Raw genomic sequence first — 57671 nt, forward strand, 5'->3', positions numbered from 1 at the left:
TGTTATCACGGGGCTTCGAGGTTTTCTTCGAGCCGGTTTATCGTGACAACGGATGCGCATTATAGGGAGTCGCAGAAATCCCGCAAGTGTTTTTTGAAAAATAATTTCTAAGTGTTGATTTATCACTCAAAATGGTTATTTTCTGATATTTTTTAGCGCGTTTGGCAGCTCAGCAAGACTATTAATCACAATATCAGCACTTGTAATAGCTTCATCAGTCACGGTCTCACCACTTTTCACTAGCACATTTATACCAACATGAGCCGCTTTACCCGCTTGCATATCGGCAAGTTTATCGCCAACCATAATAGAAGAAGCCATATCGATGTTTAAAAATTGCTGAGCATCTAATAGCATTCCCGGTTTTGGTTTGCGGCAATTACACTCTTGCTTATATTCTTCTACTGTTGCATCTGGATGATGTGGGCAGAAATAGATACCATCTAAATCAACACCGCGGTCAGCTAAAGACCAATCCATCCATTCAGTGAGGTTCATAAACTGGTCTTCTGTATAGATACCGCGCCCAATACCAGATTGGTTAGTCACGACAACTAATGCATATCCCATTTTCTTGAGTTCAACCATAGCTTCAATAGAGCCTTCGATAAATTCAAAATCATCGATTTGATGTACATAACCATGATCGATATTAATTGTGCCATCTCTATCTAGAAAGACTGCTGGAATACCTTTGCTCACTGCTTTACTCCTCAAACTGAAATGGTTTTTAGTATCTCACGAAAAGAAATGAAATGAGAATAGAATAAATCCATCAAACTTTATTGACTTAGACGTCTAGACGCCTTAACATCCAATGCATGTTAGATACAGTATCTAAAATATAATTCGTCAGAGAATAGAAGATAGAATGATAAAGCTCTCAAATATTAATAAAGTGTTCCAGCAAGGAAACCGCAATATACAGGCACTGACTGATATCAGCCTGCATGTTCCTGCTGGTCAAATATATGGTGTTATTGGTGCATCCGGCGCAGGTAAAAGTACCTTAATTCGTTGTGTGAATATGCTGGAACGTCCAACATCAGGGCAAGTCATTGTTGATGGGCAAGATTTAACCTCTCTGCCAGAAAAAGCGCTAACGAAAGCACGCCGTGGTATTGGCATGATTTTTCAGCACTTTAACCTATTATCTTCACGCACTGTGTTTGATAACGTGGCATTGCCATTAGAGTTAGACAATACACCGAAAGAAACGATTAAACAGCGTGTTAATGAATTACTGGAGTTGGTCGGTTTATCTGAGAAAAAAGATGCTTATCCAGCCAACCTGTCTGGTGGTCAAAAGCAACGTGTTGCTATCGCGCGCGCTTTAGCTAATTCACCAAAAGTTTTATTATGTGATGAAGCAACAAGCGCATTAGACCCAGCGACCACTCGTTCTATTTTAGAATTACTGAAAGATATAAACCGCCGCTTAGGGTTAACGATTTTATTAATCACCCACGAAATGGATGTGGTAAAACGAATTTGCGACCAAGTTGCCGTGATCAGCGGTGGTCAGCTCATCGAGCAAGATAAAGTCAGTGAAGTTTTCTCTCACCCGAAAACACCTGTCGCTCAAGCATTTATTAAATCAACACTCGTTATTGATATTCCGGATGACTATAAAGAGCGCCTACAAAGTGAACCTGGTAAAGATTTATCTCCATTGCTGAAGCTGGAATTTACAGGGCAATCCGTAGATGCTCCATTAATTTCTATGGCTGTTCGTAAATTTGATATCGATATTAATATTTTAAGCTCTCAGATTGATTATGCCGGTGGCGTTAAATTTGGCGTGATGTTGGCTGAATTACACGGTTTACATGATAGCGTGGAATCCACAATTACATTTTTGAAAGAGCACCATGTGAAAGTTGAGGTTTTAGGTTATGTCTGAGGGAATGATTTCACTGCTTATTTCAGGAACGATTGATACCATTATCATGACTTTCGTTTCTGCAATTTTAGGTTTTATTTTAGGTATCCCGACAGGCGTCCTGCTGTATGTCACTCGTCGTGGTCAAGTCATGGAAAATAAAGTTTTATACAGTGTTATTTCCGCTGTAGTAAACATTTTCCGTTCTATCCCGTTTATTATTTTATTAGTGTGGATCAGCCCATTTACCAAATTTATCGTCGGTTCTGCAATCGGTATTGAGGGGGCAATAGTTCCTCTAACTGTTGGTGCAATTCCTTTTATTGCTCGTATGGTTGAAAACGCATTGTTAGAAGTACCAAATGGTTTAATTGAAGCATCTCGCGCTATGGGCGCAACTCCGTTACAGATTATTCGCAAAGTATTACTGCCAGAATCTTTAGCTGGATTAATTAACGCAGCAACCATTACGTTAATCATGTTAGTCGGTTATTCAGCAATGGGCGGTGCCGTCGGTTCTGGTGGATTAGGACAAATTGCAATGCAATATGGGTACTATACTTATAATCCATTAGTTATGAATACCGTACTTGTTCTATTAATTGTCTTAGTATTCATCATTCAGTTCACCGGTGAATATCTAATGAAAAAAGTGTCACATAAATAGTCCGTCATATAGATAGTCAGAAACAATAGCAGCGCCAAAAAACGCTACACAGTAGTTAAGGTGCTATAAATAGTGTCTAAAGGGGTAAGTTATGTCTATTAAGTTAAAATCAATTGCAGTAGTTGGCGCGCTGTTAGGAACATTAGCTCTCGCTGGCTGTGGTGAAAAACAAAAAGATCCAAATAGCATCAAAGTCGGTGTGATCATGGGCAAAGAATTTGAAGTTGCTGAAGTTGCACAAAAAGTTGCTAAAGAAAAATATGGTCTGAATGTTGAGCTCGTCTCTTTCAATGACTTCGTATTACCAAATGAAGCATTAAGCAAAGGTGATATTGATGCTAATGCATTCCAACATAAGCCTTATTTGGATCAACAAATTAAAGATCGCAATTACAAATTAGTGCCTGTTGGAAATACTTTTATTTATCCAATCGCAGGATACTCTAAACAAATTAAATCTATTGATGAACTAGCAGATGGTTCGCAGGTTGCTCTGCCGAATGACCCGACAAACTTAGGTCGCTCATTACTGTTACTGCAAAAACAAGGTTTAATTAAGTTAAAAGATGGCACAGGTTTAATGCCAACAGTATTGGATGTTGTTGAAAATCCAAAAGGCTTAAAATTTGTTGAATTAGAAGCACCTCAGTTACCGCGTGCTCTGGATGACCAAAAAATTGCATTGGCTATCATCAATACAACGTGGGCAAGCAGCGCAACACCAAAACTGACTCCAGCAAAAGATGGTCTGTTTGTTGAAGATAAAGATTCACCATACGTGAACATTATTGTGACCCGTGAAGATAATAAAGATAGCGAGAATGTGAAGAAGTTTATTCAAGCATATCAATCTAATGAAGTCGCAGAAAAAGCTAATGAAGTATTCGATGGTGGTGCAGTTAAAGGCTGGTAAGCTTTTCTCTTAAATAGAATGTGTATAAAATGCTAGGTGACGTTATGTCACCTAGCATTTTTTATTAAACCGATTACATAATTAATGCGTTCGCGCAGATAATAAAAAGGTAATATTTATGAGATTGTTTTTGCTCGCCCTCGCTACATTTGCTTTAGCTGGGTGCGGAATTAATCAATACACCAGTCCAAGCATGAATAAAGGGTTTTCGAGTATGAAACTGTCGAAACCTTTACCTGTAGAAACTGAAGAAGATGTCAGTGCAGAAAACATTAAGTTAATGAACAGCCCTGAAGAATTATTAGGAATGCCATTTCGTGATTTAGGTATTGTTTCTGGAGAGTCATGCAGAAAAAATGCAAAGAGTCCTCCTATTAATCTAGACTCTGCAAAAAACAGCATGTTGACGCAAGCCGCTTATATCGCTGCGGATGCCGTGTTATTACATCAGTGCCAAACCAAATCAGCGCCGGGTTGTTACCAAGCAACGGTATGTGAAGGTAGTGCACTTAAAATTGTTGAATAATTAACTTATGCAATCTTTTCAATTTAATGTTATTGGGCATATCGAATCTCCTTATAAAGAAAAGTTTGCCATTCCTCGCCAGCCTGGGCTGGTCCAAAACGGCTTTGGGCGCTTACATCTACACTCGCCTTACAATGACCCAAATGCCGTTAGAGGATTAACTCAATTTAGTCATATTTGGGTTTTATTTGTTTTTCACCAAACAATGGATGGGGGTTGGAAACCTTTAGTGCGCCCTCCTCGCTTAGGTGGTAACGATAAGATGGGTGTATTTGCAACACGCTCTACATTTCGACCTAACCCAATTGGGATGTCATTAGTTGAATTAAAAGATGTGACTATCGATAACCACCAAGTCATCCTTGAACTTGGTAGCCTTGATTTAGTTGATGGAACCCCCGTGGTGGATATCAAACCTTACCTTCCTTTTGCTGAAGCAGTCACAACAGCGAAAGCCGGTTATGCTCAAGAAGCTCCATCAGAAGATATGCAAGTTATATTTAGCCCTCTCGTTCAACTTGAGTTAGCTAAATATCAATCACGTTATCCTGGGTTAGCGGCTTTTATTGAGCAAGTATTAAAGCAAGACCCTCGTCCTGCCTATAAAAAACAGTCCAATGAAGCTCGTGATTACGCGGTTCATTTATTAGATTTCAATGTACGCTGGCGAGTGATTGACAATATCACTGACGTGTTTGCCATCGAACATAACGAAAAATCGCGTTAACCTCTTTTGACAAAGCATCGTCACTGGTAGACTAGCTCTTTATTCCGCTGCTTAGCAGCTTTAAATTATTGGGTAGGCTCAACGCCTACCATAATTTGTTGTTCTAATGGAACCTATACAATGCGTACTAGCAAATATCTGCTCTCAACTCTAAAAGAGACCCCTGCGGATGCAGAAGTTATCAGCCATAAACTGATGCTGCGTGCAGGGATGATCCGTAAACTTGCTTCTGGTCTGTATGACTGGTTACCCACTGGCGTGCGTGTTCTGCGTAAAGTTGAAAACATCGTTCGTGAGGAAATGGAAAATGCAGGCGCAATCGAGGTATCTTTACCCGTCGTTCAACCTGCTGACTTATGGCAAGAAAGTGGACGTTGGGAACAATATGGTCCTGAGTTACTGCGCTTTGTCGATCGCGGAGAGCGTCCGTTTGTTTTAGGTCCAACTCACGAAGAAGTTATCACGGATTTAGTGCGTAACGAAATCACTTCATACAAGCAATTGCCATTGAATTTATTCCAAATTCAAACCAAGTTCCGTGATGAAGTTCGTCCTCGTTTCGGTGTTATGCGTTCTCGTGAATTTATCATGAAAGATGCATACTCATTCCACACGAGCCAAGAATCATTGCAAGAAACTTACGATGCAATGTATGAAGCTTATAGCAAGATTTTCACCCGAATTGGCTTTGATTTCCGTGCAGTACACGCAGACACGGGTTCTATCGGTGGTAATGCTTCTCACGAATTCCAAGTCTTGGCACAAAGCGGTGAAGACGACGTAGTGTTCTCCACCGAATCTGATTTTGCGGCGAACATCGAATTCGCTGAAGCTGTTGCACCAAATGTGCAGCGTGCAGCACCTAGCCAAGAAATGCATTTAGTCGATACCCCAAATGCAAAAACGATCGCTGAATTAGTTGAACAGTTTAATCTGCCAATCGAAAAAACAGTTAAGACTCTGATTGTTCATGCAGAAAAAGATTCTGGTCATACTTTAGTTGCCCTATTAATTCGTGGTGACCATGAACTGAATGAAATAAAAGCAGAGAAACACCCGTTAGTGGCAAGCCCATTGCAATTTGCGTCTGAAGAAGAAATCCGTAAAGCCGTAAATGCAGGTCCAGGCTCTTTAGGCCCTGTCAATATGCCAATGCCAATCGTCATTGATCGCAGTGTTGCGGTGATGAGTGATTTTGGTGCGGGTGCAAATATTGATGGCAAACATTATTTTGGCATCAACTGGGAACGTGACCTGAAATTACCTGAAGTTTATGACTTACGTAATGTGGTTGAGGGTGATCCAAGCCCAGATGGTAAAGGTACCCTGCTGATTAAACGCGGGATTGAAGTTGGTCATATCTTCCAGTTAGGCACCAAATATTCTGAAGCGATGAAAGCATCAGTGCAAAACGAAGAAGGTCATAATCAAATAGTAACAATGGGTTGCTATGGTATTGGTGTAACGCGTATCGTCGCAGCTGCGATTGAGCAGAGTCACGATGACCGTGGGATTATTTGGCCTGATGCTATTGCACCATTCCATGTCGCCATTTTACCCATGAACATGCATAAGTCATATCGCGTAAAAGAAGTTGCAGAAAAACTGTATGCAGACCTGAAAGCACAAGGCATCGATGTCATTTTCGATGACCGTAAAGAGCGTCCTGGCGTCATGTTTGCAGATATGGAACTGATTGGTGTTCCATACACTATCGTTATTGGTGACCGCAACTTAGACACTAACCAAGTTGAATATAAATCACGCCGTAGTGATGATAAACAACTGGTTGGCTTAGATAACGTGGTTAGCTTCCTGAAAGAAAAATTAGCTAAATAATCGTTAATTGAGCCTTAAATAATAAAAGCTCAGAGTTCAGTTCACTGTCTCTGAGCTTTTTTATGATGAGATCAGAATAAATTCAGATTATTTGCAAGATTTCGTTTTATCAAACTGAATATTCCCTGTAGGAATAAATGCAGAATCAAATTGACCATCTTCCATTGATGGGCGAACAGAATAATAGCCATCCGCCTCTAAATAAACTGGCGTACCGCCATCCACATCAGTATCACTATATGCTTTTTCTAGCTCAATACCTGATGTCGCATATTTACGTCCAGATTCACATTCAGTAAATACCGCAGCATCCGCCATATAACGATATTCACCGCGTTTTTTACTCGGCGTAACTTGTTTCAATGTATGGTTCATTGAGCTTTCAATCGCCTTTCCTTCTATATCTAACAGGGTGATCGATTGATTATCTGGAGATTGAGCAAAGTAGGTACGCTCTGCTTTTGAGTTAGTCAGCGTTAATACATTGTCAGCACTGGACCAATTTCCAGTTTCATGGAACATTTGGTTGCCTTCACGCGTCTCTAAATAGAGTAATTGCTCAACATAGCTGCCATCTGGATTAACCAATAATGTCGCTTCAATACCAGAACAATCCGCACAAGGAAGCACACCACTATAAACATGGTCTACAGGTGCAAAATTCGCTTCATTCACGCTACTTTGACAACCGGATAGTGCCACGGCGCCCGCCGAAATAAGAGCCAATAAAAGTGCTTTCTTCATTATAATTCCCTTCAGATCATTCAATTATCACAGTTTCGCTTATTAAGACATCATAGCATCTCAAAGAATAAAAAAATAAGGTATGCAAAAATTTACAATAGGATAAATAACCAGCTAAAGACATCAGTTTAATGAATAAGAATTTTCCTTTTCCCACGTCACTGATTATAGTTATTAAATTACTATGCTATTATCGAATGAAGCACATCTGACTTAGTTCTTTTTGATGAGTCGATAAACGCTTAGTGTTTTTAGATAAGACAAACATGTTCAAGGCGGCAATAACCGCCACTAACACAGTGGTGAGGGAATATGTCTACAGATAATGAATATCAACCAATCAATTGTGATGATTACGAATATCTAGAAATCGCATGCCAGCGTCAATTAAAGCTGCAAATTAAGCTTAATGACGGCGAGAATATTGAAGGGCAAGCCAGTGATTTGCTCCTACGAAAAAAAATTGAGTACCTCGTCCTAATTACGCAGGAAGGTACCAAGGAGCTACGACTGGATATTATCTCATCCTTCAGTCATCCTGAAATCGGCACTATCGTTGTCGACCACTCTCACTAATCCTCGTTTTCTGAGTTTCTTCTATACCCCTTATGATAATCACAGTCATAAGGGGTTTCTAATTTTAGAACCGCTACTGAAATAACTCACTTGAAAACTCACCGTTATTTATCCAGTGCTCAGAATTTTGCCAATCAATAGCAATACCCACATTGTTCTCACCCACAAATCCATCAGGTGTAATAAAACACCCCACCGCGCAAATTAACGTATCGTTATAGTAAATAAGTGGCGTTCGTTCTCGCATCCATGGTGCAACACCAAGTTCTTGCCAAATCTTTTTACTGCTACGTGAATGATTTCGACCGACAATACTTAGTGAACCTTGTAAACCAAAACGGATAGTGACAACTTCGTTTTCTTGTGGGGGACGGATCTGCCCTTCTCCCTCCATCACAACCAGCATCCCCAGTGATTCAGGTAATAAATAATCCTCAGGATAATTCCACTGATATTGTTTCCCCATCAGGCTATTAATGCGCTTAACCACCCACAGAGCCCCTTGATAACGGCGAATTTCCACGTTACCCAAACGACAGATAGGTTCTGCATCCTGCCGAGCAAGTGCCACTTCCTGCCATATACGTTCCAATTGATTAAAGGGTGGCATGGCTAGCTGATGAAGACCAATCCACCTGCGGATTAAGGCGTTACGCTTGGCAACTGAACAGTGAACAAGCCCGTCAATATATAACCCGCCACGATAATCGATAATCTCATCAAGTGAATCTTGCAGTAATTCATCCAATAGCGCTTCTTGTTCTGCACACAATGAGGCACTGCGAGAAACTGCATTGGCAAAATGTGGCCAGCGTTCCGATAACCTTGGCATGATATGTAAACGGAGAAAGTTACGATCATAACGGTCATCCTGGTTACTATCATCTTCAACCCAAGGCAATTGCTGCTCAGCACGGTAATGTTCCAACGCATGACGAGAAATCGTGAGTAGAGGGCGTAGCAGGACCGTATTTCCACATTTAGCTTGAAAAGCAAGTGATTCCGGCATGGCAGAAAGCCCTGTAGGACCACTTCCTCGTTTAAGCGCCAACATAACTGTTTCAGCTTGGTCATCAAGATGCTGAGCCGTCACGATAATCTCATCTTCGAGTAGCTCTTCGCGATAAGCTTGATAACGTTCGGCTCTAGCAGCTGCTTCAATCCCTTTATTGCTTCCCTCCACCGTCACATGCCGACAAATAAATGGAATATCCCATTTCTGACACAATGAAGCGCAGTGAGCTTCCCACTTATCCGCTTGTATATTTAAACCATGATGAACATGAATGGCGCGGATTTCTAATGACGGTAATTCACTGATTTTTATCTGATAAAGAGCATGAAGCAATACCGTGGAGTCGATACCACCACTGAATCCAACCAGAATTTTTCGGTAGCTTCCGATTTTTTCTCGAACTGTTGCGAGAATATGCTGTGAGGATTTCGCCATTATCTTCCCTTTATTCCACTCACTTCTTAATTCAATTTTATATTAAAGATAATAAAAAACGGGAGCTGGCTAAACCGACTCCCGTTTCAAAATAGAATGGATTGCACTTAATAGGTTAGCTAATTAGCAGTAACCATATCCCATCAGACGTTGATAACGACGATTTTTCAGTGCTTCTACATCCAACGTATCTAACTCGTTTAGATCTTGAGTGAGTTGTGCTTTCAGAGATTCAGCAATTTCATCGTAGTTACGATGAGCACCACCCAGAGGTTCTGGGATCACACTGTCGATTAACTTCAGTTCTTTTAAACGAGGCGCTGTAATTCCCATCGCATCAGCTGCTAATGGTGCTTTATCTGCACTTTTCCACAAAATAGATGCACAGCCTTCTGGTGAGATAACAGAATAAGTACTGTATTGCAGCATATTCACTTTATCACCAACACCAATCGCTAATGCCCCACCAGAGCCACCTTCGCCAATTACAGTACAGATCACAGGAACGGATAAGCGAGACATCTCACGTAAGTTACGTGCAATTGCTTCTGATTGACCACGTTCTTCAGCACCAACGCCTGGGTATGCACCTGGGGTATCGATGAAGGTAATAATTGGCAGATTAAAACGCTCAGCCATTTCCATTAAACGCAGTGCTTTACGATAACCTTCTGGCGCTGGCATACCAAAGTTACGACGAATTTTCTCTTTGGTTTCACGACCTTTTTGATGACCAATAACCATCACAGGGCGCCCATCTAAACGAGCCAGACCACCAATAATCGCTTTATCATCGGCATAAGCACGATCACCCGCTAATTCTTGGTAGTCCGTAAAAATACGGGAAATATAATCCAAAGAATAGGGACGACGTGGGTGACGAGCGAGTTTAGCAATTTGCCAAGCTCCCAGATCAGAGAAAATCTTACGTGTCAGTTCAACACTTTTTTCACGTAAGCGGGCAACCTCTTCATCAAGGTTGACTTCTAAATTGTTATCTTGACGGCTAACTGCGGTTAGGGAATCGATTTTCGCCTCTAATTCAGCAATTGGCTGTTCAAAATCAAGAAAGTCCAGACTCATAATATTCCTATTTTAGTCAAATTCTAATTCTACCTGCTCACTACCCAGCAGAGTTCGAAGGTCGTTCAGAAGGGGATCCACGGGTGTCACACGCCAAACAACGCCAAACTTGAGCTTAGCTCTGGCATCATCCTTCTGATAATACAAATGAACCGGTATCGTGCCTGAGCGGTGAGGTTCAAGAGCATTGCGAAGCCGATTCAGTAATTGATCGTTAATTTGTTTATCGGACAACGATATTGCAAGGCCGCGCGCATATTTCTCCCTTGCTTCTCCGATATCCATCAATTCGCGCACTGTCATTTTATTACCACCATTGAAATCATCAAAGCTGACCTGACCGGTGGCAATCAAAATATTGTCTTTTTCCAACATATGTTGGTATTTATCCAGCGCATCTGAAAATAGCATAATATCCAGACGACCGGAACGATCATCAAGCGTACAAATCCCAATTCTGTTCCCACGCTTCGTGGTGATCACTTTTGCAGAGAGCACTAAACCTACCACAGTTGTCACTTGACCACGAGGGGTTGGGTTCACATCTTTTAATCTCAAACCATTCGTATAACGCTCTATCTCACTTAAGTATCGCGTTATTGGGTGACCTGTCAAATACAGCCCCAATGTTTCACGCTCACCATCAAGCACGACTTGTTCAGGCCATTTCGGTACACTTGCGTAAGAGCTTTCAACTTGTTCAGGGGCTTCAGCAAGAACACCAAACATATCGCCTTGCCCGATAGCTTCAGCTTTTGCATGCTGATCCGCAGCTTTTAATGCATCCTCAAGGGAAGACATTAATGCAGCACGATGAGGACCTAAATGATCGAAAGCCCCTGCCATGATCAGTTTTTCCATCACACGGCGGTTGATCTTTTTAATATCCACTCGGGCACAAAGATCAAAAATTTCTTTGAAGATCCCGCCTTGTTGGCGAGCCTCAATGATCGCCTCAATTGGACCTTCTCCGACGCCTTTAATCGCACCAATTCCGTAAACTATCTCACCTTCATCATTCACATGGAAGTGATATAGCCCGCTATTGATATCTGGCGGCAATACTTTTAAGCCCATACGCCAGCATTCGTCAACCAGTCCCACCACTTTTTCGGTATTATCCATATCCGCAGTCATTACTGCTGCCATAAATTCAGCCGGATAATGGGCTTTTAACCATAAGGTTTGGTATGAAACGAGAGCATAAGCAGCCGAGTGCGATTTGTTAAATCCATAACCGGCGAATTTCTCCACCAAGTCAAAGATTTTCATCGACAATTCGCCATCTACCCCATTTTTGATAGAACCTTCCTCAAAAACGGAGCGCTGTTTTGCCATCTCTTCAGGTTTCTTTTTACCCATCGCACGACGCAGCATATCTGCGCCACCAAGGGTGTAACCCGCTAATACCTGAGCAATCTGCATAACCTGTTCTTGGTATAGGATAATACCATAAGTTGGCTCTAGAACAGGTTTTAATGATTCGTGCTGCCAATTCACATCAGGGTATGATATCTCTTCACGTCCATGTTTACGGTCGATAAAGTTATCTACCATTCCTGATTGCAATGGTCCTGGGCGGAATAACGCCACCAATGCGATCATATCTTCAAAGCAGTCCGGTTGCAGGCGCTTAATCAGATCCTTCATTCCGCGGGATTCCAACTGGAATACCGCCGTAGTTTCTGAGCGCTGTAGCATATCGAAGCTTTTTTTGTCATCCAATGGAATTGCAGCGATATCAATTGGATCTAAGTTTTTCTTCGCTCGACGGGCATTGATCATTTCCAATGCCCAGTTAATGATGGTCAGCGTTCGGAGACCTAAGAAGTCAAACTTCACCAGCCCTGCATATTCAACATCGTTCTTGTCAAATTGCGTAACTGGGTTATTTCCTTCTGCATCACAATAGAGTGGTGCAAAATCAGTAATCTTAGTTGGGGCAATCACCACCCCACCCGCATGTTTACCGGCGTTTCGAGTTACCCCTTCAAGCTTACGCGCCATATCAATCAGCGCTTTGACCTCTTCATCTGCCTCATAAATCTCTGGCAGTTGCGGCTCAACTTCAAACGCTTTCTCGAGAGTCATTCCTGGGTCAGGAGGAACTAATTTAGAAATTCGATCCACGAAACCATATGGATGACCAAGCACACGCCCTACGTCACGAATAACGGCTTTTGCTGCCATCGTACCGAAGGTAATAATCTGAGATACGGCATCTCGTCCATACATTTGTGCTACGTGATCAATAACTTGATCCCGTTTTTCCATGCAGAAGTCAACGTCGAAGTCAGGCATAGAAACCCGCTCAGGGTTTAGGAAACGCTCAAACAGTAAATCTAGCTCAAGAGGATCTAAGTCTGTAATTTTTAAGGCATAAGCGACTAAAGAACCAGCACCTGAACCTCGGCCTGGTCCAACAGGAACACCATTATCTTTCGACCATTGGATAAACTCCATCACGATCAAGAAATAACCAGGGAATCCCATCTGGTTGATAACATTAAGCTCTATTTCTAAACGCTCATCGTATTCAGGACGCTTTTCAGCCCGCACTTTTTCGTCTGGGAATAAAAATTTGAGTCGCTCTTCTAAGCCTTCTTTCGCACGCATAACCAAAAAGTCTTCTGTTTCCATATCCCCAGTCGGGAATTTAGGCAGGAAATATTCACCAAGACGAATGGTTACGTTACAGCGCTTAGCAATCTCTACACTGTTTTCTAATGCTTCAGGGATGTCGGAAAACAGCTCACACATCTCTTCTTCAGTACGTAAGTATTGCTGAGGACTATAATTTTTAGGGCGTTTCGGATCTGCTAATGTATAACCATCATGGATAGCGACACGAATTTCATGGGCATCAAAATCACTGCTTTCAATAAAACAGACATCGTTAGTCGCAACAACAGGCAGGCCGCGCTGGGTTGCCAGCTCAACCGCCGCATGAAGGTAGCTTTCTTCATCAGGTCGACCTGTACGTATAAGCTCCAGATAATAAGCATCAGGGAAATGTGTTTGATAAAATTCAAGGCTTTCATCCACTAACGCTTGGTTACCGCGCAGTAAAAATTGCCCCACATCCCCTTTTCGCCCGCCTGATAATAGGATTAAACCTTCTTTATGTTTGACAAGCCAATCGCGATGAATCGTTGGGCCAATGGCGCCATAGCCTTTTTGGTATGCTTCGGAGATGAGTAAAGTGAGGTTTTGATAGCCTTCGTTATTGCGAGCCAGAACGGTTAAGTGAGCAACCTCATCACCCAGTTGCTCACTTTCCATATAAAAATCAGCCCCAATGATTGGCTTGATACCCGCACCATGAGCCGCACCATAAAACTTCACTAACCCACAAAGGTTAGTAAAATCCGTGATGGCAAATGCAGGCATGCCCATGGCGGCAACTTTTTTGACTAATGGACCGGTTTTTGCCAGCCCATCAATCATGGAATAGTCACTATGAACACGTAGATGAATAAAACGAGGAGAAGCCATTAACCTTATACCTATTTTTCTATGCCGACTATTTAATGTCTAACGCACGTCTTACAGGCGCGAAGCTTTTACGATGAAACTCGGTAGCGCCAAACTCAGCTAATTTTTCTAAATGATACGCTGTAGGATAGCCTTTATGTTTCGCAAAACCATACTCAGGAAAAGCTTTATCGAGCTCAACCATTTCTCTATCTCTGACGACTTTCGCAAGAATAGATGCCGCGCTTATCTCTTGGACTAAGCTATCGCCTTTGACTACTGCCTGTGATGGTATATCTAGCTTAGGGCAGCGATTACCATCCACCAAAACAAATTCCGGTTTAATCGATAATCCTTCCACGGCTCTTTGCATCGCCAACATAGTGGCATGCAATATATTCAACTGATCGATTTCTTCTGGTTCAGCACGTCCAATGCACCAGCACAGCGCTTTTTCTTTGATTTCATCGAACAGTTTTTCTCGTTTCTTTTCACTGAGCTTTTTTGAATCAGCCAGTCCTTCTATAGGATTATTGGGATCTAAAATCACTGCTGCTGTCACTACAGCGCCCACCAAAGGTCCACGACCGACTTCATCAACACCAGCAATTAAGTTGGCTTTCGGGTATATAAATTCCATTATTTTCTAACCAAATCCAGTACAGCCTCTGCGGCTTGTTGGTCCGCATCACAACGAATGAGTTGATGCAATTGTAAGAAAGTTTGCTTCAGCGCTTCCACTTTTTCACCACCTTCCAATAATGGCAGTAATTGCGCAGCAAGCTGCTGTGGCTGACACTCTTCTTGGAGTAATTCTTTGACAATTTCTTTACCTGCCAATAAGTTTGGCAAAGAAACATAAGGGGTTTTAACTAAGCGCTTTGCAAGCCAGAATGTGAAGGGTTTCATTCGATACCCCACAACCATTGGACATTTTGTTAGCATACATTCCAACGCTGCCGTGCCTGATGCTAAAAGTGTCGCATCAGCCGCAGTCATCGCATCGCGAGCTTGTCCATCAAGAATATGGACATTCAATTCAGGAGCAACCTGCTGCTTTATTTCATCAAATTGCTGACGTCTCTTCTGATTTACCAAAGGCACTACAATATGTAAATCATCGAAATGACTATTTAATAGTGTAGCGGTTTTTAAAAAATCAGCACTGAGCATCTCCACTTCAGAATGTCGACTACCCGGTAATAAGGCTAAGCATTTTGCAGTTGCTGGGATATTTAAACGCTCGCGTGCCGCGTATTTATCTGGGTTGAGGGGAATCGAATCCGCCATTGTGTGCCCAATAAAACGGCAAGGAACATCAAAGCGGTCATAAAATGCCTTCTCAAATGGGAGAAATGCTAAGACTAAATTTGTTGAGCGACCAATTTTGAATACACGCTTTTGACGCCAAGCCCAAACAGAGGGACTAACATAATGGATAGTTTTAATGCCTTTTGATTTTAAACGACCTTCAAGAGTGATATTAAAATCAGGTGCATCAATACCAACAAACACATCAGGCTGTAACTCAGTAAAACGCTGAGTTAAATCTTTGCGTATAGATAATAAGCGAGGTAATCGACCAAGGACTTCAACAATTCCCATGACGGCAAGCTCTTCCATTTCATACCATGCTTCACAACCTTCAGCTTGCATGAGTGGTCCAGCGACACCGACAAAACGGGCATTGGGAACGTGTTGTTTTAAGGCGCGGATGAGTCCTGCGCCTAAGATATCGCCAGATGTCTCTCCGGCAACAAGGCCAATAGTAAGTGGGCGGTTGCTATTTACCAAAATTCGCTCCTTATTAAAGGCCTTTTCGTATCTTCATCTACAACAGCAAAAAATTAACGAATAATTCCACGCTTAGATTGTGCTGAGTCTTCTAAAAAGTCACTAAACACTTTAACGTGTTCATCCGTTTTAGCCATTTCAGCAATTTCTTCGCGCGCTTCTTCTAAAGATTTTCCTGAGCGATATAACGTTTTATACGCGTTACGGATCGCATGTAGAGACTCTTTTTCAAAGCCACGACGTTTCAAACCTTCAAGATTTAAACCGAATGGAGTTGCATGGTTACCTTGTGCAATGACGTACGGAGGCACATCTTGTGCAACACCAGAGCACCCACCCACCATAACGTGGGCACCAATTTGGCAAAATTGATGCACCGCAGTCATGCCACCAATAATGGCGAAATCACCTAAAGTGACGTGACCACCTAACGTTCCGTTATTCGCAATAATACAGCGGTTACCAATGATGCAGTCATGTGCAATATGGACGTTAACCATCAGTAAATTATCATTACCAATTCTAGTTAAGTCACCGCCTTGTGTGGTTCCACGATGGATTGTCACACTCTCACGGATGCGGTTACGATCGCCAATCTCAACACGAGTCGGTTCACCTTGGTATTTCAGGTCTTGGTTAATTTCACCAATTGAAGCAAATTGAAAAATAACGTTGTCACGACCGATTTTTGTGTGTCCGTTCACAACAATGTGAGATTTCAGTTCAGTACCTTCACCAATTTCAACATCAGCGCCAATATAGCAAAAAGGTCCAATGCGTACATTGGCACCAATAACAGCTCCATCTTCTACAATAGATGAGGGATGAACATAGGCAGTTTTGTCAATCATATCAGACCTCACGACGACGGGCGCACATCATTTCTGCTTCGCAGGCCACTTCTCCATCAACTTTTGCAACACCTTTAAAACGAGCAACACCGCGACGTTCTTTGATAAATTCGACTTCCAGGATCATTTGGTCTCCTGGCAGAACGGGACGTTTAAAGCGCGCGTTATCTATAGCTGCAAAATAATATAATTCGCCGGGCTCAAGTTTACCTACGCTTTTAAACGCAAGAATGCCTGTAGCCTGAGCCATCGCTTCTAAGATTAAAACACCCGGAAAAATTGGTTTGCTAGGGAAATGTCCCTGAAAGAATGGCTCGTTAAAAGAGACGTTCTTTACCGCGCGCAAAGATTTACCTTCTTCAAAATCCAATACACGGTCAACCAAAAGGAATGGGTAACGGTGCGGAAGTAGTTCTAAGATTTCTTCTATATTCAGAGTATGATTATCACTCATCGAAATACTCTTCCTGTCAATTAATACTATTTAATTAATGAATCGGCCCGCTTTAACTCAATGGTGAGTTAACAGGCAGGCCGGAAAAACGTAACTCAAGAAACTATTTTAGCTTGAATTACCAAATAATTACTGATTTTTTTGATTTTGGCTATCTAATTCACGTTCAATTGTTTTTAGACGCTTATTCATCTCATTGATGTTTAAGACTAAAGCCGCAGTTTTACGCCATGTTTTATTCGGCTGTAAAGGGATACCAGAAGAGTAAACTCCAGGCTCAGTAATTGGTCGCATGACCATTCCCATACCTGTTACGGTAACCTTATCACAGATTTCCATGTGCCCATTGATAACACTGGCTCCGCCAATCATACAATAACGACCGATTTTTAAACTACCGGCCATGATGACACCCCCCGCAACTGCGGTATTATCACCTATTGTTACATTGTGCGCAATTTGGCATTGGTTATCGATAATAACGCCATTGCCAATGACTGTGTTATCTAATGCGCCACGGTCAATTGTTGTACACGCGCCGATCTCAACACGAGACCCGATGATCACGGTACCCAACTGAGGGATCTTGATCCAATTACCACGATCATTGGCATAACCAAAGCCATCCGAGCCGATCACTGTGCCAGATTGGATTAAACAGCTTTCACCAATTTCAACATGATGATACACACTGACGTTCGCCCATAAACGGGTACCTGCGCCAATACGGGTGTTTTTACCAATAAAGCAACCAGCGCCGATCACAACGTTATCACCTAGCACTACGCCACTTTCGATAACAGCATTCGCGCCAATAGCGACATTTTGACCAAGCTGAGCATCATCAGCAATAACGGCTGAAACATGGATATCCTCCGCAGGAGCTGGAGTGGTATCCATAATTTGTGCCATATACGCATAAGCAAGGTAAGGATTATCTACAACCAGTGCAGCAACCTTACAAGCACTCAGATCTTTTTCCGTTAAAACCACAGCAGCAGCTTGGCAGTCTGCCAATTTGTCGCTGTAACGGCTATCAGATAAAAAAGTAATCTGTTGATTGTTCGCTGAATACATCGGTGCGATACCGGTGATGACGATATCGCCATCACCGTGTAACTGTGCATTCAACTGCTGAGCGAGGTCAGCTAATCGAATTGAAGACATCTATTATTTAACCTGTTTTTGAACCTGGCTGGTGATATTGATACCATCTTTTGCATACGCAACTGCGTTTGCATCGATAACAACATCATAGCCTTCTTTCGCTGCAACAGCTTTAATAGAATCTTGGATACGGCTCAGAATTTTATTACGCTCTTCAGATTGACGACGACGATTGTCTTCCTCAAATTTTTGAGCTTTTTCTGCAAACTGGTCACGTTTAGTGATTAATTCTTTTTCCTGCTTTTCACGATCACTAGTGCTCATAGTCGCACCGTCACGACGCAGTTTTTCTACGCGTGATTGCAGATCTTTTTCCAGATTTTGCAATTCAGTAGCACGGCTTTTGAATTCACTTTCAAGCTGCTTAGCAACGGCTTCACGAGCAGGCATGTTTTGGAAAACTTCGCCAACATTCACGATAGCGATTTTTTCAGCATACGCACCCGCAGACATTGCTAAAGCAATACTCACACCCGCTGCACACAACAATTTTTTCACACTAAACTCCTTAACCCATTCTTATGGCTGGAAATTTTGGTAGCCCTCATTCTCTTATGAGGGCTGATTTCGATAGAGACTGGGCTATTACCAAGTTCTACCAATATTAAATTGGAACTGTTCTGACTTGTCGCCTTCGTAATCCTTGATAGGTTGCGCATAGGAGAAGACCAGAGGTCCAAGCGGCGAAATCCACTGTAAAGCAATACCCGTAGAAACACGGACATTGGTTGCTGTACCGTAGTCAGGCATACCTGCACGCCACGCTGGGTTAATACTATTCCAATTGGTATCCCATACTGTACCCGCATCCACAAATAGGGATGTACGGATTGTATTCGCATATTTTTCGTCGACAAATGGCGTTGGGGTGATCAACTCAAATGAACCTGCATACATCGCGTTACCACCAACTGCATCGCTGGATGGGCTACCTGGCTCAGGACCATCTTTGCCATCAATATTCTTCAGATAAACCGCTTTCGGACCGATGTTATTCGAACGGAAACCACGGATGGTGCTAGAGCCCCCTGCATAGAAGTTCTCATAGAATGGCATTTGTTTGCTACCAATACCATCACCATAACCTGCCTGTGCACGACCTAACACAACCCATGTTTCATCATCATTCAGTGGGAGGTATTGGGCAGTATCAAAACGCAGTTTGTAGTATTCGTTATCAGAACCAGGGATTGTCACTTTACCTGAAACGCTGGTTTTGTTACCCGATGTTGGGAAGAAACCACGGTTTAAGGAGTTATACGTCCAACCTAAGTTCAGCGTAAAGTCATCCGCTCTGAAGCTTTCTTTGTTACGACCATCTTTAGTCACCGGTGGGTTTTCACCCATAGATTGCAGATAATCCCACATAGCTGCTTGCGCACGCATGTCAGACAGGTCGTTATGAACATAACCCGCACCAATACGGAAGGAGTTATTTTCATTGAATGGGAAGCTTAATGTGCTATCTAAGCCATACGTTTTGTTGTTATAGCCAGATAAGTCCGCATCTTTCGCACTAAAGTCGTTATAGAAAATACGTCCACCCAGACTCACACCGTTAACAGTGAAGTAAGGGTCTGTCATTGAAAACTCGACGTTGGTTGAGTAGTCATTTCGGCTGGCATTAATACCTACCGCATTACCAGTCCCCAACCAGTTATCCTGAGTCACGCCAACTTGGAAGCTCACGCCACTTTCAGTACCAAAACCAACACCAAAGTTCATTGAACCGGTATTACGCTCTTTAACTTTATAGATGACATCAACTTGGTCTGGGCTACCTGGAATACGCTGGGTTTCAACATCAACTGTTTCGAAGAAGCCTGTACGATTCAGACGTTCTTTACCCAATTCAACTAAATCGTTACCTAACCACGCCCCTTCCATTTGACGCATTTCACGGCGTAAAACAGAATCTTTACTGGTGTCGTTACCTTGGAAACGAATTTGACGAACATAGAAACGGTTACCTGCATCGACGTTCACATGTAATTTAACGGTTTTATCTGCATCGTTAATTTCAGGTTGGGTCATGACGCGTGGGTACGCATAGCCATAGCGACCAAATAAATCTTTAATTTGGTTTTCCATTTGAGTCACTTGCGCACCATTGTATAACTCACCTGGTGTGATAGTGATCAGTTCTTGGATATCTGCTAAATGCTCAGCCGTATTACCATTAACGTCTACACCGGAAATCTTATATTGATCGCCTTCAGTCACATTAATCGTAATGTAGATATCTTTCTTGTCTGGCGTCAGACTCACTTGTGTTGAGTCGATATTAAAACGTGCATAACCGCGATCAAGGTAGAAACTACGCAGAGTTTCTAAGTCTCCCGCCAGTTTTTGTTTTTGATATTTTTGGTCAGCCGCAAGGTTCCACCATGGCACATCGTCACGTAATTGGAGTTTATTCACCAATTCCGCTGTCGAATAATTTTTATTACCTACGATGTTGATCTGCTGAATTTTTGCAGATACGCCTTCAGAGAACACGAATTTTAAATCCACGCGGTTACGTGGTAATGGTGTGACCACGGCTTTTACTGTTGCATTGTATTTACCAACGCTGTAGTAAAAATCCTCTAAGCCTTTTTCAATATTCGCAATTTTAGTGCGGTCTAATGCCTCACCCACACGGATATTTGATGCTTCCAAGTTCTGCTTTAGCATGTCATCTTTTACAGATTTATTTCCTGTAAAAGTGATACTCGCGATGGTTGGTCGCTCTTTAACTTGAACGATCAGCGTGTTTCCATCACGCAGGACCCTAACATCTTCGAAGTTACCCGTAGAGAATAGCGAACGAATCGAACGACTAATATCTTCGTTATCGATTGAATCCCCGACCCTGACAGGCATGTTCAATAATGCTGCACCAACGGCGACGCGTTGTAGACCTTCGAAACGAATGTCTTTAACTACGAATCCGTCTGAACCGTATGCAGTGGCGCTACCTAAAAGCAGCGACGCTATGAGCAACTTTTTCATCGCCATCGTTGTTATGCGTATTCCTTACTGGTCCCAAGCTTACAAAATTAGAAGCGAGAGAAATCATTAAAAAGTGCAAGCCCCATTAACAAAATCAATGCCATTGCACCAATTCGAAAACTAAAGTCTTGTACTCGCTCAGACACCGGACTCCCTTTAATTTTTTCAATTAATAAGAAGAGTAAGTGCCCCCCATCTAACACAGGCAATGGAAATAGATTGATGATGCCTAAATTCACGCTAATCAGCGCAATAAACATCAAATAATATACCAAGCCTGACTCCGCCGAAACCCCCGCACCTTTTGCGATAGATACCGGACCGCTCAAGTTATTGAGTTTGACATCCCCAACAACCAGTTTACCCATCATATTGACAGTCAATTTCATCAACTGCCACGTCTTATCGCTAGCTTGATATAGTGCAGAAACAGGATTGTACTGTTGCACCATTTTATATTCATCTGCTAACGGTAACACTGTTAATTCGACACCCGCAACACCAAAGCGCTCACCTTTTTTACCGTCCTGAGCATCAGGTACCAAGGTTAAAGTGATCAATTGCGAATTTCTTTGTACGGCTAATTTTAGTGGTGTCCCCGGATTATTTCGGATAATTCTCGTGACAGGATTCCAATCGTCCAGCACTTCTCCGTTGACACTGATAATTCTATCTCCCGGTTTTAAACCGGCACGTTCACCCGCTAAGCCTTCCGTTACTTTATGGATAACCGGATCAACTTTCGCAGACACTGGCATAATACCAATGGATAAAATTGGGTCCTGTTTTTCAGGATCAAATTGCCATGAACTTAAATCTACTGTTTTAGAAACCGGCTCATTATATCCTTGAGGCAAAACTTGTGCAGTAAATTCCCTATCACCTATTTTACTCACCAATGCTAAACGAACTGAATTCCAATCAGGTGTTTCGATACCATCTATCGATTTTAGTTCCATCTGAGGCTCAAAATTTGCCTCAGCGGCAATAGAATTCGGTTTAATACTCTCAATCACTGGGCGAACTGACGGTATCCCAATCATAAAGACAATCCAGTAGACAACAATAGCAAGCAAAAAGTTCGCAAGAGGTCCCGCGCTAATAATGGCGGCTCGCTGTCCAACTGTTTTGTTATTAAAAGCCAAATGTCGACGTTCTGGGCTCACTTCACCAACGCGTTCATCGAGCATTTTGACGTAACCACCAAGCGGGATCAGTGCCAAAACAAACTCGGTGCCATGTTTATCAACTTTACGCCAGAGTGTTTTACCAAACCCTATAGAGAATTTTTCAACGTAAACACCGCAACGACGCGCGACCCAATAATGCCCAAATTCGTGCACGGTAATCAGCACACCAATTGCAATAATAAACGCCGCTAAGCTCCAAATAAATCCCATTAATCTTCCTAAAGACCAAAACCGTTAAAAACTAACAAATTCAGCCCTGCAAATACGGGAATTGCCGCAGTTAGGCTATCAATTCTATCTAATATTCCGCCATGACCTGGGATCAAATGGCTACTGTCTTTAATACCTGATTGGCGTTTAAACATACTTTCTGTCAAATCACCAAACACTGATACTACAACAACAATAATTGAAGTCACTAGTAAATAATCTGGCATTGCAGGGATTGGGGCATACAGGCTAAATAACCATGAGATAATTCCCGCAGTAATCAAACCACCGATTAAGCCTTCCCATGTTTTACCCGGAGACACTTTCGGTGCCATTTTATTACGCCCTATCGTACGTCCAAATGCGTAAGCGCCGGAGTCCGCTCCCCATACCAACAACATGACATACAGCAGCCACCATGCTCCAACAGAGGTATCCGCTTGATAACCAATCGTTCTTAATACCATCATACCGCTGTAGAAAGGTACGATAGTTAATACACCAAATAGCAATCGAATAATGACTGATTTGCCCCACGATGCCGATGCAGGGTAAGTCACCACTAATAAAATTGCGGCAATCCACCAGATTAAACCCGCCCATAGGCTATATAAAATAAACGAGGAATTGGCTAACGCAGTCATATCAAGCAGAGAAAATTGTATTGCGAGTAGTGCCAGTGCAAATACAACAGCTAAACCAATACGTTTAGCTGGAGAGTGCCATCCTGCAAATTGGGCCCATTCCCACGCACCTAGAGCACAGACAGCTATCACAACTAGACCGAAATTCGCTGGAGACAGTAAAAAAAGTGCAGCAATAACAATTGGAATTAAAATCACCGCAGTGAGTAAACGATACTTCAGCACATCCATCCCCTTTTATTTGACAAGTTCGTCATCTGATTCTGCCCCACCATAACGGCGTTCGCGCTTGCTAAAAGCATCGACTGCATCCTGAAACACCATTTCATCAAAATCTGGCCATAAAACGTTGGTGAAATAAAATTCCGCATACGCAACCTGCCATAACAAGAAATTACTAATGCGATGTTCTCCACCTGTACGAATAACCAAATCAACACACTCTTGATCATGCATACAAATGTGGTCGCTAATCGTACTTTCCGTGATGTCATCGACAGACAACTCACCACGATTCACTTTCTCATATACTTGTTTAACACTATTAACGATGTCCCATCGTCCACCATAATTGGCGGCAATATTCAGCTGTAGCCCCGTATTATTCGCTGTTAATGCTTCGGCTTTATCAATTCTTTTTCTTAAAGTTTCACTAAAGCGACCAACATCACCAATAATTTTTAGTTTTACGTTATTTTTATGCAGGTTTTTGACTTCATTATCTAATGCAAAAACAAACAGATCCATCAGTGAACTGACTTCTTTCTCGGGTCTTTTCCAGTTTTCACTGCTGAATGCGTAAAGTGTGAGAGAACGAATATTATTCTTTACTGCAAAACGCACAGAACTACGTACAGATTCAACACCTGCTCGATGACCAGTAATTCTGAATTTTCCTCTCTGCTTTGCCCATCGCCCATTGCCATCCATAATGATAGCAACATGCTTAGGCATCATAGAATCAGAGAGATTTTCACCACTAGAGTTCATTAAATGTTAATCCTTGTCTGTACTACTTGGGAAATCCGGCTCAATCATAACTCTTATGATTATAATTGCTGATAAGACACATCCTTAATTTACTTATTGTTGATATGCTTTTTATTCTCAACCCGCCACATATTAAAGATATATTATAGTTATCAGCAACTAAATAAATCACATATCAAGATTAAAATTCTTGAGTAATGAGTTGAGCGGCTTCACGACGAGCACAAGCATCGATTTCTAAGACCTCATCAATGGATGTGGGTTCCGAAAAATCTAATTTATCCATAATCTTGTGGTTGATTTTTGCAATATCCGTAAAACGAATTTTCTCTTCCAAAAATGCGCCTACGGTAATTTCATTCGCACCGTTTAATACTGTGGTAGCCGCTTGGCCTTGGTGGCATGCATCGATAGCCAATTTCAGGCAAGGATAACGTTGATAATCAGGTTCAACGAAAGTCAGTGAAGATAATGTAGTGAAATCCAATGGTTTAGCACCAGAAATAATACGCTGAGGGTATGCCATGCTATACGAAATTGGTGTACGCATGTCCGGCGTTCCTAATTGAGCAATCACACTGCCATCACGATAACGCACCATCGAGTGGATCACCGATTGTGGGTGAATAATCACTTCCATCTGCTGTTCAGTCGCATTAAAAAAATAACAGGCCTCGATATATTCTAGCCCCTTATTCATCATCGTTGCAGAATCAACGGAGATCTTACGCCCCATAGACCAATTTGGGTGGTTACACGCTTCATCAGGCGTCACTTGATCAAAATAAGATAATGGCGTATCCCTAAATGGTCCACCGGACCCCGTCAAAACAATGCTGGAAATACCGGAAGCCGTTAGATCTGCAAAACCTAAATTCAGCTGAATTTCTTCAGGTAAACTTTGGAAAATTGCATTATGCTCGCTATCTATTGGGAAAACTGTAGCATGGTGCTCACGAATCGCATTAAAGAATAAACGGCCACTGGTAATCAGAGACTCTTTATTCGCTAATAATATTCTTTTTCCTTTACGGATAGCCGCTAGCGTTGGCAAAAGTCCTGCAACCCCCGTAATAGCTGACATCACTTGATCTGCTTCATCGAGCCCCGCGAGTTCAATTGCTGATTCTTTGCCCGATAAAACGTCTGTTTTGCAGTTATTTTCCGTCAAAATAGAACGCAATGCTTTCGCGGCACGCTCATCAGACATGGAGACATATTTAGGATTAAATTCAAGGCACTGGCTCGCCATTTCAGATACATTTTGACCTGCAACTAATGCAAGAATTTGGAATTTATCAGGATTTTGACGAACAACAGAAAGTGTACTTGTACCGATTGAGCCTGTAGAACCCAGGATAGTAAGACGTTTCATAGTGATCAGATGCTCTGTATTAATTCAATACTGAGATTATATCAGCTTAGTGATGAGAAAGGATTGTTTAATAGAAATGATAAATAATAAAGCCATGCTAAAGCACACTTTTAAAAAATGTGTTCAGATGGCTTTATTATTAAGATGGATTAAAACTCCATCAGCTCCGCTTCTTTCTGAGCCAATGCTTCATCCACTTTTTTGATGAAATGATCAGTCAACTTTTGGATGTCATCCTGTGAACGGCGCTCGTCATCTTCACTGATTTCTTTATCTTTCAGTAAAGCTTTAACTTTATCGTTAGCGTCACGGCGGACGTTACGGATAGCAATACGACCTTGTTCTGCGTCACCACGTACCACTTTGATTAAGTCTTTACGACGTTCTTCAGTCAATGGAGGAAGTGGAACACGGATAACAGTACCCGCTGAAGAAGGATTCAGACCTAAGTCAGATGCCATGATTGCTTTTTCAATTGCAGGAGACATGCTGCGGTCAAAAACAGAAATAGCTAATGTGCGTGAATCTTCAACAGTCACGTTAGCTAATTGACGTAAAGGCGTCGCAGAACCGTAATATTCAACAGTGATACCGTCTAACAGGCTTGGAGAAGCGCGGCCAGTACGAACTTTACTGATTTGACTTTTTAATGATTCAAGGCTCTTTTCCATACGGTCTTGAGCATCTTTTTGGATTTCGTTAATCACGTTATCAACCCTTAAGAACTAGTTATTAAAGGCCGCTAAGCAGCCTCGCTTAAATTGTCTGAATTTATGCTAGATAATACATTCAAACTCAGGTCATGTCTCTGAGTATTAATTGTGAGAAATCAGAGTTCCTTCGTTTTCACCCATCACAACACGGCGTAATGCGCCTGGCTTATTCATGTTGAAAACACGAATTGGCAGGTTGTGATCGCGGGCTAGCGTAAATGCAGCTAAGTCCATAACTTTCAATTCACGCTCAAGAACATCTTGATAATTCAGTTTTTCATACAGAACGGCATCAGGATCTTTGGCAGGATCTGACGAGTAAACGCCATCAACTTTTGTGGCTTTCAGTACAACATCAGCTTCAATTTCAATGCCTCGTAAGCAAGCTGCTGAGTCCGTTGTGAAGAATGGATTTCCTGTACCCGCAGAGAAAATAACCACACGACCATGACGCAATAAGCTAATGGCTTCAGCCCAGCTATAGTTATCACATACGCCATTGAGTGGAATTGCAGACATCAGTCTTGCGTTAACGTATGCACGGTGTAGTGCATCACGCATTGCCAGACCGTTCATGACAGTTGCTAGCATCCCCATATGGTCACCAACAACACGATTCATACCTGCTTGTGCCAAGCCAGCACCGCGGAACAAGTTACCACCACCAATAACCACACCGACCTGTATACCCAGTTCTATAAGTTCTTTGATTTCCTGAGCCATACGATCTAAAACGCTAGCATCGATACCAAAACCTTCTGCACCTTGTAGAGCCTCGCCACTTAGTTTAAGCAGAATACGCTGATAAACGGGTTTTGCATTGGTTGCCATGAGTTGTGTCCTAACAGGTCATTATTGGAGTCATACATAAAGAGTCACGCTCTCTATGCCGAAAAATGTATTTATACAGAATGCTACACAAAAATAGTTCAAGTTGCAGGAAGTTAAGTCGCTACTCTAAAAGAGTGCGAAAGCATGCAGCTTGAAATATGCAGTGTATTAAAGAAAGGCCGCCAATTGGCGGCCCTTTAAGTTGATTACTTGCTCATTGCAGCAACTTCTGCTGCGAAGTCAGTTTCAACTTTTTCGATACCTTCACCAACTTCGAAACGGATGAAGTTAGTTACAGTAGCACCTTTTTCTTTCAGTAAGTCACCAACAGATTTGCTTGGATCCATTACGAAAGGCTGGCCAGTCAGAGAGATTTCGCCAGTGAATTTGTTCATGCGACCGATAACCATTTTTTCAGCGATTTCGCGTGGTTTACCAGATTGCATAGCGATGTCTAACTGAATTTGGTGCTCGTGAGCAACAACATCAGCTGGAACGTTGTCTGGAGTCACATATTCTGGTTTGCTTGCAGCAATGTGCATAGCGATGTGTTTCAGCAGTTCTTCATCTGCGCCTTCGCCAGCAACCAGAACACCGATACGAGCACCGTGCAGGTAGCTACCTACTTGTGCGCCTTCCAGAATAGCAACGCGACGGATATTGATGTTTTCACCAATTTTCGCAACTAACGCTGTACGAGCTTCTTCGAATTTTGCTTTCAGAGCGTCGATATCAGCATTTTTATCTGCAACAACAGAAGCTAATACTTCTTTACCGAATGCTAAGAAACCAGCATCTTTAGCAACGAAGTCAGTTTCACAGTTCAGTTCGATCAGTGCGCCAGTTTTACCGTCGTTGAAAACTTCAGTCAGAATAACGCCTTCAGCTGCAACGCGACCTGCTTTTTTAGCCGCTTTTGCTTGACCTGATTTACGCATGTTGTCGATTGCTAATTCGATGTCGCCGTTAGCTTCAACTAATGCTTTTTTACATTCCATCATACCTGCGCCAGTACGTTCGCGCAGTTCTTTTACCAATGCAGCGGTAATTCCAGACATGTGATTTATTCCTCGATGTTCCCCGTGAGAGTTTTCTCACGTGGATAGTTCTGATTCACAGAGTACAAAAGGGGCCCAATCAGGCCCCTTCTAACTATATATAGCAGTACCTGTATAGCAATACCTAGTTAATAAGGGGTGACCTTATTATTCAGCTTCTACTAAGTTTTCTTCTGCTTGAACAGCCAGATCTTGTGAACGGCCTTCACGAACGGTGTTTGCAACAGCGCCCAGATACAGTTTGATTGCACGGATTGCATCGTCGTTACCAGGGATAACGAAGTCGATACCGTCTGGATCAGAGTTAGTATCAACGATAGCGAAAACTGGGATACCCAGGTTGTTAGCTTCTTTGATAGCAATGTGTTCGTGGTCTGCATCGATAACGAACAGAGCGTCTGGTAAACCGCCCATATCTTTGATACCGCCTAAGCTGTTTTCTAACTTACCAAGTTCACGAGTACGCATCAGCGCTTCTTTCTTGGTCAGTTTGTCGAAAGTACCGTCTTGTGACTGAACTTCCAGATCTTTCAGACGTTTGATTGACTGACGAACAGTTTTCCAGTTAGTCAGCATACCACCTAACCAACGGTGGTTAACGAAATATTGATCACAGCTGTTAGCAGCTTCTTGAACGGCTTCGCTTGCAGCACGTTTAGTACCAACAAACAGAATTTTGCCTTTACGAGAAGCAATTTTAGTCAACTCAGCCAGAGCTTCGTTGAACATTGGAACAGTCTTTTCCAAGTTGATGATATGAACTTTGTTACGAGCGCCGAAAATGAAAGGTTTCATTTTAGGGTTCCAGTAACGAGTCTGGTGACCAAAGTGAACGCCCGCTTGTAACATATCGCGCATGGAAACAGTTGCCATTTTATACCTCTGTATATAAGTAATTGGGGTTATGCCTCCACGAATCCCATGCTACCGACTCTAAAGCTGCGTCTAAACGCATAAGAGCACCCCGGCGCATGTGCCGATTCGTGTGTGTTATTACACAATTGAGTTTTAGTTTACGCACATCCAATTGATGTCTTCGATGTTCATTCGCAAACCCAAGATTGGATTAAAAATGAGATAAAGAGAAAAATATGGATTGCCGGCGCGCTTTATACCATAAAATGCAGTTGTAATCCAATAATTGTTGTTTTTTTCACTGATAAAAACCGAAATAGTCATTCCCGTCACGACGAACTTTACCGCAAAATAAAATCACTATTTAGCAAATTTGGAACGACAACAAAACGATAGCGAAAAATGCGAGAAGTAAAAACTATTCCATCTAGAATAGACGAGCAATTTTGGCAATTTGTGCTCTAAAAAGCTCAATTTGAACAAACCCACCTTAAGGCTTGGCTTACCCTATGCCTCATTCGTTGTTTTTAACCCGACTCTAGGCGCCTAAACATATCGCCTACTAGTTGGCAGAAAATGCGGTGACTGTTACCATACTCAGCATCAACAGTAAAAATGTCGCAACAATTGCCCATTTCGAATCCCTTTTTTTAACATGTCTCAAATTCTTGCAGACATATATGGACTGAACTCATGGCTATTATTATCAAAACTGAAGAAGATATTCAGAAAATGCGTGTTGCTGGTCGCCTAGCAGCAGAAGTGTTAGAAATGATTGCACCGCATGTTGTGCCGGGAGTCAGTACAGGTGAACTGGATCGCCTTTGCCACAAACACATTGTTGAGCAACAACAAGCGATCCCTGCCTGCCTTGACTACCATGGTTTCCCTAAATCTGTTTGTATTTCTGTGAACGATGTTATCTGTCACGGAATTCCAAGCGACGATAAAATTCTAAAAGACGGTGATGTGGTTAACATTGATGTTACCGTTATCAAAAATGGCTTCCACGGTGATACTTCTAAAATGTTCATCGTCGGTAAACCAACGATCCAAGGCGAGCGCCTGTGCCAAGTAACCCAAGAAAGCTTATATTTGGCAATTCGCATGGTTAAACCGGGTATCCGTTTACGTACTATCGGTAAAGCAATTCAAGAATTTGTTGAAAAACAAGACTTATCCGTTGTTCGCGAATATTGCGGACACGGTATTGGTGAAGGCTTCCACGAAGAACCACAAGTTCTACACTATGATGCAGATGACAGCGGTGTTGTCCTGCAAAAAGGAATGACATTTACTATCGAGCCAATGGTCAATACAGGCGATTACCGCATCCGCACCATGAAAGATGGCTGGACCGTGAAAACCAAAGACCGCGGTTGGTCTGCGCAGTACGAACACACCTTAGCAGTGACTGACAATGGCTGTGAAATTTTAACTCTACGTAAAGAAGAAGAGCCTTTTATTTCGGCTGTTCTGATTAACGAGTAATCATCTTTAAGCTCCTCGTATGAGGAGCTTAGTTTTACTGTTCATCCCTGCTAAAAAAACGTAAGCTGATCATAATCTCTGTATGGCTCTCAACACGGACAGATCATGATGACAGCACCTTCAAACAGCTACCTCTCCCCCACTCAGTTCCAACCTTCTGACCTTGAGCTTTCAGCGCTTCGACAACACGTTGATCAATTTGATGCTTGGCAAGAATCCGCTTTTCACCAAGGGCAAAATGTCGTGGATTTACTGCACGCGCGCAGCGACTACCTTGACGCCTTACTGACCAAGCTCTGGCAATCTTACCAATTTGATCAATGTGCCAATATGTCACTGATTGCAGTGGGCGGCTACGGGCGTCATGAACTTCACCCGCTGTCAGATATTGATATTTTAGTCCTAAGCCAACAGCCTCTTCCTGAAAATATTGCCACCAAAGTGGGACAATTTATCACCTTACTTTGGGATCTACGCTTTGATATTGGGCACAGCGTTCGCTCACTGGAAGAGTGCATTGAGGCAGGAAAACAAGACTTAACCACTGCCACTAATTTGATTGAATCTCGTCTGATTTGTGGTGATATCGCGTTATTTTTAACCCTACAGAAAACCATATTTAGCGATGACTTTTGGCCTTCAGCCACTTTCTTCGCCGCTAAGTTGGCAGAACAGCAAGAACGCCACCAGCGTTATCACAGTACCAGTTACAACTTAGAGCCTGACATTAAAAGTAGCCCCGGAGGATTACGAGATGTTCATACCTTACTGTGGGTAGGACGACGTCATTTTGGCGCAACGACCGTAGATGAAATGGTTGGATTTGGCTTTCTCACCGAAGAGGAACGCCATGAGCTCAAAGAGTGTTTAACATTCTTATGGAAAATTCGATTTGCCTTGCACTTGGTCGTTAAGCGCTATGATAACCGATTACTATTCGACCGCCAATTTAGTGTTGCACAATCATTAGGTTATACCGGTGAACGGAACCAGCCTGTCGAACGTATGATGAAGGATTTCTATCGCGTCACTCGCCGCGTTAGAGAACTAAACCAAATGCTACTTCAGCTCTTTGATGAAGCCATCTTAGCGTTGAATCCAAATGAAAAACCACGACCTATCGATGAGTATTTTCAACTACGTGGTAATTTAATCGATGTTATTGATGAAATGCTGTTCATCAAGCAGCCCGAAGCCATTTTAAAAATGTTTTATCAAATGGCGCGCAATCCGAATATTGACGGTATTTATTCCACAACATTACGCCAATTACGGTTTGCAAGGCGCGATCTTAAGGTTCCTTTATGTGAAATTCCTGAAGCGCGCCGTATGTTTGTGAAAATATTGCGCCACCCCAGAGCAATCAAAGGGGCATTTGTGCCCATGCATTTACACAGTGTTCTCAGTGCCTATACCCCGTTCTGGAGCAATATTGTGGGTCAAATGCAGTTTGACTTATTCCACGCCTATACCGTGGATGAACACACCATTCGCGTTCTACAAAAAATTGATAGCTTCACACAAGAAGAAAATCGCCGCGAGCACCCTCTTTGCGTCAGTGTTTACCCGAAAATTTTGCAGCCAGAGCTCCTACGATTAGCCGCCATGTTTCATGATATCGCCAAAGGACGCTCTGGAGATCATTCTGAGCTAGGAGCTGAATTTGTCTATGAGTTCGCTCTACAACACGATTTTACGACCAAAGATGCCGAACTCGTTGCATGGCTAGTGAAAAACCACCTGCTAATGTCCGTAACAGCGCAGCGCCGAGATATTCAAGATCCTGATGTGATTAAACAATTTGCAGGAAATGTAAAATCGACCGCTCGCTTAAACTACCTTATGTGCTTAACCGTTGCAGATATTTGTGCCACAAACAGTACATTATGGAATAGTTGGAAACAAAGCCTGATTCGCGAACTCTACCTTTCAACAGAGCATCAGCTTAACCAAGGAATGCAAAGCACTCCAGATCTTCGAGAACGCATTCGCCACCATCGTTATCAGGCACTATCGCTGCTACGCCAATCTCATATTGATGAAGAACAGCTCAACAAATTATGGTCCCGCTGCCATGCGGATTATTTTCTACGCCACACCCCCATGCAACTCGCTTGGCATGCTAATCATCTGCTCAAACATGATTTAACCCAACCATTGATATTAATCAGCACGCAGCCCAAACATGGTGGAACGGAGATTTTCATCTGGTGTCATGATAAGCCACACTTATTTGCAGCAGTTGCGAGTGAACTTGATAGACGCAATTTAAGTATTCATAGCGCTCAAATTTTTACCAATAAAGATAATATGGCGATGGATACGTTTGTTGTACTTGAACCCAATGGCTCACCACTTTCAAAAGATCGATACGAACATATTCGCAAAGCCTTGTTGCTCGCCGTTCAACAACCGGAAATCCCATTACCAAAACCGCGCATGATCCCAGCTAAATTGCGTCATTTCAGCGTACCAACGAAAGTGAATTTCTTGCACTCCAATCATGAACGTCGTACCTACATGGAGTTATTCGCCCTCGATCAACCTGGACTGCTTGCCAAAATAGGGCATATTTTTGCCCAAATGGAGATTTCGTTATACGGTGCCCGTATCACCACTATTGGTGAAAAAGTCGAAGACTTTTTTGTTCTCGCCGATAAAGAACACAAAGCGCTGGATAAAAATATGCAACAAGAGTTATCAGAAAGGTTGACAGAAGCCCTTAAATCGAAGGATAAATTATAGTGCCAATCTGATTTATGGCATGTCCCTGACTGAGAACCATTGTAGGAGAAAAAGCATTAATGCAACAATTACAAGCAATTATTGAGCAAGCATTTGAAGATCGCGCATCGATTACGCCTAACACCGTGACACCTGCCGTCAAACAAGCAGTGACAGAAACCATCGCATTATTAGATAGCGGTAAACTGCGCGTGGCAGAAAAAATTGGCGGAGTTTGGGTCACTCACCAGTGGTTGAAAAAAGCCGTTTTACTCTCATTCCGTATTCATGATAACCAAGTCATTGAAGGCGCAGAAAGTCGTTATTTTGATAAAGTTCCGATGAAATTTGCTGACTACGACAAAGCCCGTTTTGAACGTGAAGGCTTCCGCGTTGTGCCACCAGCCGCAGTACGTCAAGGCGCTTATATTGCTAAAAACAGCGTATTAATGCCATCTTACGTCAATATTGGGGCGTATGTAGATGAAGGCACAATGGTTGATACATGGGCAACCGTGGGTTCTTGTGCACAAATCGGTAAGAATGTTCACTTATCTGGTGGTGTTGGTATCGGTGGTGTTCTTGAACCATTACAAGCGAATCCGACTATCATCGAAGATAACTGCTTTATCGGCGCACGTTCTGAAGTCGTTGAAGGGGTGATCGTCGAAGAGGGTTCTGTTATTTCAATGGGCGTTTACTTGGGTCAAAGCACCAAAATTTATGATCGTGAGACTGGTGAGATTTTCTATGGTCGCGTCCCTGCCGGCTCTGTTGTAGTTTCAGGTAACTTACCCTCTAAAGATGGTAGCTACAGCCTATACTGTGCAGCGATCGTGAAGAAAGTGGATGAAAAAACCCGCGGTAAAGTGGGTATCAACGAGTTATTAAGAAGTATTGATGAGTAATATGCGGATAATTATCCTCTAACTACTTAACCAATCTCAAAACTCTCACCTCCCCCTTATATTTTAAGGGTTACAAGGTGCCAAACGCAAAGCTACCCCGAAGCGCATACTTTGTCTGCAAATCGGGTAGCCGAGTGACCCTTGATCCACAATGAAAAATTCCTTCCCCTAAGCATAAATACCCCGTTAAGTCAGCGGAAGCCTCTGGGTTATCGATAAATAACCTAAATAATAAAGTATTTTTTATTAGAAAGAGAGGTTGGTCAAACACGATTAATCGCGCATAATATGACCGAGAATTTACCGCCCTTGGTCAATTAACTGCTATTATTAGATGGTTATTTTGTCACTCATCATTCTATAAGCAATTAGGGCTCAGTAAATGGTTATAAAGAGAGACCGCTTTGTTTATAACCCCATGGTCATTGACATAGTCCCTTACGATTAAGCGAGCTAATATGTACGACAATCTGAAAAGTTTAGGTATCAGCAATCCACAAGATATCGACCGCTATTCCCTGCGCCAAGAAGCTAATAACGACATTTTAAAAATCTATTTTCGTAAAGATAAAGGTGAATTCTTCGCTAAAAGCGTGAAATTTAAATACCCACGTCAGCGTAAAACGGTAGCAGCCACTGATGGTAGCAATAACTTCAAAGAAATTAACGAAATCAATACTAACTTACGTTATGTAATTGAAGAATTAGATCAAATTTGTCAAAGCGACCACACTGATATCGATTTAAAACACAAAATCTTGGATGACTTACGTCATTTAGAGCATGTGGTATCCAACAAAATCGCAGAAATTGAAGCCGACCTTGAAAAGTTAACGCGTAAATAATCGCGTTTTCCCACTGCACTGTAAATCCTCGTTTGGTATTCAACCACCAATACTTTTACAGTGCAGATGCTTGTTTTATCATACTTAAAGCATATCAGCCCAAGCCTGTAACCATGCTTTAGCAAACTCTTCGGGCTCTTCCACTTCAGTCGCATCAATAAATAAGATATCGCCAATACGACTGCCAGATTGCTCGGCTAACAGCTCATCGAATTGCTTTCCTGCCCCGCAGAAATTTTCATAACTACTATCACCTAAAGCAATGACGCCATATCTCAGCTCAGGCTGATAACCGATAACATCTTTAATTTCATAAAATAGGGGCGCGATCGTATCAGGGAAATCACCTTGCCCAGTGGTAGAGGTGATCACCAAAGCAATACCTTCACCTGCATTATAGACTTGCCAATCCGCCAATGTCGGCTCATCAAACACTTCAATTTCATGACCTTGCTGTTCAAGAATCTCTTGCGCCACTTCTGCAACGGCTAATGCATTACCATATACCGTCCCGACAAAAATTCCGATTTTGGACATAATGCCCCTCCTTATGAAAAAATATCAAATAGAACGATTGATAACATCGATGTCGAGCTCATTGACGGCGTCAATCCATCCAAATTGCTCAATGAGTGATAGCCATTGTGCATCCCACGATGCGACTAAGGATATTTTTTCTTCTGTTATAGGGTGAATAAATATTAGCTGACTAGCATGTAGCATCAAACGTGAGACAGAAAAATGCTCAGCCACACCGCGATTTTGCCGTAAATCACCATGCTTGCTATCCCCAATAATTGGGTGGCGCAAGTGGGACATATGCCGTCTTAATTGATGCTTACGACCTGTTTCTGGTTTTAACTCGACAAGACTAAAACGGGCAGTATCATAGCGACCGATAGCGACAGAGCACTCGACTGTTGCCAACGGTTTATAGTGAGTAACACACTCTTGTAGCCTTGGTTCTTTCGTCGCATTTTTATCTGCAATTTTGTCGAGCTCTTCCAATAACGGATAGTCCAACCTATCCCCATCCATGACATAGCCTCGAACAATCGCATGATACACTTTTTCCATACGATGCTGCTCAAACTGCTCTGCCAGTAGCCTTGCTACATCACTGGACAACGCAAACAGCAAAACGCCTGATGTCGGTCTATCAAGACGGTGAATAGGAAAAACATGCTGCCCAATTTGATCTCGCAATGTTTGCATGACAAACACCGTCTCTTTACTATCGAGCCAGCTGCGATGAACTAACATGCCTGCAGGTTTATTGACCGCAACCACATACTCATCTTGATAGATAATTTCCAGCATCTGTTACTCGCCCATCATGGTGAATTGAAAATAGCTATCTAACTCACGAAGATGGTCTAGGAACACAATAAAGCGCCCTTCCTCATCTTCTTTGTAGATTTCCTCAAAATAAGGGGCAATAGCAAAATTGTTCGGTAACATCGCACCTTGATCTATCATTGCGGTTAGGCGGGGAATTAAGATCCACTGTAACCATTGCGCAGCTTCCATCGTATCAATAGCAAAAGGTTCTACGCTTTCAAACGCTTCAGGGCTTGGTGGAAGCTCATCCCATAGAGATTTGTCTCTCATTTCCATTTCGAGATGCCCGAGTTTCTCTAGAATGCGTTGCTCAATATTCATACTAAAACCTATTCGACTGTAATAATTCAAAATATACCGTATTTTATGGCACGGTTCTGTCGCAAACATGGGGATGGCTGAAATAAAAAGCAATCAAACGCCCTCAAATTATTCCGCTATATCCTTTCGCTCATATTTATTAAAAAAATTAATAATCATTTATCATTTATTGTATATTTGGCATTTATTATCAAATGTTTTTCTATACAGTTTGCTTTTTTCATTATTAACATAAAGATGGTTTATCTATGGGACTATTAAAGCAGTGGCGTCAACAAAATCAGACATGGAAATCTTTCACTAACAAATATGTACAGCTAAAAAGAAAGATTCGCATTGCTAGATTGCCTTCACAACAATATCAGAAATATCAATCGATGTGCGACAGCTATCAGAGCGCTCTATTATCCGCGTCCATTGATGGCGTACCGCAATTTATTGAGCGTCCTATAAATAAATATCTGCACAAAGCGTGGAGTGGTAAAGAAAAGTTATCAACTGCGAGCTACACATTAGATTTAATTGAAAGAACCTTTACCCCCGAAGCCATTACTGCCATGTTTTCGGATAAACGTGAAGGACTGACTATTGCTAATATTGAGCTAAAATCGGGTGATTTTGCTCAATTAAAAATGATCTATTCCCAATATCCTCGTGAAGGAGATCTCTCAATTCATTTACTCAATGAAACTGGCGATGAAATCTATCTGATGAGTTTCTCATTCGGGGAGCAAGGTCAACTCTATGTGTGTTCTCTACAAGGACCATCTACCGAGCAGAGCGTAGAGCAAGTGAAATCTATCACGAAACAAATGCACGCAATGAGACCTAAAAATCTGTTAATGTCAGCCATTTATGCTGTAGCGGCTTATTTCCAAATCAAATCCATTAACGGGATTTCGAATAACTGTCATATCAAGAGCCAACATTTAAAATCCAGCTACGATACGTTTTGGGAAGAGTGTGGCGGTGTATTAAATTCTGCGGGATGGTATCAGTTACCGCTTCAAGAACCCGTACGTGATATTGAATCCGTTAAAAGCCAGAGACGCTCTGAATTCCGTAAACGCGAGGCGCTACGAGAAGCCATGTTCCAGAACATAGTTCAATCCCTTACCCTCTACTCAAACACGGCGCAGAAATAAAAAAAAGTAGCCAGTTAAAAACTAACTGGCTACTTATCTATCAACTGACTTGCATCCTGCAATGCGACTTCCTGCCGCCTAACATCCTGTTAGAAAAATGAGCAAATTAACTGCTCTGCTAGGCTATCCATTTCCTTGTTTTTAAAATGTAAATCGCTAAACAACTACCCTGTCCAGCCCGATAAGAATGTATTAAATCCATTAATGAAACAACCTAGTATTCCATTCTTATGTGGTTCAAAAAATAATAAAAAACTTAAAATAGATAGTAATGCCATGAAATTAAAAGTTAAATAGTTATCATTTCAGTAAAATGAAAATTTATTAAGATATGGCTTAACCCAATTGTAGGTAATGACTTACAGTTCAATGCTGCTAATCTCTTACCCCTGAGATGATATAACTGGCTTCAACTGTTGAATAAAACTCGCAAGATTTTCTGCAATTACCCGTCGCTGCTTACTTCCGAATGTTTCCACAATAATTTCTCCCGTTAAATTACACATGGAAATCATCTCTAATTCAGAATCTAATGTGGCGATAAACAGCGTTGGTGATAACTTTAATCGTTTTTGCGTCACCAGATGCCCAATCAGGTTTTCTTGTAAACGAATAAAATCTTCTTCACTCCACACTTGAACCAAGTTCAATGACAGCTCATTGAATGTCGCACTCATATCTCCGGCTAATTGCGTAGTATAAAAAGCATGGATGTCATCTTGTAATTGCAAGTCGACACCATTAGCTACATTACTTAGGCTTTTTTCTGCTAATGGAAATGGTTGAGGCTCCCAATAAACCACATCGTCACCAGTACGGACGATACAAGGAGACGGTACGCCATAAAGTTCAGAGGAACTTGGCGGTAATCCCGTAACGTCTTGCCACTTTGCTACATACTGGCTAGTAAAATTTTTAATTAAATCAGAGATTATTGTATTCATCGTTTTTCAACTGTTAGAAATAACATTATTTAAACCAATTTAAATTGGCGGACTCAATATTACAGATAAGTGGTATTATGACAGAAGTTAACAAACGAATAAAACGTACTCAGTTTACCTATTAAGGACTGATGCGCCGAAAGATAAGGATCACTATGTCTCACTATCAGAATAACCCTGCTCTCGATAATTTAACGCTGGGAAAGAAGACGGCTTATCATGACCAATATGATGCCGCTTTATTACAAGCTGTACCACGCAGTCTTAATCGAGATCCTTTGGACATTCATGCTGATAGCCTGCCATTTCACGGCGCAGACATCTGGACACTGTATGAGCTTTCTTGGCTAAACGCCCGCGGAGTCCCTCAAGTTGCTATAGGCTCTGTTAGTATTGATGCCACAAGTGAAAATCTCGTGGAATCCAAAAGTTTTAAGCTTTACCTCAACAGTTTCAACCAGACCCGTTTTGAAACGTGGGAAAATGTGCGAACCGTTTTGCAAAAAGACCTAAGCCGCTGTGCTAACGGCGAGGTTAAGGTTACACTTTATAAGCTTGACGATTTCACTCAGCAAGCCATTCACCAATTCCAAGGTGTCTGCATTGATGAGCAAGAGATTGATATCGATAACTATGAATTTAATCGTCAGTATCTGGTCGATTGTACCCAATCAGAGGTCGTCGAAGAAATCCTCGTCAGCCATCTGTTAAAATCAAATTGCTTGATCACCAACCAGCCTGATTGGGGTTCAGTACAAATTCATTATCGTGGTCCGAAAATCAATCACGAAGCGTTATTACGTTACCTCGTCTCATTTCGTCATCATAATGAATTTCATGAACAGTGCGTGGAACGCATTTTCAACGACATAACAATACTGTGCAAACCGGAAAAGTTATCGGTATATGCACGCTATACTCGCCGAGGTGGATTGGATATCAATCCATGGCGCAGTAATGAACAATTTGAGCCTGAAACGGGTCGTTTGGCACGGCAATAAGTACCTACTAAATTGAAAAACAGTGTAATTTAAGAGAATGCTATTTAAATCATTTTCAATGTAATTCACGCGTCAATAGCCCAATTGGGTAAAGGAGTGTTACTTGATTACTCATATCAGTCCATTAGGATCTATGGATCTACTGTCTCAGCTTGAAGTCGACATGCTGAAACGTACGGCGAGCAGCCATTTGTATCAATTGTATCGAAACTGCTCCTTAGCGGTGTTACATTCAGGAAGCTTAACTGACAGCAGTAAAGAGCTATTAGAAAAAAGTGCAAGTTTTGATATCAATATCTTACGTCGCGAACGTGGCATTAAGCTGGAACTCATCAATCCCCCTGAAAAAGCATTCGTTGACGGAAAAATTATTCGCTCATTACAAGCTAACTTGTTTGCTGTACTGCGCGATATTCTGTTTGTGCATGGACAAATCAGTACAGCAAAACAGCAATTCCATCTCGATTTGGAAAACAGTGTCCATCTAACCAACATGATCTTTTCTATTTTACGTAACGCCCGTGCTCTGCATATTGGTGAAGACCCGAATATGATCGTGTGCTGGGGTGGTCACTCCATCAATGAAAACGAATATTTATATGGTCGTAAAGTTGGTAATGAACTTGGCTTACGCGAACTGAATATCTGTACCGGTTGTGGACCGGGCGCGATGGAAGCGCCGATGAAAGGCGCTGCGGTTGGTCATGCGCAGCAACGTTACAAAGACAGTCGTTTTATCGGTTTAACCGAACCCTCTATCATCGCGGCAGAGCCACCTAACCCACTCGTTAACGAACTGATTATCATGCCTGACATCGAAAAACGTCTCGAGGCATTTGTGCGTTTAGCTCACGGGATTATTATTTTCCCAGGTGGTGTAGGGACTGCGGAGGAACTTCTGTATTTGTTAGGCATCATGATGGATCCTGAAAATACCGAGCAAGTGTTACCTCTCGTGCTCACTGGACCAAAAGAGAGTGCTGAATATTTTTCTGTACTGGATGACTTTATTCGCCACACTCTGGGTGATGAAGCCAGCAAACATTATCAAATCATTATCGATAACCCACAAGAAGTGGCTCGCGTAATGAAAAAAGGAATATCTGCTGTGAAAGAGAGCCGCCGTAATACTGGCGACGCTTACAGTTTCAACTGGTCGATTAAAATTGCACCAGACTTACAGCATCCATTTGAACCAACCCATGAAAATATGGCGTCACTGAACTTGCACCCAGACCAATCTCCTGAAAAATTGGCGTCTGATTTACGTCGTGCTTTCTCTGGGATTGTCGCGGGTAACGTGAAAGAAGTTGGTATGAAAGCCATTGAAAAACATGGTCCTTTCAAAATTCACGGTGATAGCGACATCATGAAACGTATGGATATTTTACTCCAAGGTTTCGTGAAACAGCATCGTATGAAATTGCCAGGTGGCACCGCTTACGAACCTTGCTATGAAATTGTGAAATAATCACCTACGCGCCAAGGACGGTGCGTTTAACTACCAAACGGCTTATGATCCATTTATTAATTATTGATGCTTTAAATTTAATTCGACGTATCCACGCGGTTCAGGGTAGCCCATGTGGAGAAACCTGCTTGTCCGCTATTTCTCAATTGATTAACCACACTAATGCAACTCACGTTGTCGCCGTCTTTGATGAGGAAGGTCGACACCATAGTTGGCGCCATGAAAAGCTACCTGACTATAAAGCAGGACGTCAGCCTATGCCTGAATCATTACACACTGAACTCCCCAACTTAGTTGCTCAGTTTGAAGAAAATGGTATTCATTGCTGGCAATCTGAGGGAGACGAAGCCGATGACTTAGCGGCCACTCTCGCTAAACGCATTGCCGATTCTGGGCATACCGTCACCATCGTCTCCACCGATAAAGGCTATTGTCAGTTGCTGTCACCCAATTTACGTATTCGTGACTATTTTCAAAAACGCTGGCTAGACGTGCCTTTTATCGAAAATGAATTTGGGGTCAAACCTGAACAACTTCCTGACTACTGGGGTTTAGCGGGGATCAGCAGCAGTAAAGTTCCCGGAATTGCAGGAATTGGAGCTAAAAGCGCCACGGAGCTGCTTCAGCGATTCCGCTCGATTGAAAATTTGTACGCCAACTTTGATGTTCTTGAAGAGAAATGGCAGAAAAAATTAGCAAATCAAAAAGATATAGCGATAATCTGCCGCGAAATTGCGACACTAAAAACGAATATTGCGTTGAAAGGCAACCTAAACCAATTACGCTATCAAGCTAAATAGTCGACACAAAAAAGGTCACTTTGAAGTGACCTTTTTGCTATTCAAACCAATCCAGCTTTGACTTAATAATATTCACGCGCCATTGGGTTTGCGGACCAAACACGTTGTACATGCACGGTGACTTCTTCACGGTCATGGTAAAGCTGTTTCGCGTGGATCAGAACGTTGATACCATTCTCTTTCAGCTGAACTTTCATTTTTTCCAGAATATGCGCGACTTCTTCATAACGCTTTTTCATCGGCAACTTCAAGTTAAAAATGGTTTCACGACACCAGCCTTCTTGTAACCACTGCGTCATCAATGCAGCAACTTTCGCGGGTTTTTCTACCATATCACACACTAACCAAGTGATATTCTGCGATGTCGGCTTAAATTTAAAGCCATCTTCACGATGGTGTCGAACTTGCCCTGTATTCATCAAGCTTTCCGCCATTGGACCATTATCAACGGCATCAACCATCATACTGCGTTTCACCAACTGATAAGTCCACCCGCCTGGACATGCTCCAAGATCAACGGCTTTCATTCCACTCCCTAAACGCTCATCCCACTCTTCATAAGGAATAAACACATGGAAAGCTTCTTCCAATTTTAACGTTGAACGACTTGGTGCATCTGATGGGAATTTTAAACGCGGAATGCCCATGTAAAAATTCGAACTATTATTCGAATAAGAATAGCCGGCATAACAACACCCCGGTGCAATAAAGAACACATGGATCACCGGGCGTTTAAAGTTCTCTTTCGCCAATAATACTTTCTCTTGGCGTAACGCATTACGCAGAGGTACTGTAAATTTACGGCAAAACTTCATTAACTCTTTTGATTCATTGGTATCTGCGACTTCAACTCGCAGATCACCTGCTCGCTCAACCTGCTTGCTAAGCGCATTCACAATAGGAGTAACCCTATCTTCTGGAGGTAGATCTTTTAATAAATCGCCTACCACAAACATTTGACGAGCAAAAATTAATTCACGAAATGGCAGCGTGCGTGCAAGAATGTCTGCGTCCTCAGACTGATAACATTCAAAAATAACATAGCCGCTATTCTCTTTAACACGAGCAAAACCGTAAATTTCACGTTGTCCTGCTTTATCTGTAATTTCTGCTGCACACTCTTTTTCAAAGCCCGGGCGGCAATATAATGCAATCTTGTTACTCATTGCGTGACGCCGATTTCCTTAGACGCATAGCGCCAATAACTGCTAAAAGCCAGCCAACTAGGAAGCAAACGCCACCTATTGGCGTAAAATAAGAAAAGTATTTTACCTGCAATAAGGCCATACAATAAAGGCTACCACTAAAAAGAAGTATTCCAACGGAGAAAAATACCCCAGCCCAATAGAACCATAAAATGACTTTACGCAGTAATACTGCGCCCAGCACCATTAATGCAACAGTATGAAACATTTGATAACGCAATCCTGTCTCAATCCATGCCATTTGATGAGAGCTCATCATTGGTGCAAGTGCATGCGAGCCAATAGCACCAAATGCGACCACAAAAAATCCACTGATCCCTGCAAAAATTAACATCAAACGACTATTCACAATAGCACCTTCGTTTTTACTGTTTGATTATTGTATATGCGTCAAATCTTGATCATTGGTAATAAACCCGAGCTTTTCTTGCTCACTGGCTGCTTGCGCGAGGATCCATTGACGAAATGCCGCAATTTTCCCTAAATCGGCCTGACTTTCTTGGCAGACCAGATAGAATGCGTTTTTACTCACTAAAACTTCACTAAATGGGCACACCAATCTGCCCGCATCAATTTCATTTTTTGCCATCACATTGTTAGTTAGCGCAACGCCTTGCCCATGTACTGCCGCTTGAATCACCATCGAACTGTGACTAAAAATAGGTCCCTGCTGTACATTAACAATATTCTGCAAATCTAACTGCTTCACATATGCCTGCCAATCACGGCGAGAAGAGTCATGAAGTAATGTATGCTTTGCTAGATCTTCAGGATTTTTAAGTTGATTCCCACCCGTTAACAACGAAGGTGAACACACTGGCATTAAGTATTCAGCATACAGCCTGTCAGTTCTTAGACCTGTCCAATTTCCTCGACCGTAAAAAATCGCAACATCGACATCATCGGCTAGCTTATCTTCTTCCCGATCAACCGCTTGAATACGTACATCAATGCCAGGAAACGCTTGATTAAATCCAGAAAGACGAGGAACTAGCCATTGTATCGCGAAACTTGGCGATAAGCTTACAGTGAGTGCGCCTTTTGCACTTCTGGCTTGAAGCTTTCTCGTCGCCTCATTTAAAGACGAGAAAATTTCCTTAATATCAAGATAATAACTTTGCCCTTCTTCCGTCAGTAACAATGAGCGATTTCGGCGACGAAACAACTTCAAACCAAGAAAATCTTCTAGGCTTTTTATTTGATGACTAACAGCAGCTTGTGTCACAAATAATTCATCTGCCGCTTTAGTAAAACTTAAATGACGGGCGGCGGCATCAAACACTCTCAGAGCATTTAAAGGCGGTAATCTTTTAGACATAATCTCTTCGGCTCAGCTTTGTTATATGCATTAGTTTTTCTCATCCGAAGCATTATAAATTGTCCATTGAGGATCCGCTAGTAAATACCTATAGTATGCACACTTCCTAAGCCGGAACGAAAAGTTGCAGAGTTTAGTTACTTTGAAACTTTTGGCTTTGTGGTTGTGATGTTGTGTTTGCAAGTTGTCTGGTTAAACCAGGCTTTGTAGCAATTGCTACTGTTTTTTTCACTTCCTGTACATTTACCCTGTCTGTCCATAGTGATTTTATAGTGCACCGCCAAAGCGCGGTGCTTTTTTTTATGTTGAGTGCGATAAAATCCATTATGGAAGATAAAAACCATTATCCCATCAGACTAAGAGTAAAAAAGCACACAAAACCATCTTAAATTAAATTTAATCATTAGATTAAAAGTAAACCGAAAACGTTTTAAACTACGTTGCATTTTTATGGCGCGCAATTATTCTAAAATCTGAGCAAAAATCTTCCTGTTAAGTGTAACAAATTATGTCTAATAATCGATAACTGAATAACATTTTTTGTTCCCATCTACTTATTCACTGTTTTCCGTTATTATCATAGCCAGATCATAATCACATTCGTCAACCGAATGATTAACGACAAAGAATCAACATAATGGATAACTTTAACGCCCTTCAATTTCGCCAGCAATTTCCTGCTATCAGCTCAGATATCGTTTTTCTAGACAGTGCCGCTACCGCACTAAAACCGCTGGAAATGGTCAACGCCTCCGATAATTACTATCGTTTTTCAGGCAGTTCTGTATATCGAGGGCAATCGCCAGAGGCATTAAAAATCACGCAACTCTATGAGCAAGGGCGCTCCTTAGCGGCTAAGTTAATCCATGCGCCTGACGAAAAATCCATTATTTGGACTCGCGGTACCACTGAGTCGATAAATTTGATTGCTCAAAGCTATTTTCGCGAGAAACTTCAAAGTGGCGACGAAATTATTGTCAGCGAAACTGAGCATCATTCTAACTTGCTACCATGGCTGATGTTGGCACAGCAAACAGGTGCAAAGGTCGTAAAATGGGCAATAGAACCTGACTTAACACTCGATATCAACGCACTACGCTCTATCTTAAACACAAAAACTAAAGTTATTGCTATCACTCAAATGTCCAACGTAACAGGCTACCAGCCGGACATCTCCACCATAACTAAATTAGCCCATCAAGTTGGAGCAAAAGTTGTTGTGGATGGCGCACAGGGCGTTGTACATCACCCTCTAGATATCTTGGCGACAGATGTAGATTTCTACGTGTTTTCAGCCCATAAATTATATGGACCAACCGGATTAGGAGTCTGTTACGGAAAACCAGAACATTTAGCCAACATGAATCCGTGGCATGGTGGTGGCAAAATGTTAAGTCACGTCGATTTTTCAGGCTTTACTCTCGCGCCAATACCACAACGTTTTGAGGCCGGAACACCTAACGTTGCAGGTGTCATTGCCTTTGCAGCAGTGCTTAAATGGCTTTCAACCCAAGATTTAACACAAGCTGAAATCTATACGTGTTCTCTGATAGATTACGCGTATGAGCAACTGTCGCAACTCGACGGTATTATTTGTTATCGCACAGAAAACTCACCACTTTTATCTTTCAATTTCCACAATATTCATCATAGTGATTTAGGTCTCTTCTTGACCGAACAAAAAATTGCACTACGCTATGGGCAGCATTGTGCTCAACCGTTGATGGACGCACTCAATATAAGCGGCTGCTTGCGCATCTCTTCCATGCCATACAACAACAAACAAGATATTGATAAATTTATTAATTCTGTAAAATTTGCACTGTCGATTTTAAATGATTAAAAGGTAATCACATGACTTTGTCTAGACATGAACTGGCTTCTCATCCATTTGGCACAGAGATTGTCATTCACGAAATCGTTGAACAGTTTTCCAAACAAAAAGCTTGGGAAGATAAATATCGCCTGCTCATTCAATTAGCCAAAAAACTGCCAACTCTTACTGAAGAAGAAAAGCAGCAAACTCAAGAAGTTCAGGGTTGTGAAAACCGCGTTTGGATTGGCGCCATCCTCAATGAAGATGACACATTTCATTTTTATGGGGATAGCGAAGGGCGTGTGGTGAAAGGATTATTTGCCGTTTTACTTGCCTGTATTGAAGATAAAAATGCACAGCAAATTTTAGATACTGACTTTGATGAAATTTTCAATCAAACGGGTTTATCAGGACAACTCAGTGAATCCCGCCAAAATGGGATACAGGCGTTAATTTCTGCGGTTAAGAATATTGCAGGGGAGATGACCCCGGCAGAATAATGACATGATTGAGGCTACGCGGATACGGTAGCCTCAATGCCAACTATTTAGCCTCTCTTTGCGCTTTAGCGACCATCTTTTTCAACGCATGTGACACGGCAATAAAGCCAAAGCTAGCTGTGACCATCGTGACAGCACCAAAACCTGATGCGCAATCCATCCGTTTTGAGCCATCCGCTGTGCTTTTCGCCGCACAGACGGTTCCATCACTTTGAGGGTAAACCAATTGCTCTGTCGAAAACACACAATCAATCCCCAGCTTGCCTTTACCATTTTTCACAACGTTAAAGTCTGATTTTAAGCGTTCACGCAATTTGGCAGCGAGTGGATCTTGGACTGTTTTAGCTAAGTCGGTAACTTGGATTTGAGTCGGATCAATTTGTCCCCCAGCGCCGCCCGTTGTGACTACGGGGATTTTAAAACGACGGCAATACGCAAGTAATGCTGCTTTAGGTCTTACACTGTCGATGGCATCGATAACGTAATCAAACCCCAAAGAAAGGTACTCAGCCACATTATCGACTGTTATAAAGTCATCAATAACATTGACGGTACATTCTGGGTTGATGGCTAAAATACGCTCTTTCATTACATCAACTTTTGGTAATCCCACCGTCGATTTCAATGCATGCAATTGACGATTGGTATTTGTGACGCAAATGTCATCCATATCGATCAAAGTGATCGCACCAATACCAGAGCGTGCTAATGCTTCCGCAGCCCAAACGCCAACGCCGCCCACACCAATAACGCACACATGTGAACGCGCAAAAAGATGAAGGGCTTTTTGCCCATATAAGCGCCCAATTCCAGCGAATCGCTGCATCCACGCCTCAGAAAGCTGAGCTTGCATAATCACAAACAACCTTAGTTAAAACGGTAACTTAGTAAAAATAACAGTCTAGTAAATAATCACTACATCGCACTAAAAACAGGCTGGCTCTTTTTCAGTACCCATACACGACCATAATGGTTATAAAAGCCTGCCATTTTGCCCGCTTCGTGCCCTGTTCCATGATAAATATCGAAATGGTGCCCTTTAATTGCGCCCCCCACATCGAGAGCAACCATCATACGCATTTCGTATCTACCCGTAAATTTTCCATTACTATCTAATACTGGCACTTCGGCTAGCAATGCAGTTCCAGGTGGAATCAATGTCTTATCTGATGCTACCGAGGCTTTTGCCACTAATGGCACAGCACTCGCTCCCCTAACTGGGACAAACGATTGTGGTTTAAAGAAGACAAATGATGGGTTGCTTTCCAGTAATTCACGAACCTCTTGCTCACTGTGCGTGTTAGTCCAATCATGAATTGCTTGCAGCGACATTTTTTCTAATGGCACTTCGCCTCTATCAACCAATACTTTGCCAATACTTTTATAGGCATGACCATTTTTTCCTGCATAAGCAAAGAAATTCAAAGGACTACCATCCCCAAAGTCGACATAACCACTACCTTGCACTTCCATCATGAAGTTATCGACAGGAGAATTACTGTAAGCAAGGATCAAGTTGTTACTGAGCGCACCATTATAGATTTGTGCGCGACTTGGTAAACGTTTCTTACCTTTTGACGGCATTCCATATAACGGATGTTGATAATCCCCTTGTGGCGAACGACGGGCTTCAATTACGGGAGTGTAGTAACCTGTAAACTGAACGTTTCCGTAGTTATCCATCCCTTCCATTTGGAAGGCTGATAAATTAAATCGCGACAACTGAGCCGGATCCCCACCTGCCATTAACCAATTCTCTATCGCATGGTAAGTATCATTATTGCTGTTGAATAAGCGTGGTGATGCATTTTGAATCTCAGTCACTTGGCGATTAAAATCCGGCGCATTTATTGGTCGCCCTTGCACATTAACCTGATTAACTTGTTGCAAGTCACTATGCATTTTTCCGTCTTTATATTGTTGTCCTTTATCTGTCGGATGAGACTGACACCCTGCAAGTAAAGAAAAAAAGACGCCCGCAATTAACCCTTTCTGCCATGAATTCATCTTTTACCACCTAACACATATCCAATATGAAGCGCACAATAGCAAACCCAAATTGAGAATGAAACGAGTATAAATATTTAGTTAAGTTATTTCTGAGTTCAACACCACTAAAGAACAAAAAAGCAACATTCTGTGCGATTTTTAAACTCCGATCGATGAAAAATGAAAAAAAAACACGAAAAAACTTGCATCAGATCTCATCCCGAGTATAGTGCCCGCTATCGGACGCGGGGTGGAGCAGCATGGTAGCTCGTCGGGCTCATAACCCGAAGGTCGTTGGTTCAAATCCAGCCCCCGCAACCAATTTCTTGATTCATTCAATATTGATTTAGTCAAAGTAAATTCAGCAGTAAAATCAAAGTAGTATCCCAAAGTAGTGAATATTTCAGGCGCGGGATGGAGCAGCATGGTAGCTCGTCGGGCTCATAACCCGAAGGTCGTTGGTTCAAATCCAGCTCCCGCAACCAATTCCTGATATATTAGCCTCTTCAGTCGCGGGGTGGAGCAGCATGGTAGCTCGTCGGGCTCATAACCCGAAGGTCGTTGGTTCAAATCCAGCCCCCGCAACCAATTCTTATGTTTCCTTTTCTTTCTTCTTTATCGTCCCAAACTCAACACTCAAATTAATTTTTAATTATTCTAGCTTCATTTACGATTTATTTTATCAATAAAAAAGGCGACTCACATTGCTGCTTGCCACCTTCTTTCATATATAAATCAAATAATTAGTTACGAATAGCTAACTCGCCACCATTACGAAAATAGGCTTTAATCCCTTCAAAAATAGACTCTGCCATCTGCTGTTGGAATTTCGCGGTTTTAAGCTTACGCTCTTCATCTAGGTTACTGATAAACGCAGTTTCTACCAAAATAGACGGAATTTCAGGGGCTTTCAATACAGCAAAACCAGCTTGGTCTACTTTGTTTTTATGCAGCCGATTCACTCTACCCATCCGTTTCAGGACTTCATCACCAAACTTCAAACTGTCATTAATGGTTGCTGTTTGCACCAGATCTAACATTGTATGGTCAAGATAGACATCACCACTTTTGCTCACGCCACCGATTAAGTCAGCTTCGTTCTGAGTTTGAGCAAGATAACGCGCCGTATTACTGGTCGCTCCTTTCGTGGATAATGCAAAAACAGATGAGCCATTCGCTGAGCGATTCGTAAATGCATCCGCATGAATAGAAACGAATAAGTCTGCCTGCATTTTTCTCGCTTTCGCAACACGCACTTTCAATGGGATAAAGACATCCTCATTACGCGTCATATAAGCTCGCATTTTAGGATCTTTATCTATTAGCGTTTTCAAACGACGCGCAATTTGTAAAACCACATCTTTTTCACGCGTTTTATATTTACCAATCGCACCGGGATCTTCCCCACCATGACCAGGGTCAATCATAATAACAATCGGTCTATCCGTACCTGCTTTACCCGGTTTCTTCGCCTGTGCAGGCATGCTCTCTTCTAAATCACCTTTATTGTAATCTTCAAGAAGCGCAAGTAACGGATCATCATTGGTTTCAACCCCTTTACCTGGGTAAAAGTCCATGACTAAACGGTGTTTAAACTCAGCTACTGGCGGTAAAGTAAAGAACCGAGGTGTGACTTTATTCTTAACTTCAAACACTAAACGTACCGTTTTAGGATCAAACTGCCCCACCCTAACTAATTTTAAGTAAGGGTCTCGAGACTGAATTTGACTTCCCATATTCTTAAGAACGTTATTTAATTGGACGCCTTCTAAATCAACAACAATACGCTCAGGGTTGTTTAAAACAAACTGGCGATACTTTAAAGGAATGCTGGATTCAAGAGTAATACGGGTATAACTCGAGGCTGGCCAAATACGAACAGCAACAACACTACTACTGGCAGCAAATCCAAATGGGCTGACACTTAATAGCATGACTGCCGCCGCACCTTGCAATAGGCGACGTTTTGATGGGCTGTGATCTTGATGACTCATCAATAATTCCGAATCTATTTCCTGAAAAGTTTAATAATATCTAAAATAAGAGATAATATATTAGCGATTAATTCGCACTCTATCTAGTTCTTCATCCTTTGTCATTACCAATCTATTCTATTTATATCCCAGCACGCATCTATTCAATGCCATATAAACGCCATATTTACGTAATTTAAATAGTTAATGATGCTCAAATGTCGAATAACATTTATTGGCAATAATCTGATATGCAGATTGAATTGTTGTGATTATATCCATTTATATTTAGAGATATGTAAACCTTAAAAATAAATTTGTTACTTTTATTGTCCCAACTTTTACTTGATATTTCTTGTCAAAAAGAATAAAAATACAGTTATTGCGAATAAAAATTCAGTTAAGAGGGTAGTTATGAAAGAGCGCAGCACCGAGTTGGTTGATGAGTTTCGCCATTCGGTACCTTATATAAACGCCCACCGAGGCAAGACATTCATTATCATGCTTGGCGGTGAAGCAATAGCGCATGAAAATTTTCCTAGCATTGTCAATGATATAGGTTTATTGCATAGTTTAGGAATCCGTATAGTCGTCGTTTATGGTGCTCGTCCTCAGATAGAAGGGATTCTTGCAGAGCATAATTACGATGCTATTTATCACAAGCATACCCGTGTGACAGATGCGAATACTCTTGAATACGTTAAACAGGCTTCTGGTGCTCTACAGCTAGATATTACAGCCCGCTTATCAATGAGTTTAGGCAATACACCGTTACAAGGGGCACATATTAACGTTGTGAGTGGTAATTTCGTCATTGCACAACCTCTTGGCGTAGATGATGGCATTGACTATTGCCATAGTGGTCGTATCCGTCGCATTAACGAAGATGCAATCAATGCGCAATTAGATAACGGTTCGATCGTTTTGATTGGTCCTGTCGCCGTTTCAGTGACTGGTGAAAGCTTTAATCTTACCTCTGAAGAAATTGCCACCCAGCTTGCCGTTAAAATTAAAGCCGAAAAACTCATTGGTTTTTGCTCATCTCAAGGGGTTGCTGATAAAGAAGGTAATATCTTATCTGAGCTATTCCCGAATGAAGCTGAAGAACGAATCCAAGAATTGGAGTCAGAAGGTGATTATTACTCTGGAACCGTTCGCTTTTTACGGGGTGCTGCTTCAGCATGCCGCCGAGGTGTTCGCCGTAGTCACTTACTCAGCTATCAAGAAAATGGCGCGTTAATCCAAGAGTTATTCTCCCGTGATGGTATCGGTACGCAAATCGTTATGGAAAGCTCTGAAAAAACTCGCCGAGCCAATATTAATGATATTGGAGGAATTTTAGAGTTAATTAGACCACTTGAGCAGCAAGGAATTTTAGTTAGGCGTTCACGTGAACAACTCGAAATGGAGATTGATAAATTTACCATAATTGAGCGGGATAACTTGGTGATCGCTTGCGCAGCGCTTTACCCTTACCCTGAAGAAAAACTTGGTGAGATGGCGTGTGTAGCCGTACACCCAGATTACCGCAGCTCCTCTCGTGGTGAAGAGCTATTACAGCGTGTCATGGCACAAGCGAAGCAACTGGAATTGGATAAACTTTTCGTCTTAACCACCCGAAGTATTCATTGGTTCCAAGAACGTGGTTTTATCCCCGCTGAGATTGAAATGCTCCCCATGAAAAAACAGGCGCTCTATAACTATCAGCGTAAATCAAAAATATTAATGCTCGATATTAAAAGCCAAGCGGCTTGAGTCCCCAGAAACAGGCGAAAAAATTAATTCGCCACACGATTTAATGCGCAATCATAAACCCAGATGTTCAAGCAACATTCTGGGTTTTTCTTGAATACAGCTGAATGTTAAGTTAAGCGGTTTGAACGACGCGGCACTTTTCACACAGTGGATTTGCATCTAATAATGGGCGTAAAATTGCTTCCATTTCAGCAAAAGAACTACCATAAAAGTAAAATGCGGTTTCAGTTGGTCCATCCCAAACACCGTGGATGCCACCAATATCCTCTACTGCCTCATCCAGTTGGTCAAATAAATCATTAATATCATTGTTTTCATATACTTCATCGGGTAGCTCTGTGCCATTAAAGTAAATAGCTAAACCTTCATCTGTACCAAAATCGATTTGTACATCTTCACCATGAATAGTTAAACGAGAACCTTTAGGCGCTAACATTGCCGAGAACATCTGAATAATTAGGCTAATATTCTCATCACTCGCATCGGTTAATGCCAATTCAATATCACATTCAGCAACTTCGCCATTTTCACCTAATTGAGTACCACCACCGCTGACTTGAATTTGCCCTTCCTTGCCTAGCTTTTCCATTGCTTGATCAAATGCGTCTTCTAAATCTGCACGGCGAGCGGGGTCAATTTTGGCATTTAGTGTTACTGTTACGGCGGTCATTTGCTGCTGGTTTTCCATAGAAGTACCTTAAAGTCAGGGGATTAATTTAATTCTCTGTAATTCATTATCTGTAGCTAGTTCTTAGCAATCCCATGGTGACTGTTTAATTGCTCAAACTGTAATGCTAAGCCGCTACGGCGTTTAGTCGGCGTTTCTATCGCGCGACGCAACACTTTTTTACTGCCATACAGCGAAAGTTCATTCTTGGCTCGAGTCATTGCCGTATAGACAAGTTCACGAGTAATCACGGGCGAATATACATAGGGTAAAACCAAGGCGGTATGAGCAAACTCTGAACCTTGTGATTTATGTACCGTCATCACATAAGCTGTCTCATGGGCTGGTAATCGATTCGGTTGAATCCCACGAATAGTACCGTCAGGGAACTGAAAGTAGGCTCTTAGTTGCCGCTCTTCATCAAATAGAATAATACCAATATCTCCATTAAAGAGCCCCAAAGCACTATCATTACGGCTGATCATGATAGGTCTTCCAACATAGTGTTTATGTTGTAAATTATACGGTTTTGTAATTAAGCCTTGGCGGTGAAGTAATTTTTCAAGCTTGTCATTTAAACCAGAAACCCCGTAAGCCCCTTCTCTTAATGCAGCAAGCAAACGGTATTGGTTAAATTTATAAAGAATATCTGCAGGTTTTTCACCGACTTTAACCGCCAACAGATAGTTTTGATAGAAACCAACGGCATCTAATAACATCTGAGCGTAACTTTCTCCACTTTCGAGCTCAGATTGGGCTTCATGTTCAGAGGGGCTATTTGGATTATTGTTAGAAATATAATTATGAATGTCTGCGAAATTCTGGGTAAGAATTTCATCAACCCGTTTTACATTTCCTGCGTTGACGGCATAGGCTAATTGCCCTATCCCTGACTCAGCAGAAAAACGGTAGCTTTTTCTCAGTAAACATAAACTATCGCGAATAACAGGCCCCTCATTGGAGGTAAAATCACTTAATGGGCATCCAGTCAGTAATTCAAGCTGGGCAGCTCGCTCATAGCTATAACCTTTATCGGCAAAACGGCAAATATCCCCAAGAACAGCCCCCGCCTCGACTGATGCGAGCTGATCCTTATCCCCAAGAAATATCAACTTAGCCGAGTTAGGCAACGCTTCAATGAGTTTGCTCATCATCGGTAAGTCTACCATCGATGCTTCATCCACAATCAGTATGTCCAGTGCCAACGGGTTATCACGATGATAACGAAATTGTTGGCTTTCTGGCTGAGCGCCTAGCAAGCGATGTAATGTTTTGGCTTGGGTGGGTAACAACGTTCGCTCTTCATCATTCAGCGGCAACTGCTTCAGAGCATGCCCTAAAGATTCCGTTAAACGTGCGGCGGCTTTACCTGTTGGCGCGGCTAATTCGATGCGTAAACGATGTGGCAGGTGACCTAACTTAATCAATAACGCTAAAATTTTAGCTACTGTCGTGGTTTTACCTGTTCCGGGTCCACCGGAGATGACTGAAACTCGGCTTGTGACAGCAACTGCAGCAGCAATTTTTTGCCAATCAATATCTTCAGAGACTGGGAATAACTGCGACAAAATTGACTGGGTTTTAACTACATCACAATCTGTTGACCCTGTCTGTGAAAAAAAGTGTGCGACACACTGCTCATATTGCCACATGCGTTGAAAATAAAGAAAATCACCGGACAATATCAAGGGAGCTACGCCATTATTTCCAACTTCACATACTGATTCACTCGACAGCAATGCGGCTCTTATCGTGCTAGGATCCGGCTCCCCTATCATTTGCCACAACTGCGCTGCAAACTCAGGGTGCCTTCCCATAAATAACGAGTTAGGATGAATATCATCTAATGATAAACAGACATGCCCTGACATGGTTTCCGCGCTAAGAAGTGCTCCCACCAGCAAAAGTATTGGGTTTTCCTCATTTGCAATATTATAGGCAAATTGTACATCAAGAGGCGTGAATAAACGCGCTTCAATAGCTTGATTAAATAGCACTTTCATTATTGAAGCTCCTTAGATTGAGCCTCACGAAAGAGCGCATCAAATTCATGGATAAATTCAATTGTTGGGCGATAAAAAAAGATGCCATTTTGAGAATCTACGCGCTCAGTCCCACGTAGAAAGAGATAGTAAACACCGCCAAAATGGGTTTCATAATTATAATTTGGCATCCTCTGCTGTAAAAAGCGGTGTAAAGCGAGTGAATAGAGTTGGTATTGCAGATCATAACGATGGTCTATCATCGCGTCTGCCATCGCCTCTTGCGTATAATACGACGCATCTTCACCTAAATAATTAGACTTATAATCTAATAAGTAAAATTTCCCTTTCCAACAAAAAGTTAAGTCAATAAAGCCTTTTAAAATCCCTTGCACCTGCTCAAAGTTAAGCGGTGGGCAATGTTTGGATAATGGATCATGTTGGTGAGTCACGCGATCGACATCTTTTGCATTAAGTAGGCTATCTATTGGCAGATAAAATTGCATTTCATCCAATCTATCTTGGGCGGGAAGCGCTGATAAGCAAAGCCCATCATCAGCCAAAGGAACGTTGAGAATCGCATTTAGCCAAACTTGCAACATCGGAGCCCATTGAATATCAAACCCCGCAGCTTGTAGTTTTTCTTCTAACCACTGAGGTGAAATTTCACCTGAAAAATCAATTTCCTCCATCAAACTATGCAAGAAAGTTCCAGGAGCTGAGCCTTTAGGAAATTGGTGTGGCGTCAGTTGGTTTTCTTGTATCTCTTCAGCGTTAACATCTTGGCTAGCTTCGATATCCATTTTTGGTGCTAATGAATTTGCAAATTGCAAAGCAGATAATGTTTGTTCTTCTTCTCCATGAGAACTGCTATAGCTCAACCCCGAATAACTGGTAACACGCCAATGGTCATCAAAATGACGAGACATTTCTCTCGCATGTAGCTCACAGTCAGTCTCTTTCGTTAAATTCAACCTTGCCATTTGCGACGCAACAATCGGTTTTATATCAATGACATCGTTGCTGATAACGTCTAGCATGTTACTGAGTAATGAAGCATCGCCTTCTTGACCTTTTTGCAGTAAATAACCCAGTGCGGATAAATGCAAATCTGTATTACCTGACTTTTTGCGGTTACCTTTGATAAGCGGTGCTACCCCTACACTACAATGGTAAATTGCACGAGTGAGCGCGACATACAACAAACGTAAATCTTCCGCTAAGCGCTCTTCGTCCGCTAATTCAACGTATTTTTCAGCATCATCAAGATCGAGTTTAGTCATGTAATCATTACGATCATGGAACAAGCCTTTTGACTGAGGTAAAAAATTACTCGCAAACGGCAACCAGACAATTTTATATTCCAAACCTTTAGATTTGTGAATGGTGCTAATTTGCACTAAATGACGATCACTTTCCAAACGCATTTGTTGGGCATCTGATTGATGATCAGGATGCGCAATCTGTTGTGCCAACCAACGAGTTAGTGTGTGCTCACCTTCAAGTTGGAGAGACATCTCTTGCAATAATTCACCAATATGCATGAGATCCATCAAACGACGTTCACCTTCAGTACCCGACAGCAAAGTTTCCGCGATATGTCGTTGGGACATAATTCCCCTCAACATAGGCAAAACGCCACGTTTACGCCAAATTACTGCATATCGTGCAAACTCATCAACCAAGGCTTCCCACGCTTTTTCATCGTAATTCAGGTTATCAATATCTTCAGCAGTTAAACCTAATAAGCCCGTGGCTAACGCGCTGCGTAGTACCCGTTCTTTTTCCGGTGTTAATACCGCCAATAATAACCAAAGAATCTCTTTAGCTTCTTGGGTTGCAAATACACTTTCCCTATTCGATTGGAACACAGACGGAATATTAAGTTGATTCAGCGCATCACGGATTAATATTGCTTCTCGGCGACTACGCACTAACACTGTGATGTCAGAAGCTTCAACTGGTGTTTTTTGCTGTTTATTTTCAAAGTAAGTGAAGCCTTGCTGACCACCAGCAAGATATTCCCCAATTTGAGCTGCACACTGCTGTGCAACTGCTTGTTCATATTCTGAAACTGAGACAGCTTCCGCTTGCTGCAACCAAAACGTGAGGGCTTTAACTTCCTTTCCATCATGGATCAGTTTTTTGTCGCTATTGCTTTGTGCAAAATTAACACTTTGAAATGGAATTTGTTCAAAAATAAAGGGGTTTTCTGCATGATGAAAAACCTGATTGACCGCCTCAACCATATGCTGTGATGAGCGATAGTTTGTTTCTAACGTATAGTGAGCACTAACTTGCGTCTTTGCAGCAATATACGTAAAAATATCTGCCCCACGGAAAGCATAAATCGCCTGTTTCGGATCACCGATAAACAGCAAGGCTGTCTCGTCTGCTTCTTGATAGATTCGCTGAAAAATACGATATTGCTGCGGGTCGGTGTCTTGAAATTCATCGATCATAGCGAC

The 57671-nt window shown here is 42.0% G+C and carries 51 protein-coding genes and 3 tRNA genes (1 of these 54 running past the window's edge); 21 read left to right on the top strand and 33 right to left on the bottom strand.

Translation table 11 applies throughout. The annotated features are described in order from the left end of the window. Nucleotides 1-135: 135 nt before the first annotated feature. Complete coding sequence (gene gmhB, locus PR795_RS09855) at nt 136-702, bottom strand: D-glycero-beta-D-manno-heptose 1,7-bisphosphate 7-phosphatase (protein ID WP_006658384.1); 567 nt, start codon at nt 700-702, stop codon at nt 136-138. 169 nt (nt 703-871) lie between these two features. On the opposite strand from gmhB, the gene metN reads away from it, so the two are divergent. The 6 genes from metN to proS all read left to right on the top strand — a co-directional run bounded on the left by metN (nt 872) and on the right by proS (nt 6554). After that, complete coding sequence (metN, locus tag PR795_RS09860) at nt 872-1903, top strand: methionine ABC transporter ATP-binding protein MetN (RefSeq protein ID WP_036975983.1); 1032 nt, start codon at nt 872-874, stop codon at nt 1901-1903. Beyond that, complete coding sequence (gene metI / locus PR795_RS09865) at nt 1896-2549, top strand: methionine ABC transporter permease MetI (protein ID WP_006658386.1); 654 nt, start codon at nt 1896-1898, stop codon at nt 2547-2549. The genes metN and metI overlap by 8 nt, the downstream gene beginning before the upstream one ends. A 91-nt stretch (nt 2550-2640) precedes the next feature. Beyond that, nucleotides 2641-3462, top strand: coding sequence for a MetQ/NlpA family lipoprotein (locus PR795_RS09870; protein WP_006658387.1), 822 nt, complete (start codon nt 2641-2643; stop codon nt 3460-3462). Between the two features lie 214 nt (nt 3463-3676). Continuing rightward, nucleotides 3677-3988, top strand: coding sequence for an Rcs stress response system protein RcsF (rcsF, locus tag PR795_RS09875; RefSeq protein WP_230082465.1), 312 nt, complete (start codon nt 3677-3679; stop codon nt 3986-3988). A gap of 7 nt (nt 3989-3995) precedes the next feature. After that, nucleotides 3996-4715, top strand: coding sequence for a tRNA (N6-threonylcarbamoyladenosine(37)-N6)-methyltransferase TrmO (gene tsaA / locus PR795_RS09880; RefSeq protein WP_036962733.1), 720 nt, complete (start codon nt 3996-3998; stop codon nt 4713-4715). Nucleotides 4716-4835: 120 nt separating this feature from the next. After that, nucleotides 4836-6554, top strand: coding sequence for a proline--tRNA ligase (proS, locus tag PR795_RS09885; protein ID WP_036979565.1), 1719 nt, complete (start codon nt 4836-4838; stop codon nt 6552-6554). 87 nt (nt 6555-6641) lie between these two features. Here proS and PR795_RS09890 read toward each other — a convergent pair whose 3' ends face one another. Further along, complete coding sequence (locus PR795_RS09890) at nt 6642-7298, bottom strand: copper resistance protein NlpE N-terminal domain-containing protein (RefSeq protein ID WP_181480194.1); 657 nt, start codon at nt 7296-7298, stop codon at nt 6642-6644. Nucleotides 7299-7610: 312 nt separating this feature from the next. Between PR795_RS09890 and rof the strand changes: the two genes are divergently transcribed. Further along, complete coding sequence (gene rof, locus PR795_RS09895; protein WP_006658392.1) at nt 7611-7874, top strand: Rho-binding antiterminator; 264 nt, start codon at nt 7611-7613, stop codon at nt 7872-7874. Between the two features lie 73 nt (nt 7875-7947). Here rof and tilS read toward each other — a convergent pair whose 3' ends face one another. The 18 genes from tilS to rpsB form a co-directional block, all read right to left on the bottom strand. Further along, complete coding sequence (tilS, locus tag PR795_RS09900) at nt 7948-9324, bottom strand: tRNA lysidine(34) synthetase TilS (RefSeq protein ID WP_036962736.1); 1377 nt, start codon at nt 9322-9324, stop codon at nt 7948-7950. A gap of 123 nt (nt 9325-9447) precedes the next feature. Beyond that, entirely contained in the window at nt 9448-10407 is a 960-nt protein-coding gene (gene accA / locus PR795_RS09905) for an acetyl-CoA carboxylase carboxyl transferase subunit alpha (RefSeq protein ID WP_006658394.1), read from the bottom strand. A 12-nt stretch (nt 10408-10419) separates the two neighbouring features. Continuing rightward, entirely contained in the window at nt 10420-13902 is a 3483-nt protein-coding gene (gene dnaE, locus PR795_RS09910) for a DNA polymerase III subunit alpha (protein WP_006662996.1), read from the bottom strand. Nucleotides 13903-13930: 28 nt separating this feature from the next. Next, entirely contained in the window at nt 13931-14521 is a 591-nt protein-coding gene (gene rnhB, locus PR795_RS09915) for a ribonuclease HII (RefSeq protein ID WP_036962740.1), read from the bottom strand. Then, nucleotides 14521-15675: a lipid-A-disaccharide synthase gene (gene lpxB, locus PR795_RS09920; RefSeq protein WP_006658397.1), complete on the bottom strand. Its 1155-nt coding sequence runs from the start codon at nt 15673-15675 to the stop codon at nt 14521-14523. The genes rnhB and lpxB overlap by 1 nt, the downstream gene beginning before the upstream one ends. 53 nt (nt 15676-15728) lie before the next feature. Further along, nucleotides 15729-16526 (bottom strand): acyl-ACP--UDP-N-acetylglucosamine O-acyltransferase, encoded by a 798-nt coding sequence (gene lpxA, locus PR795_RS09925; RefSeq protein ID WP_006658398.1) that lies wholly within the window; start codon nt 16524-16526, stop codon nt 15729-15731. A gap of 1 nt (nt 16527) precedes the next feature. Continuing rightward, complete coding sequence (gene fabZ / locus PR795_RS09930) at nt 16528-16980, bottom strand: 3-hydroxyacyl-ACP dehydratase FabZ (RefSeq protein WP_006658399.1); 453 nt, start codon at nt 16978-16980, stop codon at nt 16528-16530. Nucleotides 16981-17109: 129 nt separating this feature from the next. After that, complete coding sequence (gene lpxD, locus PR795_RS09935; RefSeq protein WP_006662992.1) at nt 17110-18147, bottom strand: UDP-3-O-(3-hydroxymyristoyl)glucosamine N-acyltransferase; 1038 nt, start codon at nt 18145-18147, stop codon at nt 17110-17112. 3 nt (nt 18148-18150) lie between these two features. Next, a complete protein-coding gene (skp, locus tag PR795_RS09940; protein WP_006658401.1) occupies nt 18151-18645 on the bottom strand; it encodes a molecular chaperone Skp in 495 nt (164 codons plus the stop codon). A gap of 87 nt (nt 18646-18732) precedes the next feature. Continuing rightward, nucleotides 18733-21147: an outer membrane protein assembly factor BamA gene (bamA, locus tag PR795_RS09945; RefSeq protein ID WP_006662991.1), complete on the bottom strand. Its 2415-nt coding sequence runs from the start codon at nt 21145-21147 to the stop codon at nt 18733-18735. 41 nt (nt 21148-21188) lie between these two features. Further along, on the bottom strand, nt 21189-22541 hold the full coding sequence (rseP, locus tag PR795_RS09950) for a sigma E protease regulator RseP (RefSeq protein WP_006662990.1): 1353 nt from the start codon (nt 22539-22541) through the stop codon (nt 21189-21191). Between the two features lie 8 nt (nt 22542-22549). Continuing rightward, complete coding sequence (gene cdsA, locus PR795_RS09955) at nt 22550-23416, bottom strand: phosphatidate cytidylyltransferase (protein WP_006662989.1); 867 nt, start codon at nt 23414-23416, stop codon at nt 22550-22552. Nucleotides 23417-23422: 6 nt separating this feature from the next. Beyond that, nucleotides 23423-24175, bottom strand: a complete 753-nt coding sequence (gene uppS, locus PR795_RS09960) for a polyprenyl diphosphate synthase (RefSeq protein ID WP_006658405.1) — start codon at nt 24173-24175, stop codon at nt 23423-23425. A gap of 181 nt (nt 24176-24356) precedes the next feature. After that, nucleotides 24357-25550 (bottom strand): 1-deoxy-D-xylulose-5-phosphate reductoisomerase, encoded by a 1194-nt coding sequence (gene ispC, locus PR795_RS09965; RefSeq protein WP_006658406.1) that lies wholly within the window; start codon nt 25548-25550, stop codon nt 24357-24359. 149 nt (nt 25551-25699) lie between these two features. Next, the gene (gene frr / locus PR795_RS09970) at nt 25700-26257 is read right to left on the bottom strand and encodes a ribosome recycling factor (protein ID WP_006658407.1); all 558 of its coding nucleotides are present in this window, start codon (nt 26255-26257) and stop codon (nt 25700-25702) included. Between the two features lie 108 nt (nt 26258-26365). Continuing rightward, nucleotides 26366-27094: a UMP kinase gene (gene pyrH, locus PR795_RS09975; RefSeq protein WP_006658408.1), complete on the bottom strand. Its 729-nt coding sequence runs from the start codon at nt 27092-27094 to the stop codon at nt 26366-26368. A gap of 206 nt (nt 27095-27300) precedes the next feature. Then, nucleotides 27301-28152, bottom strand: coding sequence for a translation elongation factor Ts (gene tsf / locus PR795_RS09980; RefSeq protein WP_006658409.1), 852 nt, complete (start codon nt 28150-28152; stop codon nt 27301-27303). A gap of 147 nt (nt 28153-28299) precedes the next feature. After that, nucleotides 28300-29025 carry a 30S ribosomal protein S2 gene (gene rpsB, locus PR795_RS09985; RefSeq protein ID WP_006658410.1) on the bottom strand — a complete coding sequence of 242 codons (726 nt, stop codon included), beginning with the start codon at nt 29023-29025 and terminating at the stop codon, nt 28300-28302. A 675-nt stretch (nt 29026-29700) separates the two neighbouring features. Between rpsB and map the strand changes: the two genes are divergently transcribed. The 4 genes from map (at nt 29701) to PR795_RS10005 (ending at nt 34975) form a co-directional block, all read left to right on the top strand. Next, nucleotides 29701-30498: a type I methionyl aminopeptidase gene (map, locus tag PR795_RS09990; RefSeq protein WP_006658411.1), complete on the top strand. Its 798-nt coding sequence runs from the start codon at nt 29701-29703 to the stop codon at nt 30496-30498. A 105-nt stretch (nt 30499-30603) separates the two neighbouring features. After that, nucleotides 30604-33243, top strand: a complete 2640-nt coding sequence (gene glnD, locus PR795_RS09995; RefSeq protein ID WP_006658412.1) for a bifunctional uridylyltransferase/uridylyl-removing protein GlnD — start codon at nt 30604-30606, stop codon at nt 33241-33243. A gap of 59 nt (nt 33244-33302) precedes the next feature. Then, complete coding sequence (gene dapD, locus PR795_RS10000) at nt 33303-34130, top strand: 2,3,4,5-tetrahydropyridine-2,6-dicarboxylate N-succinyltransferase (protein WP_272516824.1); 828 nt, start codon at nt 33303-33305, stop codon at nt 34128-34130. A gap of 458 nt (nt 34131-34588) precedes the next feature. Next, entirely contained in the window at nt 34589-34975 is a 387-nt protein-coding gene (locus PR795_RS10005; protein ID WP_006658414.1) for a DUF3461 family protein, read from the top strand. An 84-nt stretch (nt 34976-35059) separates the two neighbouring features. Here PR795_RS10005 and PR795_RS10010 read toward each other — a convergent pair whose 3' ends face one another. From PR795_RS10010 to PR795_RS10020, 3 genes are read right to left on the bottom strand one after another with little or no spacing between them, the layout of a single operon-like run. Continuing rightward, nucleotides 35060-35512, bottom strand: coding sequence for a flavodoxin (locus tag PR795_RS10010; RefSeq protein WP_006658415.1), 453 nt, complete (start codon nt 35510-35512; stop codon nt 35060-35062). Nucleotides 35513-35536: 24 nt separating this feature from the next. Further along, on the bottom strand, nt 35537-36295 hold the full coding sequence (gene truC, locus PR795_RS10015) for a tRNA pseudouridine(65) synthase TruC (RefSeq protein WP_154633219.1): 759 nt from the start codon (nt 36293-36295) through the stop codon (nt 35537-35539). Nucleotides 36296-36298: 3 nt separating this feature from the next. Then, nucleotides 36299-36637, bottom strand: coding sequence for a YqcC family protein (locus tag PR795_RS10020; RefSeq protein WP_006658417.1), 339 nt, complete (start codon nt 36635-36637; stop codon nt 36299-36301). A gap of 248 nt (nt 36638-36885) precedes the next feature. On the opposite strand from PR795_RS10020, the gene PR795_RS10025 reads away from it, so the two are divergent. Further along, a complete protein-coding gene (locus tag PR795_RS10025; protein ID WP_181480197.1) occupies nt 36886-37782 on the top strand; it encodes a VirK/YbjX family protein in 897 nt (298 codons plus the stop codon). A 383-nt stretch (nt 37783-38165) separates the two neighbouring features. On the opposite strand, the gene syd is transcribed toward PR795_RS10025, so the two are convergent. Beyond that, nucleotides 38166-38726 (bottom strand): SecY-interacting protein, encoded by a 561-nt coding sequence (gene syd / locus PR795_RS10030; RefSeq protein ID WP_181480198.1) that lies wholly within the window; start codon nt 38724-38726, stop codon nt 38166-38168. Between the two features lie 155 nt (nt 38727-38881). On the opposite strand from syd, the gene queF reads away from it, so the two are divergent. From queF to xni, 3 genes are all read left to right on the top strand, one after another. Then, complete coding sequence (queF, locus tag PR795_RS10035) at nt 38882-39727, top strand: NADPH-dependent 7-cyano-7-deazaguanine reductase QueF (protein ID WP_006658421.1); 846 nt, start codon at nt 38882-38884, stop codon at nt 39725-39727. Between the two features lie 103 nt (nt 39728-39830). Further along, complete coding sequence (ppnN, locus tag PR795_RS10040; RefSeq protein WP_181480199.1) at nt 39831-41198, top strand: nucleotide 5'-monophosphate nucleosidase PpnN; 1368 nt, start codon at nt 39831-39833, stop codon at nt 41196-41198. Nucleotides 41199-41242: 44 nt separating this feature from the next. Then, entirely contained in the window at nt 41243-41998 is a 756-nt protein-coding gene (xni, locus tag PR795_RS10045; RefSeq protein WP_006662983.1) for a flap endonuclease Xni, read from the top strand. 62 nt (nt 41999-42060) lie between these two features. On the opposite strand, the gene rlmM is transcribed toward xni, so the two are convergent. The 3 genes from rlmM to PR795_RS10060 are packed head-to-tail and all read right to left on the bottom strand — an operon-like array spanning nt 42061 to nt 44521. Next, nucleotides 42061-43164, bottom strand: a complete 1104-nt coding sequence (rlmM, locus tag PR795_RS10050) for a 23S rRNA (cytidine(2498)-2'-O)-methyltransferase RlmM (protein WP_036962889.1) — start codon at nt 43162-43164, stop codon at nt 42061-42063. Then, nucleotides 43157-43552, bottom strand: a complete 396-nt coding sequence (locus PR795_RS10055) for a DUF423 domain-containing protein (RefSeq protein ID WP_006662981.1) — start codon at nt 43550-43552, stop codon at nt 43157-43159. Before PR795_RS10055 ends, rlmM begins: the two co-directional genes overlap by 8 nt. Nucleotides 43553-43579: 27 nt before the next feature. Then, the gene (locus PR795_RS10060; protein ID WP_006660122.1) at nt 43580-44521 is read right to left on the bottom strand and encodes a transcriptional regulator GcvA; all 942 of its coding nucleotides are present in this window, start codon (nt 44519-44521) and stop codon (nt 43580-43582) included. A gap of 637 nt (nt 44522-45158) precedes the next feature. Between PR795_RS10060 and csdA the strand changes: the two genes are divergently transcribed. After that, on the top strand, nt 45159-46364 hold the full coding sequence (csdA, locus tag PR795_RS10065; protein WP_181480200.1) for a cysteine desulfurase CsdA: 1206 nt from the start codon (nt 45159-45161) through the stop codon (nt 46362-46364). Nucleotides 46365-46375: 11 nt separating this feature from the next. Next, nucleotides 46376-46837 carry a cysteine desulfurase sulfur acceptor subunit CsdE gene (gene csdE / locus PR795_RS10070; RefSeq protein ID WP_272516825.1) on the top strand — a complete coding sequence of 154 codons (462 nt, stop codon included), beginning with the start codon at nt 46376-46378 and terminating at the stop codon, nt 46835-46837. Nucleotides 46838-46880: 43 nt separating this feature from the next. On the opposite strand, the gene tcdA is transcribed toward csdE, so the two are convergent. Together tcdA and mltA are read right to left on the bottom strand one after the other, a co-directional pair. Then, a complete protein-coding gene (gene tcdA / locus PR795_RS10075) occupies nt 46881-47690 on the bottom strand; it encodes a tRNA cyclic N6-threonylcarbamoyladenosine(37) synthase TcdA (RefSeq protein ID WP_006660125.1) in 810 nt (269 codons plus the stop codon). A gap of 62 nt (nt 47691-47752) precedes the next feature. Further along, nucleotides 47753-48844: a murein transglycosylase A gene (gene mltA / locus PR795_RS10080; RefSeq protein WP_006660126.1), complete on the bottom strand. Its 1092-nt coding sequence runs from the start codon at nt 48842-48844 to the stop codon at nt 47753-47755. 226 nt (nt 48845-49070) lie between these two features. Between mltA and PR795_RS10085 the strand changes: the two genes are divergently transcribed. The 3 genes from PR795_RS10085 (at nt 49071) to PR795_RS10095 (ending at nt 49414) form a co-directional block, all read left to right on the top strand. Further along, nucleotides 49071-49147: transfer RNA gene (locus PR795_RS10085), tRNA-Met, on the top strand. 87 nt (nt 49148-49234) lie between these two features. Beyond that, a tRNA-Met gene (locus PR795_RS10090) sits at nt 49235-49311 on the top strand. A 26-nt stretch (nt 49312-49337) separates the two neighbouring features. Further along, nucleotides 49338-49414, top strand: a tRNA-Met gene (locus PR795_RS10095). Nucleotides 49415-49569: 155 nt separating this feature from the next. Here the strand turns inward: PR795_RS10095 and amiC are convergent. Continuing rightward, nucleotides 49570-50820 carry an N-acetylmuramoyl-L-alanine amidase AmiC gene (amiC, locus tag PR795_RS10100; protein WP_006659233.1) on the bottom strand — a complete coding sequence of 417 codons (1251 nt, stop codon included), beginning with the start codon at nt 50818-50820 and terminating at the stop codon, nt 49570-49572. A gap of 393 nt (nt 50821-51213) precedes the next feature. On the opposite strand from amiC, the gene argA reads away from it, so the two are divergent. Further along, nucleotides 51214-52554 carry an amino-acid N-acetyltransferase gene (gene argA / locus PR795_RS10105; RefSeq protein WP_006662976.1) on the top strand — a complete coding sequence of 447 codons (1341 nt, stop codon included), beginning with the start codon at nt 51214-51216 and terminating at the stop codon, nt 52552-52554. Nucleotides 52555-52666: 112 nt separating this feature from the next. Here the strand turns inward: argA and PR795_RS10110 are convergent, their stop codons facing one another. The 3 genes in view from PR795_RS10110 to recB are tightly spaced (at most 56 nt apart) and all read right to left on the bottom strand, a layout consistent with a single transcriptional unit that may run on beyond the window. After that, a complete protein-coding gene (locus tag PR795_RS10110) occupies nt 52667-53242 on the bottom strand; it encodes a hypothetical protein (RefSeq protein WP_006659231.1) in 576 nt (191 codons plus the stop codon). 56 nt (nt 53243-53298) lie between these two features. Then, nucleotides 53299-55224 (bottom strand): exodeoxyribonuclease V subunit alpha, encoded by a 1926-nt coding sequence (recD, locus tag PR795_RS10115; RefSeq protein WP_036983422.1) that lies wholly within the window; start codon nt 55222-55224, stop codon nt 53299-53301. After that, nucleotides 55224-57671: the 3' portion of an exodeoxyribonuclease V subunit beta gene (gene recB, locus PR795_RS10120; protein WP_272516826.1), read on the bottom strand. The gene runs 1164 nt beyond the window's last position; only the last 2448 of its 3612 coding nucleotides appear in the window; its start codon lies beyond the right edge, outside the window; its stop codon occupies nt 55224-55226. Before recB ends, recD begins: the two co-directional genes overlap by 1 nt.

Origin of the sequence: Providencia sp. PROV209 (assembly GCF_028479485.1) — a bacterium.
Classification (GTDB): Bacteria; Pseudomonadota; Gammaproteobacteria; order Enterobacterales; family Enterobacteriaceae; genus Providencia; species Providencia alcalifaciens.

Bases quoted from the DNA above. Each gene is read 5' to 3' on its own strand.
- metN (WP_036975983.1), top strand. From the start codon at position 872: ATGATAAAGCTCTCAAATATTAATAAAGTGTTCCAGCAAGGAAACCGC.
- metI (WP_006658386.1), top strand. From the start codon at position 1,896: ATGTCTGAGGGAATGATTTCACTGCTTATTTCAGGAACGATTGATACC.
- PR795_RS09870 (WP_006658387.1), top strand. From the start codon at position 2,641: ATGTCTATTAAGTTAAAATCAATTGCAGTAGTTGGCGCGCTGTTAGGA.
- rcsF (WP_230082465.1), top strand. From the start codon at position 3,677: ATGAAACTGTCGAAACCTTTACCTGTAGAAACTGAAGAAGATGTCAGT.
- tsaA (WP_036962733.1), top strand. From the start codon at position 3,996: ATGCAATCTTTTCAATTTAATGTTATTGGGCATATCGAATCTCCTTAT.
- proS (WP_036979565.1), top strand. From the start codon at position 4,836: ATGCGTACTAGCAAATATCTGCTCTCAACTCTAAAAGAGACCCCTGCG.
- PR795_RS09890 (WP_181480194.1), bottom strand. From the start codon at position 7,298: ATGAAGAAAGCACTTTTATTGGCTCTTATTTCGGCGGGCGCCGTGGCA.
- rof (WP_006658392.1), top strand. From the start codon at position 7,611: ATGTCTACAGATAATGAATATCAACCAATCAATTGTGATGATTACGAA.
- tilS (WP_036962736.1), bottom strand. From the start codon at position 9,324: ATGGCGAAATCCTCACAGCATATTCTCGCAACAGTTCGAGAAAAAATC.
- accA (WP_006658394.1), bottom strand. From the start codon at position 10,407: ATGAGTCTGGACTTTCTTGATTTTGAACAGCCAATTGCTGAATTAGAG.
- dnaE (WP_006662996.1), bottom strand. From the start codon at position 13,902: ATGGCTTCTCCTCGTTTTATTCATCTACGTGTTCATAGTGACTATTCC.
- rnhB (WP_036962740.1), bottom strand. From the start codon at position 14,521: ATGGAATTTATATACCCGAAAGCCAACTTAATTGCTGGTGTTGATGAA.
- lpxA (WP_006658398.1), bottom strand. From the start codon at position 16,526: ATGATTGACAAAACTGCCTATGTTCATCCCTCATCTATTGTAGAAGAT.
- fabZ (WP_006658399.1), bottom strand. From the start codon at position 16,980: ATGAGTGATAATCATACTCTGAATATAGAAGAAATCTTAGAACTACTT.
- lpxD (WP_006662992.1), bottom strand. From the start codon at position 18,147: ATGTCTTCAATTCGATTAGCTGACCTCGCTCAGCAGTTGAATGCACAG.
- bamA (WP_006662991.1), bottom strand. From the start codon at position 21,147: ATGGCGATGAAAAAGTTGCTCATAGCGTCGCTGCTTTTAGGTAGCGCC.
- rseP (WP_006662990.1), bottom strand. From the start codon at position 22,541: ATGGGATTTATTTGGAGCTTAGCGGCGTTTATTATTGCAATTGGTGTG.
- cdsA (WP_006662989.1), bottom strand. From the start codon at position 23,416: ATGGATGTGCTGAAGTATCGTTTACTCACTGCGGTGATTTTAATTCCA.
- uppS (WP_006658405.1), bottom strand. From the start codon at position 24,175: ATGAACTCTAGTGGTGAAAATCTCTCTGATTCTATGATGCCTAAGCAT.
- ispC (WP_006658406.1), bottom strand. From the start codon at position 25,550: ATGAAACGTCTTACTATCCTGGGTTCTACAGGCTCAATCGGTACAAGT.
- pyrH (WP_006658408.1), bottom strand. From the start codon at position 27,094: ATGGCAACCAATGCAAAACCCGTTTATCAGCGTATTCTGCTTAAACTA.
- tsf (WP_006658409.1), bottom strand. From the start codon at position 28,152: ATGTCTGGAATTACCGCTGCATTGGTAAAAGAACTGCGCGAACGTACT.
- rpsB (WP_006658410.1), bottom strand. From the start codon at position 29,025: ATGGCAACTGTTTCCATGCGCGATATGTTACAAGCGGGCGTTCACTTT.
- map (WP_006658411.1), top strand. From the start codon at position 29,701: ATGGCTATTATTATCAAAACTGAAGAAGATATTCAGAAAATGCGTGTT.
- glnD (WP_006658412.1), top strand. From the start codon at position 30,604: ATGATGACAGCACCTTCAAACAGCTACCTCTCCCCCACTCAGTTCCAA.
- dapD (WP_272516824.1), top strand. From the start codon at position 33,303: ATGCAACAATTACAAGCAATTATTGAGCAAGCATTTGAAGATCGCGCA.
- PR795_RS10005 (WP_006658414.1), top strand. From the start codon at position 34,589: ATGTACGACAATCTGAAAAGTTTAGGTATCAGCAATCCACAAGATATC.
- PR795_RS10010 (WP_006658415.1), bottom strand. From the start codon at position 35,512: ATGTCCAAAATCGGAATTTTTGTCGGGACGGTATATGGTAATGCATTA.
- truC (WP_154633219.1), bottom strand. From the start codon at position 36,295: ATGCTGGAAATTATCTATCAAGATGAGTATGTGGTTGCGGTCAATAAA.
- PR795_RS10020 (WP_006658417.1), bottom strand. From the start codon at position 36,637: ATGAATATTGAGCAACGCATTCTAGAGAAACTCGGGCATCTCGAAATG.
- PR795_RS10025 (WP_181480197.1), top strand. From the start codon at position 36,886: ATGGGACTATTAAAGCAGTGGCGTCAACAAAATCAGACATGGAAATCT.
- syd (WP_181480198.1), bottom strand. From the start codon at position 38,726: ATGAATACAATAATCTCTGATTTAATTAAAAATTTTACTAGCCAGTAT.
- queF (WP_006658421.1), top strand. From the start codon at position 38,882: ATGTCTCACTATCAGAATAACCCTGCTCTCGATAATTTAACGCTGGGA.
- xni (WP_006662983.1), top strand. From the start codon at position 41,243: ATGATCCATTTATTAATTATTGATGCTTTAAATTTAATTCGACGTATC.
- rlmM (WP_036962889.1), bottom strand. From the start codon at position 43,164: ATGAGTAACAAGATTGCATTATATTGCCGCCCGGGCTTTGAAAAAGAG.
- PR795_RS10060 (WP_006660122.1), bottom strand. From the start codon at position 44,521: ATGTCTAAAAGATTACCGCCTTTAAATGCTCTGAGAGTGTTTGATGCC.
- csdA (WP_181480200.1), top strand. From the start codon at position 45,159: ATGGATAACTTTAACGCCCTTCAATTTCGCCAGCAATTTCCTGCTATC.
- csdE (WP_272516825.1), top strand. From the start codon at position 46,376: ATGACTTTGTCTAGACATGAACTGGCTTCTCATCCATTTGGCACAGAG.
- tcdA (WP_006660125.1), bottom strand. From the start codon at position 47,690: ATGCAAGCTCAGCTTTCTGAGGCGTGGATGCAGCGATTCGCTGGAATT.
- mltA (WP_006660126.1), bottom strand. From the start codon at position 48,844: ATGAATTCATGGCAGAAAGGGTTAATTGCGGGCGTCTTTTTTTCTTTA.
- amiC (WP_006659233.1), bottom strand. From the start codon at position 50,820: ATGAGTCATCAAGATCACAGCCCATCAAAACGTCGCCTATTGCAAGGT.
- argA (WP_006662976.1), top strand. From the start codon at position 51,214: ATGAAAGAGCGCAGCACCGAGTTGGTTGATGAGTTTCGCCATTCGGTA.
- PR795_RS10110 (WP_006659231.1), bottom strand. From the start codon at position 53,242: ATGGAAAACCAGCAGCAAATGACCGCCGTAACAGTAACACTAAATGCC.
- recD (WP_036983422.1), bottom strand. From the start codon at position 55,224: ATGAAAGTGCTATTTAATCAAGCTATTGAAGCGCGTTTATTCACGCCT.